General features: G+C 72.6%; 53 protein-coding genes and 1 tRNA gene (1 of these 54 running past the window's edge). 17 read left to right on the top strand and 37 right to left on the bottom strand.

The genetic code is table 11. The features are described 5' to 3' along the window. The 4 genes from EIO00_RS16865 to EIO00_RS16850 all read right to left on the bottom strand — a co-directional run. Positions 1–419, bottom strand: partial view of a LytR/AlgR family response regulator transcription factor gene (locus tag EIO00_RS16865; protein WP_140180076.1) — the 5' portion only. It extends 352 nt beyond the left edge of the window; the window shows 419 of its 771 coding nt (coding positions 1–419); its start codon is at positions 417–419; its stop codon lies beyond the left edge, outside the window. Between the two features lie 70 nt (positions 420–489). Further along, positions 490–1689, bottom strand: coding sequence for a sensor histidine kinase (locus EIO00_RS16860; protein WP_140180074.1), 1200 nt, complete (start codon positions 1687–1689; stop codon positions 490–492). Between the two features lie 143 nt (positions 1690–1832). Continuing rightward, entirely contained in the window at positions 1833–2798 is a 966-nt protein-coding gene (locus EIO00_RS16855) for a zinc-binding dehydrogenase (protein WP_140180072.1), read from the bottom strand. A gap of 121 nt (positions 2799–2919) precedes the next feature. After that, positions 2920–3534: a LysE family translocator gene (locus EIO00_RS16850; protein ID WP_140180070.1), complete on the bottom strand. Its 615-nt coding sequence runs from the start codon at positions 3532–3534 to the stop codon at positions 2920–2922. Between the two features lie 190 nt (positions 3535–3724). Between EIO00_RS16850 and EIO00_RS16845 the strand changes: the two genes are divergently transcribed. Further along, complete coding sequence (locus tag EIO00_RS16845; RefSeq protein ID WP_140180069.1) at positions 3725–4567, top strand: SMP-30/gluconolactonase/LRE family protein; 843 nt, start codon at positions 3725–3727, stop codon at positions 4565–4567. Positions 4568–4586: 19 nt separating this feature from the next. Here the strand turns inward: EIO00_RS16845 and EIO00_RS16840 are convergent, their stop codons facing one another. Together EIO00_RS16840 and EIO00_RS16835 are read right to left on the bottom strand one after the other, a co-directional pair. Continuing rightward, on the bottom strand, positions 4587–5066 hold the full coding sequence (locus tag EIO00_RS16840; RefSeq protein ID WP_140180067.1) for a cupin domain-containing protein: 480 nt from the start codon (positions 5064–5066) through the stop codon (positions 4587–4589). A gap of 209 nt (positions 5067–5275) precedes the next feature. Next, on the bottom strand, positions 5276–5698 hold the full coding sequence (locus tag EIO00_RS16835; protein ID WP_140180065.1) for a hypothetical protein: 423 nt from the start codon (positions 5696–5698) through the stop codon (positions 5276–5278). A 140-nt stretch (positions 5699–5838) separates the two neighbouring features. On the opposite strand from EIO00_RS16835, the gene EIO00_RS16830 reads away from it, so the two are divergent. Both EIO00_RS16830 and EIO00_RS16825 read left to right on the top strand, forming a co-directional pair. Continuing rightward, positions 5839–6807, top strand: coding sequence for a GlxA family transcriptional regulator (locus EIO00_RS16830; RefSeq protein ID WP_140180063.1), 969 nt, complete (start codon positions 5839–5841; stop codon positions 6805–6807). A gap of 105 nt (positions 6808–6912) precedes the next feature. Continuing rightward, positions 6913–7134 (top strand): hypothetical protein, encoded by a 222-nt coding sequence (locus EIO00_RS16825; protein WP_140180061.1) that lies wholly within the window; start codon positions 6913–6915, stop codon positions 7132–7134. Positions 7135–7373: 239 nt separating this feature from the next. Here the strand turns inward: EIO00_RS16825 and EIO00_RS16820 are convergent. Beyond that, a tRNA-Asn gene (locus tag EIO00_RS16820) sits at positions 7374–7449 on the bottom strand. Between the two features lie 154 nt (positions 7450–7603). On the opposite strand from EIO00_RS16820, the gene EIO00_RS16815 reads away from it, so the two are divergent. After that, a complete protein-coding gene (locus tag EIO00_RS16815) occupies positions 7604–8005 on the top strand; it encodes a hypothetical protein (protein ID WP_140180059.1) in 402 nt (133 codons plus the stop codon). Between the two features lie 7 nt (positions 8006–8012). Here EIO00_RS16815 and EIO00_RS16810 read toward each other — a convergent pair whose 3' ends face one another. The 10 genes from EIO00_RS16810 to EIO00_RS16765 form a co-directional block, all read right to left on the bottom strand. Next, positions 8013–8510 carry a hypothetical protein gene (locus EIO00_RS16810; protein WP_140180057.1) on the bottom strand — a complete coding sequence of 166 codons (498 nt, stop codon included), beginning with the start codon at positions 8508–8510 and terminating at the stop codon, positions 8013–8015. Positions 8511–8527: 17 nt separating this feature from the next. Beyond that, the gene (locus EIO00_RS16805; protein WP_140180055.1) at positions 8528–9850 is read right to left on the bottom strand and encodes an MGH1-like glycoside hydrolase domain-containing protein; all 1323 of its coding nucleotides are present in this window, start codon (positions 9848–9850) and stop codon (positions 8528–8530) included. A gap of 66 nt (positions 9851–9916) precedes the next feature. Then, a complete protein-coding gene (locus EIO00_RS16800; RefSeq protein ID WP_140180053.1) occupies positions 9917–10795 on the bottom strand; it encodes an HAD family hydrolase in 879 nt (292 codons plus the stop codon). Further along, entirely contained in the window at positions 10792–11934 is a 1143-nt protein-coding gene (locus tag EIO00_RS16795) for a cysteine protease StiP family protein (protein WP_140180051.1), read from the bottom strand. Before EIO00_RS16795 ends, EIO00_RS16800 begins: the two co-directional genes overlap by 4 nt. Then, complete coding sequence (locus EIO00_RS25655; protein WP_140180050.1) at positions 11931–13355, bottom strand: phosphoribosyltransferase family protein; 1425 nt, start codon at positions 13353–13355, stop codon at positions 11931–11933. Before EIO00_RS25655 ends, EIO00_RS16795 begins: the two co-directional genes overlap by 4 nt. Then, the gene (locus EIO00_RS16785; RefSeq protein ID WP_140180048.1) at positions 13352–14509 is read right to left on the bottom strand and encodes an HpcH/HpaI aldolase/citrate lyase family protein; all 1158 of its coding nucleotides are present in this window, start codon (positions 14507–14509) and stop codon (positions 13352–13354) included. Before EIO00_RS16785 ends, EIO00_RS25655 begins: the two co-directional genes overlap by 4 nt. 181 nt (positions 14510–14690) lie before the next feature. Beyond that, on the bottom strand, positions 14691–15269 hold the full coding sequence (locus EIO00_RS16780) for a TerD family protein (protein ID WP_140180046.1): 579 nt from the start codon (positions 15267–15269) through the stop codon (positions 14691–14693). 97 nt (positions 15270–15366) lie between these two features. Next, positions 15367–16488: a DUF475 domain-containing protein gene (locus tag EIO00_RS16775; protein WP_140180044.1), complete on the bottom strand. Its 1122-nt coding sequence runs from the start codon at positions 16486–16488 to the stop codon at positions 15367–15369. 35 nt (positions 16489–16523) lie between these two features. Beyond that, complete coding sequence (locus EIO00_RS16770) at positions 16524–17102, bottom strand: TerD family protein (RefSeq protein WP_140180042.1); 579 nt, start codon at positions 17100–17102, stop codon at positions 16524–16526. A gap of 69 nt (positions 17103–17171) precedes the next feature. Beyond that, complete coding sequence (locus EIO00_RS16765) at positions 17172–17747, bottom strand: TerD family protein (protein ID WP_140180041.1); 576 nt, start codon at positions 17745–17747, stop codon at positions 17172–17174. 221 nt (positions 17748–17968) lie between these two features. On the opposite strand from EIO00_RS16765, the gene EIO00_RS16760 reads away from it, so the two are divergent. After that, positions 17969–19234 carry a coiled-coil domain-containing protein gene (locus EIO00_RS16760; RefSeq protein ID WP_140180039.1) on the top strand — a complete coding sequence of 422 codons (1266 nt, stop codon included), beginning with the start codon at positions 17969–17971 and terminating at the stop codon, positions 19232–19234. 72 nt (positions 19235–19306) lie between these two features. Here EIO00_RS16760 and EIO00_RS16755 read toward each other — a convergent pair whose 3' ends face one another. The 3 genes from EIO00_RS16755 to dnaG form a co-directional block, all read right to left on the bottom strand. Then, positions 19307–19801 (bottom strand): YbjQ family protein, encoded by a 495-nt coding sequence (locus tag EIO00_RS16755; protein ID WP_140180037.1) that lies wholly within the window; start codon positions 19799–19801, stop codon positions 19307–19309. A 337-nt stretch (positions 19802–20138) separates the two neighbouring features. Further along, entirely contained in the window at positions 20139–21284 is a 1146-nt protein-coding gene (rpoD, locus tag EIO00_RS16750) for an RNA polymerase sigma factor RpoD (RefSeq protein WP_206664164.1), read from the bottom strand. 71 nt (positions 21285–21355) lie between these two features. Next, on the bottom strand, positions 21356–23248 hold the full coding sequence (dnaG, locus tag EIO00_RS16745) for a DNA primase (protein WP_140180034.1): 1893 nt from the start codon (positions 23246–23248) through the stop codon (positions 21356–21358). 74 nt (positions 23249–23322) lie between these two features. Between dnaG and EIO00_RS16740 the strand changes: the two genes are divergently transcribed. Beyond that, the gene (locus EIO00_RS16740; RefSeq protein ID WP_140180032.1) at positions 23323–24660 is read left to right on the top strand and encodes an outer membrane protein assembly factor BamB family protein; all 1338 of its coding nucleotides are present in this window, start codon (positions 23323–23325) and stop codon (positions 24658–24660) included. Positions 24661–24794: 134 nt separating this feature from the next. Here the strand turns inward: EIO00_RS16740 and EIO00_RS16735 are convergent, their stop codons facing one another. Further along, positions 24795–26402 carry a flavin monoamine oxidase family protein gene (locus tag EIO00_RS16735; RefSeq protein WP_241661406.1) on the bottom strand — a complete coding sequence of 536 codons (1608 nt, stop codon included), beginning with the start codon at positions 26400–26402 and terminating at the stop codon, positions 24795–24797. A 361-nt stretch (positions 26403–26763) separates the two neighbouring features. Continuing rightward, positions 26764–27435, bottom strand: coding sequence for a DUF305 domain-containing protein (locus tag EIO00_RS16730; protein WP_140180030.1), 672 nt, complete (start codon positions 27433–27435; stop codon positions 26764–26766). 460 nt (positions 27436–27895) lie between these two features. On the opposite strand from EIO00_RS16730, the gene EIO00_RS16725 reads away from it, so the two are divergent. Then, positions 27896–29293: an LVIVD repeat-containing protein gene (locus tag EIO00_RS16725; protein ID WP_140180028.1), complete on the top strand. Its 1398-nt coding sequence runs from the start codon at positions 27896–27898 to the stop codon at positions 29291–29293. Positions 29294–29342: 49 nt separating this feature from the next. Here EIO00_RS16725 and sigJ read toward each other — a convergent pair whose 3' ends face one another. From sigJ to ppdK, 7 genes are all read right to left on the bottom strand, one after another. Then, a complete protein-coding gene (gene sigJ / locus EIO00_RS16720) occupies positions 29343–30278 on the bottom strand; it encodes an RNA polymerase sigma factor SigJ (RefSeq protein ID WP_140180026.1) in 936 nt (311 codons plus the stop codon). Further along, on the bottom strand, positions 30271–30726 hold the full coding sequence (locus EIO00_RS16715; protein WP_140180025.1) for a GtrA family protein: 456 nt from the start codon (positions 30724–30726) through the stop codon (positions 30271–30273). Before EIO00_RS16715 ends, sigJ begins: the two co-directional genes overlap by 8 nt. 57 nt (positions 30727–30783) lie before the next feature. Continuing rightward, on the bottom strand, positions 30784–31959 hold the full coding sequence (locus tag EIO00_RS25650) for an MFS transporter (protein ID WP_277752891.1): 1176 nt from the start codon (positions 31957–31959) through the stop codon (positions 30784–30786). A gap of 48 nt (positions 31960–32007) precedes the next feature. Continuing rightward, the gene (locus EIO00_RS16705; RefSeq protein ID WP_161602742.1) at positions 32008–33066 is read right to left on the bottom strand and encodes a PQQ-like beta-propeller repeat protein; all 1059 of its coding nucleotides are present in this window, start codon (positions 33064–33066) and stop codon (positions 32008–32010) included. Positions 33067–33199: 133 nt separating this feature from the next. Further along, positions 33200–34453 carry a deoxyguanosinetriphosphate triphosphohydrolase gene (locus EIO00_RS16700; RefSeq protein ID WP_140180019.1) on the bottom strand — a complete coding sequence of 418 codons (1254 nt, stop codon included), beginning with the start codon at positions 34451–34453 and terminating at the stop codon, positions 33200–33202. A 134-nt stretch (positions 34454–34587) separates the two neighbouring features. After that, positions 34588–35385, bottom strand: a complete 798-nt coding sequence (locus tag EIO00_RS16695) for a YdcF family protein (RefSeq protein ID WP_241661405.1) — start codon at positions 35383–35385, stop codon at positions 34588–34590. Between the two features lie 131 nt (positions 35386–35516). Further along, positions 35517–38219 carry a pyruvate, phosphate dikinase gene (gene ppdK, locus EIO00_RS16690; protein WP_140180017.1) on the bottom strand — a complete coding sequence of 901 codons (2703 nt, stop codon included), beginning with the start codon at positions 38217–38219 and terminating at the stop codon, positions 35517–35519. A gap of 236 nt (positions 38220–38455) precedes the next feature. On the opposite strand from ppdK, the gene EIO00_RS16685 reads away from it, so the two are divergent. The 3 genes from EIO00_RS16685 to EIO00_RS16675 all read left to right on the top strand — a co-directional run bounded on the left by EIO00_RS16685 (position 38456) and on the right by EIO00_RS16675 (position 42043). After that, positions 38456–40336 (top strand): glycoside hydrolase family 15 protein, encoded by a 1881-nt coding sequence (locus tag EIO00_RS16685; RefSeq protein WP_140180133.1) that lies wholly within the window; start codon positions 38456–38458, stop codon positions 40334–40336. Between the two features lie 389 nt (positions 40337–40725). Further along, on the top strand, positions 40726–41700 hold the full coding sequence (locus tag EIO00_RS16680; RefSeq protein WP_241661404.1) for an SPFH domain-containing protein: 975 nt from the start codon (positions 40726–40728) through the stop codon (positions 41698–41700). Between the two features lie 25 nt (positions 41701–41725). Continuing rightward, positions 41726–42043 carry a hypothetical protein gene (locus tag EIO00_RS16675; protein ID WP_140180013.1) on the top strand — a complete coding sequence of 106 codons (318 nt, stop codon included), beginning with the start codon at positions 41726–41728 and terminating at the stop codon, positions 42041–42043. A 58-nt stretch (positions 42044–42101) separates the two neighbouring features. On the opposite strand, the gene secD is transcribed toward EIO00_RS16675, so the two are convergent. The 4 genes from secD to EIO00_RS16655 all read right to left on the bottom strand — a co-directional run bounded on the left by secD (position 42102) and on the right by EIO00_RS16655 (position 46885). After that, entirely contained in the window at positions 42102–44381 is a 2280-nt protein-coding gene (gene secD, locus EIO00_RS16670) for a protein translocase subunit SecD (protein WP_140180011.1), read from the bottom strand. Positions 44382–44475: 94 nt separating this feature from the next. Beyond that, positions 44476–44910 carry a hypothetical protein gene (locus tag EIO00_RS16665; protein WP_140180009.1) on the bottom strand — a complete coding sequence of 145 codons (435 nt, stop codon included), beginning with the start codon at positions 44908–44910 and terminating at the stop codon, positions 44476–44478. A 110-nt stretch (positions 44911–45020) separates the two neighbouring features. Then, complete coding sequence (locus EIO00_RS16660) at positions 45021–46406, bottom strand: glycine--tRNA ligase (protein ID WP_140180007.1); 1386 nt, start codon at positions 46404–46406, stop codon at positions 45021–45023. Between the two features lie 194 nt (positions 46407–46600). Beyond that, a complete protein-coding gene (locus tag EIO00_RS16655; RefSeq protein WP_140180005.1) occupies positions 46601–46885 on the bottom strand; it encodes an antibiotic biosynthesis monooxygenase family protein in 285 nt (94 codons plus the stop codon). Between the two features lie 35 nt (positions 46886–46920). On the opposite strand from EIO00_RS16655, the gene EIO00_RS16650 reads away from it, so the two are divergent. The 5 genes from EIO00_RS16650 to EIO00_RS16630 all read left to right on the top strand — a co-directional run bounded on the left by EIO00_RS16650 (position 46921) and on the right by EIO00_RS16630 (position 50353). Beyond that, positions 46921–47226, top strand: a complete 306-nt coding sequence (locus tag EIO00_RS16650; RefSeq protein ID WP_140180003.1) for a DUF6703 family protein — start codon at positions 46921–46923, stop codon at positions 47224–47226. Between the two features lie 109 nt (positions 47227–47335). Further along, positions 47336–48265, top strand: coding sequence for a metal ABC transporter substrate-binding protein (locus EIO00_RS16645; RefSeq protein ID WP_140180001.1), 930 nt, complete (start codon positions 47336–47338; stop codon positions 48263–48265). Further along, positions 48262–49092: a metal ABC transporter ATP-binding protein gene (locus EIO00_RS16640; RefSeq protein ID WP_422100051.1), complete on the top strand. Its 831-nt coding sequence runs from the start codon at positions 48262–48264 to the stop codon at positions 49090–49092. The genes EIO00_RS16645 and EIO00_RS16640 overlap by 4 nt, the downstream gene beginning before the upstream one ends. Next, complete coding sequence (locus tag EIO00_RS16635) at positions 49089–49982, top strand: metal ABC transporter permease (RefSeq protein WP_140179999.1); 894 nt, start codon at positions 49089–49091, stop codon at positions 49980–49982. The genes EIO00_RS16640 and EIO00_RS16635 overlap by 4 nt, the downstream gene beginning before the upstream one ends. Continuing rightward, entirely contained in the window at positions 49979–50353 is a 375-nt protein-coding gene (locus EIO00_RS16630; RefSeq protein ID WP_140179997.1) for a Fur family transcriptional regulator, read from the top strand. The genes EIO00_RS16635 and EIO00_RS16630 overlap by 4 nt, the downstream gene beginning before the upstream one ends. Before the next feature lie 106 nt (positions 50354–50459). On the opposite strand, the gene EIO00_RS16625 is transcribed toward EIO00_RS16630, so the two are convergent. Both EIO00_RS16625 and recO read right to left on the bottom strand, forming a co-directional pair. Further along, on the bottom strand, positions 50460–51275 hold the full coding sequence (locus tag EIO00_RS16625) for an isoprenyl transferase (protein ID WP_140179995.1): 816 nt from the start codon (positions 51273–51275) through the stop codon (positions 50460–50462). Next, positions 51272–52051: a DNA repair protein RecO gene (gene recO, locus EIO00_RS16620; RefSeq protein WP_175596252.1), complete on the bottom strand. Its 780-nt coding sequence runs from the start codon at positions 52049–52051 to the stop codon at positions 51272–51274. Before recO ends, EIO00_RS16625 begins: the two co-directional genes overlap by 4 nt. 148 nt (positions 52052–52199) lie before the next feature. Between recO and EIO00_RS16615 the strand changes: the two genes are divergently transcribed. Next, positions 52200–53228, top strand: a complete 1029-nt coding sequence (locus EIO00_RS16615; protein ID WP_140179991.1) for a M4 family metallopeptidase — start codon at positions 52200–52202, stop codon at positions 53226–53228. Beyond that, positions 53225–53479 carry a protealysin inhibitor emfourin gene (locus EIO00_RS16610; protein WP_241661403.1) on the top strand — a complete coding sequence of 85 codons (255 nt, stop codon included), beginning with the start codon at positions 53225–53227 and terminating at the stop codon, positions 53477–53479. Before EIO00_RS16615 ends, EIO00_RS16610 begins: the two co-directional genes overlap by 4 nt. 267 nt (positions 53480–53746) lie before the next feature. Here EIO00_RS16610 and leuA read toward each other — a convergent pair whose 3' ends face one another. Together leuA and ddaH are read right to left on the bottom strand one after the other, a co-directional pair. After that, the gene (gene leuA / locus EIO00_RS16605; protein ID WP_140179989.1) at positions 53747–55456 is read right to left on the bottom strand and encodes a 2-isopropylmalate synthase; all 1710 of its coding nucleotides are present in this window, start codon (positions 55454–55456) and stop codon (positions 53747–53749) included. Positions 55457–55654: 198 nt separating this feature from the next. Next, positions 55655–56536, bottom strand: a complete 882-nt coding sequence (gene ddaH, locus EIO00_RS16600) for a dimethylargininase (RefSeq protein ID WP_140179987.1) — start codon at positions 56534–56536, stop codon at positions 55655–55657. Positions 56537–56798 lie beyond the last annotated feature (262 nt).

Raw genomic sequence — 56798 nt, 5'->3', positions numbered from 1 at the left:
TCGGCGGGCCGATCGGCCGCCGCCTTTGCGGATCCGCCGGTCTCCTCGGCCACCCGGCGGACGGCCTCGGCCAGCCGCTCCGGCCGGATCGGCTTGAGCAGGTAGTCGGCGGCCTTGATCTCGAAGGCGTCGACCGCGTGCTCCTCGTAGGCGGTGACGTACACGATCCGCGGCGGCCGGGCGAACTGGGCCAGCAGCCGGCCCAGCACCACCCCGTCCAGCCCGGGCATCCGGATGTCCAGGAACACCGCGTCGATCGGCCGCCGTTCGGCCAGCGCCCGGTCCACCTGCCGGAGCGCGGCGGTGCCGTCCCGAGCCAGCGCGACCTCCTCGATGCGGGGGTCGGCGCGCAACCAGAAGGCCAGGTCGTCGAGCGCCGGTGCCTCGTCGTCGACCGCCAGGACGCGCAGACCGGCCACCGGGGCCTCCTCATGTGCGACGGCTCACGTTGGGATCGTCCCCAAGCGTCCGGAATGCGACCGGGAAAAGTCAAACAGCCGCCACCCCGGGGCGATATTTGGGCACCCGCAGCGTCACCTTCGTCCCGGCCCCGGGCGCGGTCTCGATCCGCAGCCCGTACTCGTCGCCGTACACCTGCCGCAGCCGCTCGTCGACGTTGCCGAGGCCGATCCCGGCCGCCTCCGGTCCGGACTCCCCGTCGGGCGCGCCGTGCGCCAGGATGGCGCGCAGCCGGTCGGGGTCCATCCCGACCCCGTCGTCCTCTACGCTGATCACCGCGTCGGCGCCGGCGTCCTCGGCGATGATCGTGATGTGGCCGGGGCCGGCCCGGTCCTGCAGGCCGTGCCGGACCGCGTTCTCCACCAGCGGCTGCAGGCACAGGAACGGCATCGCCACCGGCAGCACCTCCGGCGCGATCCGCAGCGTCACCTGCAGCCGGTCTCCGAACCGGGCTCGCTGCAACAGCAGGTACCGGTCGATGGAGTGCAGCTCCTCGGCCAGCGTGGTGAAGTCCCCGTGCCGGCGGAAGGAGTAGCGGGTGAAGTCGGCGAACTCCAGCAGCAGCTCGCGCGCCCGCTCGGGGTCGGTGCGCACGAACGAGGCAATGGTGGTGAGGGAGTTGTAGATGAAGTGCGGCGAGATCTGCGCCCGCAGCGCCCGCACCTCGGCCTCCATCAGCAGCGTCCGGGACCTGTCCAGCTCGGCGAGCTGGAGCTGGGCGTCCACCCAGTGGCCGACCTCCTCGGCGGCCCGCACCAGTCCCGCCGACACGTCGGCCCCGTAGGCGGCCAGCGTCCCCACCACCCGCTCGTCGGTGGTCAGCGGCACCACCACCGCGTGCCGGATCTCGCAGTCCAGCCGCTCGCACGCGACCACGTCCGGCCCGAGCACCTCGGTCCGCCCGGCGGCCATCGGCCCGGCGGCGTGCTCCAGCGCCGCGCCCTTGTGGTGCTCACCCGCCCCGTCCCAGGTCAGCACCCGCTCGCCGTCGGTGATGGCGATCGCCGCCGACCCCAGCAGCTCGCGCAGGTGCCGTCCCGCCTTCTGCGCGGCCTGCTCGGTCAGCCCGGCCCGCAGCGGCGGCGCCGCCAGCGACGCGGTGTGCAAAGTCTGGAAGGTCGCCCGGTCCACCGGGCTGCCCAGCTCCCGTCGCCGGCGCCGCCACAACGGCACCACGCCCACCAGCCCGGTCACCACGACCGTGGCGACCACCGCCAGCGCCACCTCCATGTGCGCCACGGTAACCCGACATTCCGCAACGTTCCCGGAACGGCCCGATGCGGCGGTCATGCGGTGTCCCGGCCCCCTCCGGCCCCAGGCGGCGTCCGCGCCCCCGGCGGGTCTCGCCCCTCGTCGGCGGGGGCGCCGGGGGATCAGCCGGTGAGCAGCAGGGTCTTGCCGACGACCCGGCGGGCCTCGATCGCCGCATGCGCCTCGGCCGCCCGCTCCAGCGGGAACGTCTGCCCGATGACCGGACGGAGCCGTCCGGCGGCGGCCTCGGTGAGCGCGGCGGCGGCCAGCCGGACCCGCTCGGCCAGGTCGAACCGCAGGTCGGCGATGCCGCGCAGGGTGACGCCGCGCCGCCGGGCCTCCTCGGCGTCCACCGTCGCGAAACCGCCGGCGGGGGTTCCGTGGGCGGAGAATCGTCCGCCGCGGGCCACGAGCTCGAACGCGGCGCGGCCGACGTCGCCGCCGACGCCGTCGAGGACCACGTCCACCTCGCCAAGCCCGTTCGTCCAGCCGTCCCGTGCGCAGTCCACGACCTCGTCCGCCCCCAGCTCGCGGGCCAGGGCGAGCTTGCGCTCGCCGCGCGCCGCGGCGATGACGTGCGCTCCGGCGGCGCGGACGAGCTGGACGAGCAGGACGCCCATACCGCCGGTCGCGCCCACGATGAGCACCCGCTCCCCCGGCCCGATCCCGACCCCTTCGAGCAGGCCCAGGGCGGTGACGCCGTCGTGCAGCAGCGCGGCGGCGACCCGCAGGTCCACGCCGTCCGGAACGGGGATCAGCCCGCGGGCGGGCACCGCGACCCGCTCGGCGGAGCCGCCGTGACCGCCCAGGTCGCCGGTGTAGGTGAGGACGCGCCGCCCCACCCAGCGCGGGTCGACCCCCTCGCCGACCCGCAGCACCCGCCCGGCACCGCCGCCGCCGGGCACGTACGGGGGACGGACGGCGAAGAAGTCCCGGGCCCGCCCTGAGCGGATCATGGTGTCGACGAACAGGGTGTCCACGGCGACCATGCCCACCACCGCCTCCCCCGGTCCGGGCACCGGCTCGGGGGCCCGGCTCACCGTCAGCGTCTCCGGGCCGCCGAACTCCCTGACCTCGATGATCTTCATCTGCGCGCTCCCTTCGTCTCAGGAGCAGCCTTCAACCTCGACAACGCTTGAGGTCAACTCCGGAGCACGGGCGGCCCGGAGCGGCGGACGGTCCGGCCTCGGGCGATCGGGCCTCGGGCGGTCAGCGCGAGGCGGTGGCCAGGTGCGCGCCGAGCGCCACGAACGACCCGGCGAACGTCCGGCGGATCCAGGTCATCACCCGCGGCCTGGAGATCACCCGCTCCCGCAGGGTGGCGGCGAGCAGCCCGTACGCGGAGAAGATCACGAGGGTGACCGCCATGAAGACCGCCCCCAGCAGCAGCATCCGCCCCACCGGGTCCGCCGTCCCCGCCGGCACGAACTGCGGGAAGAAGGCGAAGAAGAACAGCGTCAGCTTGGGGTTGAGCAGGTTGATCAGGATCCCGGACACGATCACCCGGACCGCCGGGACGTGCTCGGCACCGCCGTGTCCCGTCAGCAGGTCGCTCCGGTCGCGGAGCATCGTCCAGGCCATGAACAGCAGATAGCCGATCCCCAGAAGCTTCAGGCCCTGGAAGGCGGTGGCGCTGGCGTGCAGCACCGCCGCCACCCCGGTGATCGTCGCGACCATGTGCGGGACGGTGCCGAGGGTGCAGCCGAACGCGGCGACGAGGCTCGCCCGACGGCCCCGCGACAGGCCCGCCGCCAGCGTGTAGACCACCCCGGTGCCGGGGGTCGCCACCACGATCAGCGTGGTCACCAGGAAAGCGACGCTCATGCATGCCTCCCTCTCACGGATGTGCGCCCCCTTCACCCTGTCGGCCGTCTTGGTCCACGGAACAGATCCAATCCCGTCTCGCCCGCATGGTCCATTGCGTCCGGAGCGGGCGTCTGCGGCCGTGACGTTCTACGCTTGCTCGGCGGTTCGACGACCCGTCAAGCGACTCCCCGAGCCTTGGTGAGCGGACATGCCGTATGAGATCGCCGTGCCCGGACGCGCCGTGCTGGGCGAAGGCCCCACCTGGGATCCGGACACCGGTCGCCTGCTGTGGGTGGACATCCCCTCCTGCGAGGTCCACGCCTACGATCCGGTCACCGGCGCCGACACCGTGCTGCGCACCCCGCAACCCGTGGGCGCGGCCAAACCGCGCGCCGCCGGCGGCCTGGTGGTCAATCTGCGCGACGGCGTGGGCCTGTACGAGGAGGACGGGACGTTCCGCTGGCTGGCGACGTTCCCCCGGGAGGGCGTGCGGGGCAACGACGCCGCGGTGGCCCCGGACGGGGCGCTGTGGGCCGGGACGATGCGCGAGGACCAGTCCGCCCCCGACGGGGTCCTGCGCCGCATCGCCCCGGACGGCGCGGCCGCGACCGTCGTCACGGGGGTGACGGTCAGCAACGGCATCGGCTGGAGCCCGGACGGCCGTCTGATGTACTACGTCGACACCCCGACCCGGCGCATCGACGTGTTCGACTGCGACGGCCCCGCGATCCGCAACCGCCGCGTCTTCGTCCACGTGCCCGCTCCGGGATGGCCGGACGGGCTGACCGTGGACGCCCTCGGCTGCGTGTGGGTCGCCCTGTGGGACGGCGGCCGGATCCTGCGCTACACCCCGGCGGGGAGGCTGGACCGCACCATCGAGCTGCCCGCTCCGCTGACCACCGCCTGCGCGTTCGGCGGCCCGGATCTGCGCGACCTGTACGTCACCACCGCGACGGTGGACCTGCCGCCCGACGCCCCCGCCCCCAACGGGGCCGTCCTGGTCGTCCCGGACGCCGGGGAGGGGCTCCCCGGCGTCCCGTTCGCGGGCTGAGCGGACCCGGCGGCCGCGATCAGATCCAGTGGTTGTCGTGCTTGCGGTAGAACTCGGCGCGCTCCTCCTCGCCGGCGTCCGCGAGCTCGATCAGCCCCTCGAAGTAGCCCTCGCGGGGCGCCCCGGGCGCGAAGTGCAGCAGCATCGACGCCGGTTCCCCCGAGTCGTTGCGGAACCCGTGGATGCCGCCGATCGGCACGTGCACGTAGTCGCCCGGCCGGGTGTCGATCCAGCGTTCGCCGTTGTAGATGCGGACCGACCCGGACAGGATGTAGAACGACTCGGCCAGCGTCCGGTGGAAGTGCGGGCCGGGGCCGCCGGGCTCCGCGCTCATCTCGTACCGGTAGAGCCCGAACAGACCGCCGGTCGTGGCCCCGGTCGACAGGTAGTGCACCTTGGTCCCGTTCGGATAGATCAGTTCGGCCACGCTGCCGTCCGGCCGGTACACCGCACTGACCTCCCCGCCGTCACCGAAATAACGCGGATCGGGATAGGTCATGAGAACCTCCATGATGACCCCGCCCTTCGGCGGGGAAACGGTCGGATCCCCGCGAAGCGGGACAGGGGGCAGGTGGCGTGCCGCCGGACGAGCCACCGTTCCACCACGCCGGGACGATCTGCAGCCGATCTTGCCCTACCGCGCGAGGAGCGAGGCGAATCGCGACGCCGCCCCCGAACGCGCCGCCCCCGCTCCGGGCGCGCCGGACGTCAGCGGGCCCCTCGGTGGGGGTGTCGGGTGTACTCGGCGCGGCGCCGAAGCATCACGGCGAACATGAGGGGGAACATCACCGCGTGCGCGACGACCATCAGAGTCGCGCCGTCGATGACGCCCAGCCACAGCAACGGCAGCAGCGGCGGCGCGGGGGCGAACATGGCGCCGCACATCTCCAGGACGGCCGGCCAGCGGTGGCCGCGCAGGCGCATGAGCACGACCATGCCCACGGACATGGTGAACGCCATCAGCAGGAAGGCGGGCTCAGGGCTCCGCTCGAAGGACGGTTTCAGCCCGACGGCCGCGAAGATCAGGCTCCCCGCGCCCATCCCGGCGAACATCGCGACGACCATCTCGACGTAGTGCCCGGCGAACCGGACCCACGGGCGGGAGCGGAGAGCCGATGCGGTTCGGGTCATGAGCCCACCGTGCCTCCGCAGGCGCCCGAGAGGGCGGGCGGGGCGATGCACCGGTCGGGAAACTTGGGAGACCCGTCCTGAGGACATAGGCTCGCCCCTGGGCGCCCTCCGCCGCCGGACGGGGTCCCCTGGAGGTTTCGATGACCGAACGGCGTGTGCTCGTGGTCGGCTACGACGCGGCGGAGCTGCTCGACATCGCGTGCATCACCTCGACCCTGGAGATCACCAACCTGCACGGCGCCGACCCCGCCTACCGGGTGCGCCTGGCCAGCCCGGGAGGCCGCCCCGTCACCTGCGGCGCCGGGATGACGCTCCTGGCCCACGAGTCCCTCGAACGGGTCACCGGTCCGTTCGACACCCTCATCGTGTCGGGAGGGATCGGGCACGAGAGGGCCGCCGCCGACTCCTCGCTCGTCGCCCACGTCCACAGGCTGGCCCGGGAGAGCCGCCGGATCGCCTCGGTGTGCACCGGGGCGAGCGTCCTGGCCGCCGCCGGCCTCCTGAACGGCCGGCGGGTGACCACCCACTGGGGGTGGGCGTCGAGCCTGGCCTCCCGCCATCCCGAGGTCGTCGTCGACCCGGACCCGATCTTCATCCGGGACGGGGAGCTGTGCACCGCGGCCGGCGTCACCAGCGCCCTGGACCTCACCCTGGCCTTCGTGGAGGAGGACCACGGCGCCGCCCTGGCCCGCAGCGTGGCCCGCTATCTGGTGACCTATCTGCAGCGGCCGGGCAACCAGGCGCAGATGAGCATGTTCACCAGCGCGCCGCCGCCGGCCGACGAACTGGTCAGAAGGCTGGTCGACCACATCACCGCGCATCTGGGCGAGGACCTGTCCACGACCGCGCTCGCCGCCCGCGCGGGCGTCAGCGAACGTCATCTGACCCGCTTGTTCCTCAAGCATCTGGGGCAGACGCCCGGCCGTCTCGTGCGCCGAGCCCGCGTCGAGGCCGCCGCGCACCTGCTGGCCACCACCACCCTGCCGATGGCCGCCGTGGCGTCCCGCTGCGGTTTCGGAACGGCCGAGACGCTCCGCCAGGCGTTCGTCGCCCGCTACGGCATCCCACCGTCGCGGTACCGGGCCGCGCAGTCCGCCGCCGGCGCCTGAGCCGCCGAGCCCGTCGCGGCGGCACGGCCCGCCGCCCGACCCGACCGCGTCGCCGGCGCTATGCTCGGCCCGGCGAACCGCTCGAAAGGCCCTCATGGAACCCTCATGGAACGACGACCGCACGACCATCACGATGTGAACGGGCCCGCCCCCGGCGCCGGAGGCCGGCCCGGCGAAGCGACCGAACGCGCCGACTCCGCACGGGAGCACGAGGAGCCCGACGAGGGCCGCTCCGCGGAGCGCGCGGACCGGGCGGACCGGTTCACCTGGAGCGCCCCCGTCGCGATCCTCTACGACCCGCTGCGCGACGGCCCCGAGCGCCGCTGAGCGGCCGCCGCGGGGCCGGCGTGCCCGCATGGCGCAAAGCCCCGTCGCAGAACCCCGGGAACGGCGCCGATGCCGGCGGCCGATTCCCTCCGGCCGGTTCCGGAGGACGCCGCGACGAGCGTGGCTCGGGCCGTCCCCGGCCCGGGTCCTCGTCAGGCAGTTAGTCGGGCAGAGACGGCTCAGGCCCCGCTCCGGATCGTCCGGACGGGGCCTGACCTGCGTCTTCACAGTGCTCGACCTGGCTCCCGCGATTGGACTCGAACCAATAACCTGCCGGTTAACAGCCGGCTGCTCTGCCAATTGAGCTACGCGGGATCGACGCTCTGCCCGGTGGAAGGTCTCCCTCGCACCGCGGCGGAACCAGATTAGCGCATCCGAAGGGGTGCTCGCGCACGCATATCTCGGCGCGGGACTGGCCGCGGCCTCCGTGGGTATGGGGGTGGCACTCAGACGGTCACGGAGGTATGCCATGAAGATCAGGATTCCGTTCCTCCTCGGCGCCGCGGTCGGCTACGTGCTGGGGACCAGGGCCGGCCGGGAGCGCTATGAGCAGATCGTGCAGCAGTCCCGCAAACTGGCCGAGAACCCCAAGGTGCAGGAGACGGCCGAGACGCTGCGCGCCAAGTCGGGGATGCTGGCGGGCACGGCCAAGAACCGGATCACCGAACGCACCGCAGGCTCCCGGAAGACCAGGCAGGCGGAGCGGGAGCCGATGGCCGAGGTGGGCGGGGAGCCCTCGGGACGGTTCTCCGGCCCCGCCGGCGGAGCCCCGTCGGGAAGCGCCTCCACCACCGGCGGCACCTCCGCCTCGGGGTCGACGGCCGGAACGCCGGCCGGGAGCGCCAGGCCGTCGCCGCGCGGTTCTCACTGAAGCACGGTCACAGGCCCGTCTGGCGGCGGAGGTCCTCGAGGATCTGCTCGGCCTGGGCGCGCAGCCCCGGATCGTCGGGGTCGAGCCCGGCCTCGAACACCAGCGCCCAGCGCACCCGGCCGGTGGCCGGCGAACGACGGCCGGTGATCCGGACCTTCCCGCCGCCGGGCAGGGTCGCCGGATGGTTGACCACGATGGTCGAGGTGACCCGCTCCCGGATGGTCTCGGGCACCGACCCGGGGTCGGTGAGCCCGATCCGGTGCGAACGACCCCCGCTTTGGTGAACGTGCAGCACGCGCCCGTCCCACGAGGCGCGGTCGATCCGCTCCCACGGCAGCCGCAGGAACCCCCCGTCGCCGGTCGGCAGGTGCAGCGCGAATCCGGTGGCGACGACATGGGAGCCGCCGCGGGTGGGGGCGTGGGCCAGCGGGCGCTCGCCGCGGCCCAGGTCGAGGGCGTCCCGCACGGCTCGGGGGAGACGATTGCGCTGGAACAACGGCAGCATGGGCCTCAACGTACCGATCACGCGGCGTGGGAGGCGCGCCGGGCGGCGAGCAGATCCAGCACCAGGGCGGCGGACCAGCTGTAGTCGTGGCTGCCGTACCCGCTCCCGTCGAACGGGTCGAAGTACTCGCGGAACCCCGACTGGCGCACCAGCCGCAGCGTGGTCCCGTGCAGCAGGTCGGAGATGATCGTCAGCCCGTGCACGGACGCCGCCAGCCACAGCAGCCAGTTGGTGTTGACCCAGGTGGGGCCGCGCCAATAACGGGTGGGGTCGAAGCTCGCCGACTGCAGATCGCACGAGGGCACCGGGTAGCCCGCGGCGCCGCTGAAACGCGCCGACAGCAGCAGCTCGACCAGCGCCCGCAGCGCGGGCGAGGGCAGTTCGGGGTCCAGCAGGGGGCCGAACGAGGCCACCGTGATCGTGGGGATCAGCTCGCCGGAGCGCAGGTCCAGCACCCGGAAGCACTCCCCGTCCCACAATCGGTCCAGCAGCGCCCGACGGATGCGGGCGGCGTCCTCCAGATGCGGCGCCGGGTCCCGCCCGATGATCCGGGCGATCTCCGCCAGCGCGTGCGTGGAGGCCAGATACGCGGCGTTGAACAGCGGGTCCTCGGCGAGGAAGGGATGCTCGTCCCGCAGGTGCCCGGCCTCGTAGCGGGCGTCCCGCAGCAGCGTCACCAGCCGTACGTACCGGTCGTGGTCCTCCCCCGCCGTCACGCCCGCGCCCGGCGGGCGCAGCGGCGCGTACCGGGAGGGCGGCAGGTCCAGGGCCGACAGCGGCCGGTCCCAGGAGGGGCTGTCGTCCATCCCCGACTCCCACGGATGGCAGATGGCCGCCAGTCCCGCTCCCCCGATGTCGCGTTCCTCGGCCAGATGGCGGTGCTGCGCCGTCAGCAGCGGATACAGCCGGGCCAGGAAGGCTCGGCTGCGCTCGGCGTCGCCCGCGTCGGCGCACTGGTGCAGCCGCAGCGCCGCCAGCGCCTGCAACGGCGGCCCGGTCAGCCCCGAGGTGTCCAGGTCGCGCGGCGTCCCGGGCACGGAACGGCTGCGCCACAGGTCCGGCCCGGGGAAATAGCCGAAGCGCGGCAGCTCGGGGTGGAACACGATGTGCGGGACCAGCCCGCGCGCCCACTGTCCGCGGAAGACCGCCAGCAGCTCCCGCTCGGCGCGGGACCGGTCGTGCCGGACGAGCCCCATGCTGATGAACGCCGAGTCCCAGCTCCACAGGTGCGGATACAGGCCGGGCGAGGGCACGGTCCCGCGACCGGTCCAGTTGGCGTCCAGCACTCGTGCGGCGGCCCGCCACAGCGCGGCCTCGTCGCCCTTCAGCCAGGAGCTCACTCTCCCAGGGTGACCCGTGGACCTCGTTCTGCCTAGGGCCTGTCCAGGGCCTGCCCAGGGCCCGTCTCAGGGCGTCCGCCCGGGCGACGGCCGTTCGCCGTCGTGCAGGAGAGCGCGCCAGGTCCCGGCGGCGGGCACCGCGTCCGGGTCGAGGGCCAGCGCCAGCAGCCGCTCGGCGATCTCCTCCCCCGCCGCGACGCCCCGGGCCGCGGTGACCGCGGTGCGGGGGGCGGTCCAGCCGACGTCCGCCAGTTCCCCGTGGGCGGGCCGCAGCGCCGCGTCGGCGGCCTCCAGCAGCTCGACGTCCAGCAGGGAGTCACCGGCGGCCAGCATCCGCCCGGCCCCGGTCCGGTGCGCCACCTCCGCCGCGGCCGCGGCCTTGGACAGCCCGTCGGGGATGCAGTAGACCTTGCGTCCCTGCAGCGAGGTCCGCCAGCCGCGTTCGGCGCACCAGCCCGTCAGGTCGGCCAGCCAGCCGTCCGGGAGCGCCGCCCGCTCCACCACCGCGTAGCAGAACAGGTCCGAGGCGGTCCGGACGGTGCGCACGAACTCCCCGCTCACGCGGGTCAGGTGCCCGTGCACCTCCGCGAGCTCCGCCGCGACGCGGAGGCGGGAGCGCACCCGCGCCGCCCATTCGGGATCCGCGACCCCGTCGACGAGGATGTGCCCCCCGTTGGCGCAGATCGCGTACGGCGGGGGCTTCTCCAGCAGGCGCACCCGGCGGTACTGCTCCGGGGTCCGCGTGGTGACGGGGACGAGCACCGCCGCGTCGGCGAGGCGCTCCAGCAGCCGGGCGGCGGTCTCGGTGACGTAGGACAGCGGCTCGGCCCGGTAGTGCTCCACGCACAGCAGCCGGGGCAGGGTCTCGTCCGGCCCCTCCCAGCCCAGCGCGGCCGCCGAGTAGATCAGCGTGCGGTCCAGGTCGCTGCACACGACGGTCTTCACCGGCCGCCTCCCCGCCCGACGTCGGGGCGGACCAGTCCCGCGCAGGCGTACGGGAGGGCGTCCGGCTCCACCTCGACCACCGGGACGCCGCGTTCGGCCGCCAGCAGCCGGATGTGCGCCAGGTCCCCGGAGGCCAGGGCGTCGGAGCGGACCAGCACCCGCCAGGGGACGCGGCGCAGCAGCACCCGGGTCGTCTCCCCCACCCCCGGTTTGATCAGGTTGAGGTCGTCGATGCCGTACCGTTCGCCGATCCGGCGGACCGCCGCCCAGCCCGACCAGTCGGGGGTGCGGTCGGCCTCCCGCAGCGCCGGCCAGTCCCTGGCCACCCGCTCGGCGACCTCCCCGAACCGGGCGCACACGGCGTCCAGGAACACCCCCGACACGTCCGAAGGGGCCAGTTCGGCGTAGAACTTGGCGCCGTGGAAGTCGTTCGGCCCGATCAGCTCGTCGTTCAGCACGGTGCGGCTGACCAGACCGGACACCGTGGAGTTGAGGCAGGCCGAGGGGATCAGGAAGTCCTCGCGGGTCCCGTACAGGCGGGTGCAGCGTCCCGGGTCGGCCAGCACCGCCAGATCGCCGGGGAAGCGCACCCCGGTGTCGCGGAAGTACGCCTCCAACGCCGTGGTCAGCTCCCTGGTGATCACGCCCTTGCCGGTCCACCCGTCCACGAACATCACCGACGCCGGGTCGTGGTGCTCGGTCAGGTAGCGCAGCGCCACCCGGTCGATGCCCCGGCCCCGCACGATGCTCAGCGAATAGTGCGGCAGGTCCAGCCCGTGGGCTGCCCGCGCCCACCGGCGGATCAGCACCCCCACGGGGGTGCCCGCCCGCGCCAGCGACACCAGCACCGTCTCCCGGCCCCGTTCGGCCAGGATCAGCTCGGTGACCAGGCCGACCGCGTACGCCAGGCGGGACGCCGAGGCCTCCAGCGCCCGGTGGAACAGCCGCCGGTACTCGGGGCCGGGCTGGTACTCCACCGGCAGCGACTCGGCGTAGTGCGCCCGGCCCGCCTGGATCGCCGCCTCCCGTTCCTCGATCGGCGCCTCCAGCTTCACCTGGGACAGGTCCTTGAGCAGCCAGGCCACGTCCTCGGCCGGGTAGCTGCCGAAATCCGGTCCGCGCAGCGGCTCGGGGGTCATCCGGTCTCCTTCCCGCAGGACCAGGGCCGTCGGGCGGGCCGGACCGGCAGGGCGGCCAGCACCACCGGGGCGATGCCGCGCAGACGCCTCAGCAGCCCCGACGCCAGCTCCGGCGTGTCCCCCACGGCGTCCACGATCAGCACGATCGCCTCGAAGCCCGCTCCGGCCACGTTGTAGGCGTACCGCTCCCCCGGCCCGTCCGCCGGGGCGTCGTGGGCTGGGAAGGCGATCCGCGTCCGGATGGCGTAGCCGGGGTCGTCCACGGCCAGCACAGGGGAGCGGGTGGTCGTCGAGTACCGCACCTCCGTCTCGGGGAGCAGGTCCGCCAGCGCCTCGGCCAGCCGGAGCGGGGCGTACATCAGCTCCTCGAAGCCGAGCACGAGCACCCGCCGCGCCTCCGCGGGCAGCGCGGCGGCGAGCCGGGCGGCCATCTCGGGCAGCGCCTCCTCCAGCCGTTCCCGGTGCTCGGGCGTGAACCCGTGCCGGCCGCCCTCGGGCAGCCCCTCGGGCCATCCCGGATCCACCCGGACGAGGGGGTGCTCCCCCGCCGCCGGTTCCGCCGCATCCGGCGTCCCGGCCGCGAGCGCCCGTCCCCTGGCCAGGACGTCGGGCGGCAGCTCCACCCGCCCGGACGCCAGCGCCACCGTGTCGATCCGCGCCCCCAGCCGCTCGGCGAACGCCGCCATCCGCGCGCGGTCCCGCCGTCCCCGCACGTCCACCAGCGCCGCCACCACGTAGTGGCGGCGCGGGCGGGCGGCGTGCAGCGCCCCGATCGTGTTGAGGGCGGTGGTGCCGGTGGACAGCTCGTCGTCGACCAGCACCACCGGGCCGTCCCGTTCCATCAGCCTCCGGTCGGCGGGGAGCAGCAGGTGGCTGGTGGCGTGGCTGTGCTCCTCCTCGAACCCTCCGTACGGCGCGATCCCCTCCACCGGGCGGCGGGTCGAGTGCAGATAGACGGCGTCCCCCAGGGCGTCGGCCACCGCATGCCCCAGCGCCGTCGCCGTCTCGGCATATCCGATCACCAGGGCGGACCTCCCGTCCGTCGATCCGCCGGTCAGCGCGTCCCGCAGCCGGGCCGCGGCGTCCGCCCGGCCCCGGGGCGTCTCCGGGCGGGCGGGGCGCGGCCCCGGTCCGTCCGTCGCCGGTCCGGAGGCCAGGGCCCGCCGCAGGGCGTCGACGGCCGCGGCGGGGGGCGGGCCCGCGATCCGGCGGCCCAGCAGCAGGCCGGCCCCGTACACCAGCCGCGGGTCGGTGGGGACGTGCTTGCCGAGGACGGCGGACACCAGCAGGTGGGCGCGGCGGGGGTTGCGGCGGATCGCCAGTCCCACCAGGTCGGTCAGTCCGACGCCGAGGGGGCGGTCGACGTCGGTCAGCCGCACCCCCAGGCGTTCGGCCACCCAGGTCCCGTTCCAGACGCTCACGTGCCGCCCGCCGCCTTGAGCAGTTCCACGAAGGTGACGTCCTCGGCGGCCACCCCGAACACCTGGGCGCGCAGCATCAGCCGCTCGGCCCAGGCGCGGTGGGGCTTGGCCTCGTTCATCTTGTTGGCGTAGCTGCTGGCCATCGCTCCCCCGCCGGTCTCTCCGAGGATGTCGGCGGCGTCGCAGTACTCCTCATGGGTCACCACCGACAGGGCGTGCACCGCCGGGACGTGGGAGGGGTGGATGACGGTCTTGCCGATCAGGCCGTTGGCCTTGTCCAGGTGGACCTCGCGGATCAGCCCATCGAGCTCCGCGCTGATGATGTGCCGGCGCAGCCCGATCGCGTGCCGGCGTTCGAACGGGGCCTGCCGCAGCTGGGGTTTGAACAGCCGCTCCCCGGCCGAGAAGTACTCCCAGACCGGGCCGGTGATCACGAAGCCGCTGCCGTCGGCGCGGCCCAGCACGTTCACCACGTCGGCGATCACGCTGGCCACCGGGTGGATGTCGTAGATGGTCAGGTCGGGCGGGCGGCGCAGGCCGTAGGCGGCGCACATGTCGGTGCCTCCCAGCCGCACCGCCAGCACCAGGTCGGCGTGCTTGGCCAGCAACCGCGCCACGTCGTGCAGCATCTCGGTGCGGGTCTCCCGGTACACCGCCTCGCGGCTCTCGATCACCGGCATGGCCAGCAGCGGGCGCGGGGCCTGCGCGGAGGCCTCGCGCAGCGCGTCCAAGAACGCCTCTCCCGCGGCGGCGGTGAACTTCGGCAGTACGAACCCGCTGATCAGCTCGACCGCGTCGCCCAGCCGCCGGGTCAGATCGCCGATCTGCTCGGGCGTGCGCACCCGGATGAACAGCAGCGGGACGCGGGCCCCGGTGCGATGGGCGCGGCGCACCTGGGCGACCAGGTTGGCCTCGGCGGCGGGCACCTCGTCGTCGGGGATGGCGTCCTCCAGGCACACCACCATGCTCATCACCCCGCGCCGGGCCGCCTTGACGATGTCGTCGAGCAGGGCGGGCCGGGTGGCGGGGCTGTAGAGGGTGGCGCCCAACGCCACCGCCAGCACGCGCGGATCGCTGTCCCGCCCGAACGGCCGAGGGTGCCGGTAGAACAGGCGTTTGCGCCGGGCCGCGGAGACGTGGTCGAAGTGTCGCATGGAAGCGGATCCTTTCCATGGTGGAACGGGCCACATCTCGACGGCGCCGCACGGCCCACCGCTGACGATAGACGGATCTGTGGCCTTTTGCGCCCTACGACACATTCAAGGCCTGACGCGTAGATACTCACCCATGGCAAGGAAAGTGAAGAAATCGACCCCCAGATCCGGCGATCGCCGCCTACAGGTGGGCCGTCACCTCCGGCAGCAGATGCTGAAAGGTGCGGCCGGTGGCGGTCGCCCCGATCGCGGTCATCGACCAGCCCTGCCCGTCCCGGCTGACCTTCGCCATGATCTGCGCGGTGTGCGGCCCCGTCTCGGACAGGTCGTAGCGGGCGAGCTCCTCTCCGGTGGTCTCGTCCACCAGCCGGCAGAACGCGTTCACGATCTGGGAGAAGCCCTGCCCGGTGAAGGAGTTGACGGTGAAGACCAGCTGGGCGATGCCGGCCGGCAGCGCCGCCAGGTCGACGATGATCGACTCGTCGTCGCCCTCGCCCTCACCGGTGAGGTTGTCCCCGGTGTGCCGGACGGCGCCGTCCTTGCTGCGCAGCTGACGGAACCAGACCGCGTCCGTCAGGTTGCCGGAGGCGTCGAACAGCAGGCACGAGGCGTCCAGGTCGATCGGCTGCGGCCTCCTCCGGCCGAACAGGCCCCTCTTGACGGCCGCGTCCCAGCCCAGGCCCATCCTGACCCGAGTGAGCGCGCCGCCGCCGGGCCCGACCAGCGAGACCTTCTGCCCCTTCTGCAACGAGACGGACATGAGCGGATGCGCCCCCTCCACCGACGGCCCCTCGACGACACGCGTGTCCGCCGGGGACCAGGGCCCCGGCGGACACGCGTCGAAGGAGACCGGTCAGTCAGCCGCCCGACACACCCGTGGACTCCAGCTCGGCCTGCTCGCCGGAGCCGCCGGCGATCTGCTCGCCGTTCTCCCGCCGGTTGCGCAGCACCGAGGACAGGAACGCGGCGATGATCAGCGCGGACCCGAGGCCGCCGGTGATCCACTCCGGCACGTGGGTGCCGATGCCGATCAGCATGCAGATCGCCAGCGCGCCGATCGCCCAGTGCGCCCCGTGCTCGAGGTAGACGTACTCGTGCAGGGTGCCCTTGCGGACCAGGAACACCGTCAGCGACCGGATGTACATGGCGCCGATGCCCAGGCCCAGCATGATCACGACCGGGTCGGTGCTGATCGCGAAGGCGCCGATGACGCCGTCGAAGGAGAACGAGGCGTCCAGTACCTCCAGGTAGAGGAACAGGAAGAAGCCGGCCTTGCCGGTGGCCAGCACCAGCCCGTTGGGCCCGGTCCTGGCCGGCGCGGAGGCGCCGTCCTCCTCGTCGTCCTCGTCGACGTCGCCGCTCTGGGAGAACAGCTCGCCCAGCCCGTTGACCAGGATGTAGGTCACCATGCCGAGCACGCCGGCGATCATGACCCGGCCGGGATCCTCGGCGTGGTTGCCGGCCACGTAGGCCAGCGCGATGCCGGCCACCACCACCGACAGCTGGTCCAGCTTGCCGATCCGGGCGAGCGGGCGTTCCAGCCACGGCAGCCACTTGTCGGCGCGTTCCTCGAACACGAAGTCCAGGAACAGCATCATCAGGAACATGCCGCCGAACGCCGCGATCATCGGATACGCCTCATGCATCCGATCGGCGTACGCCTCGTGGTCGTTGAACGCCAGATCGATGGCCTCGACCGGGTTGAGCTGGGCGGTGATCCCCACGATCAGGAGCGGGAACACCAGCCGCATGCCGAACACCGCGATCGCGATGCCGACGGTGAGGAAGATCCTCTGCCAGAACGGGCTCATCCGTTCCAACACCTTGGCGTTCACCACGGCGTTGTCGAACGACAGAGAGATCTCCAAAACGGCGAGGACGGCCACCAGCGCCAACCCCGCCGGGCCGCCGTACAGCAGCGCGGCGAGCAGACCGAGGGCGGTGACGGCGAACGACCACCCGAAGGTACGAAGAATCATGGATGTGTCTCTGCTAGGCGGGGAACGTCAACGCATCAGCCGACGTTGACGCCGAAGTCCATGGCGATCCCGGCCAGCCCGGAGGCGTAGCCCTGGCCGATCGCCCGGAACTTCCACTCGTTGTTGTAGCGGTACAGCTCGCCGAAGACCATCGCGGTCTCCGTCGAGGCGTCCTCGGTCAGGTCGAAGCGGGCCAGCTCGCTGCCGTCGGTGCGGTTGACGATGCGGATGTAGGCGTTGCGGACCTGGCCGAAGCTCTGGCCGCGCTTGTCGGCCTCGTAGATCGACACCGGGAAGACGATCCGCTCGCACTGGGGCGGAACCCGGGTCAGGTCCACGTTGATGACCTCGTCGTCGCCCTCCCCTTCACCGGTGAGGTTGTCGCCGGTGTGCTCGACCGAGCCGTCCGGGCTGCGCAGGTTGTTGAAGAACACGAAGTGCTGGTCCGACAGGACCTTGCCGTTGGCTCCCAGCATCAGCGCCGAGGCGTCCAGGTCGAAGTCGGCGCCGGTGGTGGTGCGCACGTCCCAGCCCAGGCCCACGGCGACGGCGGTCAGGTTGGGCGCGGCCTTGGTCAGCGAGACGTTGCCGCCTTTGGCGAGGGAAACTCCCATGATCGGGTCGCTCCTACTCCGTTCGATTTGTCGGCAGTGCTGTGAGATGCCCCCCGATACCGCGGGTCGTCAGACGTTGACCCCGAAGTCCATGGCGATCCCGGCCAGCCCGGAGGCGTAACCCTGGCCGACGGCCCGGAACTTCCACTCCGCACCGTTGCGGTACAGCTCGCCGAAGACCATGGCGGTCTCGGTGGAGGCGTCCTCGGTCAGGTCGTAGCGGGCCAGCTCGCTGCCGTCGGCCTGGTTGACGACGCGGATGAAGGCGTTGCGGACCTGGCCGAAGTTCTGCCCGCGCTTGTCGGCCTCGTAGATCGACACCGCGAACACCACCCGCTGCGCCTCGGCGGGCATCCCGGCCAGGTTCACCTTGATCTGCTCGTCATCGCCCTCGCCGACGCCGGTCAGGTTGTCCCCCGAGTGCTCCACGGCCCCGTCGGGGGTGCGCAGGTTGTTGAAGAACACGAAGTGCTGGTCCGACAGCACCTTGCCGCCGGCGTCCACCACGATCGCGGAGGCGTCGAGGTCGAAGTCGGCGCCCGTGGTGGTCCGCACGTCCCACCCGAGCCCCACGGTGACCGCGGTCAGTCCCGGCGCCTGTTTGGTGAGCGAGACGTTGCCGCCCTTGCTCAGACTGACACCCACAGTGCCTCCATGATCGCTCTTCTCTCGGCCGACGTCACTCGTAATGACGTCGGGCCGATGCTATCCGTTCCCGCCCCTTTCGTCGGCCCCGAGAACGAGATCCCGACGCCTCCCGACGGTGAACCCGATGTCCGGAGTAGGCCACACTGGGGAACGGACGGGGACGCGGGGCGCGCGGAGCGCTCCCGCGTCGGTCGGCACGGCGGAACGGCGGAGTCGCTTTGTGGGGAGCAGGTGATCGGAGCCGCCGCGGACGCCGCGGCGGATCGGTCGAGGCCGCGCGGAACGCGGCGGTCGCCGCCCGGGAACGGGCCGCCACCGCGTTCTACGACATGGATCAGGCGCAACGGTACGTCGAGGGACGGGTCACCCTGTTCGCCGATCTGGACCCCGCCGCCGGCGCCTCCGCCCGGCGGGAGATGGCGGCGCTGAAGGAGCGCGCCGACGCCACCGCCGCCGCCTACATCGCCGTGCTGGACTCCCACGACCTGGACGACCCGGACCGCTCGGCCGCCGAGTACCGGGCCGCCCGCCGCGCCCTGGAGTCGGCCGCCGAGGGCCTGGACAAGGTCACCGCCGAGCTGAACGGCTTCGCCGCCCGCCTGGCCGACCGCATGGCCGGTCTGGAGGCCGCGCTGGAGCGGCTGCCGCCCAGGCTGAACGCCGCCCGGGAGGCCGTCGCCGCGGCCGAGACCGCCGTCGAGCGGGCCCGTGCGGAGGGCTGGGACGTCACCGACCCCGAGGCCGAGCTGACGCGGGCCCGGAAGACGCTGGAGCGGCTGTCCTCCGCCGGGCTGGGCGGGCTGGGTCTGGCGGGTGCGCTGCAGGCCGCCGACGAGGTCCGCAACGGCGCCGAACGCGCCCGCGAGCAGGCCGAGGAGCTGCCCAAGGAGGCCGAGAAGGTCCGCAACGCGCTGGCCTCCGTGCGCACGAGGGCCGAGGCCGTGGCCGGCCGCGTCGAGCCGGTCCGCGCCGCGATGCGCGCCCTGCTGCGCGGTTATTCGCTGGCCTGCTGGGAGGACCTCAAGAACGCCCCCGAGGCCATCGAGGAGGGCGTCGCCCGGGCCCGGGAGCGGATCGCCGAGGCCGAAGGGCACGCCGCCCGCGGCGAGTGGCGCCAGGCCCGCCACGCCGTGACCGCCGCCCGCACCGAGCTGACCGCCGCCGACCGCCGCGCCCGTCAGGTCACCGATCGCCTCGAGGAGCTGAACGCCACCGCAGCCGACCCCGGCGCCCCCGCCGAGGCCGCACGCTTCGTCGTCCGCGACGCCCAGCGCTTCGTCGTCAACGCCGGCCCGGAGTTCTCCTCCCGCCACGCCGGCGCTCTGGACGCCCTGGCCGAGCGGCTGGAGGCCGCCCCGCGCCGGCTCACCGGCCCCCACCCCGACTACTGGTCCTACCTGCGGGAACTGGAGTCCGTCACAACGGCCGCCAAGGACGTCGTGGCCCAGGTCCGGGCCGAGCTGGCCCGCCGTCACAACGGCTGAGGAGCGCGCGGCGGCGCGCGTCCGCAGCCCGCGCGGATGCGGCGGGCGTCCTCTCCGCGCTCTCCGCGCGGCTCAGCGCGGGCTCTCGTTGTGCAGGCCGATGGTGAGGTTGCGGGCGACCATGGGCGGGCGGCCGGGCTGATCGGCGTACGGGTGGACCGGCTGGGGCTGAGGCTGGGGGGCGGCGGGCTTGGCGTAACCGTCGGAGGAGTGGTGCCGGGCCTGGGGGGCGACGGGCTCGGCGACGACGGCGGTGCCGTAGGCGCAGACCTCGTGGCCGCCGCGTCCGGAGCCGCTGCTGACGAAGGCGTTGTCGAAGGTCATCCCCACCACCGCGGTGGCCCCCATCCGGCGTGCCTCCTCGGCGAGCCGCTGCACGGCCTCCCGGCGGGCCCGGGACAGGCCGAGGGCCGGCTGCTCGCCGGTCACCCGAAAGGTCCCGCTGCTGGGGGAGCTCCCCGCCGGGGGCGCGGTGCCCTGATCGGTCTGGACGGCGACCCCGAACACCTCGCCGAGCACCCTGCGGATCTCATATCCCGGCAGGCCATCAGTCGTGACGATCAGCATGACCCCACCGTAGACGACGAACGGGGGTTATGCCCCGGTAACGACCTCTTCCACCGGTCCAGACGCCCCATCGGCCCCCACCGGCGCCCCTCGGTGCGCGGCTCTCACCGCCGGCTCCCCACCGTCTCCGGGTCCTCACCGTCTCCGGCGCCGTCGTCCCCGTCGTCCCCGGCGCCGCCGGCGCACGGGCGTCCGCGGCCCCGCTCCCGCGCGCCGCCCGCGGCGCGGGCCGCGGCGTCCGCCGTCGCGGGCGACGCGAGGTCCGAGCCGGCCGCAGGAACAGGTCGGGCGACCGCCTCGCGCCCGCGGTCGCCCGACCTGAATCTGCGGCCGGGCGCTACTCGAGGTATTCCCGCAGCATCTGCGCGCGGGAGGGATGGCGGAGCTTGGCGAGGGTCTTGGACTCGATCTGGCGGATCCGCTCCCGGGTCACCCCGAACTCGCGGCCGACCTCCTCCAGGGTGCGGGGATGGCCGTCGGTCAGGCCGAAGCGCAGCTGGATGATGCGCTGCTCCCGTTCCGACAACGTGTGCAGGATGTCCTCGAGCTGGTCCTGCAGCAGGATGAACGCCGCGGCCTCCATCGGGACCACCGCGTCGGCGTCCTCGATGAAGTCGCCGAGATCGGAGTCCTCCTCGCCGATCGGCGACTGCAGCGACACCGGCTCCTGGGCGATCCGCTGGATCTCGGTGACCCGCTCGGCGGTCAGCCCCATCTCCCGGCCGATCTCCTCCGGGGTCGGCTCCCGCCCCAGATCCTGGTGGAGCTGCCGCTGGACCCGCGCCAGCTTGTTGATGGTCTCCACCATGTGCACCGGGATCCGGATGGTGCGCGCCTGATCGGCGATCGCCCGGGTGATCGCCTGGCGGATCCACCAGGTGGCGTAGGTGGAGAACTTGAAACCCTTGGTGTAGTCGAATTTCTCGACGGCGCGGATCAGTCCGAGATTCCCCTCCTGGATGAGGTCGAGGAAGAGCATCCCCCGACCCACGTAGCGTTTGGCGATCGAGACCACCAGGCGCAGGTTGGCCTCGATGAGACGTTGCTTCGCACGGACTCCCTCCTGTGCGAGCAGTTCGAGGTCGAGCCGCTCCACCGGGGAGAGCACGGCCGATCGGGCCAGCTTCTCCTCGGCGAACAGGCCCGCCTCTATCGTTTTGGCGAGTTCGACTTCCTCTTCTGCCGTCAGCAGCGGTACGCGCCCGATCTCCCGCAGGTAGATGCGGACCAGGTCGCTCGTCGGCGCCCGTTTGCCGAGATCGCTCTCGTCCGCTCGCGCGAGTTCCTCGGCCTCGCCGGAGGACTCGAGGACCTCCACTCCCTGCTCGGCGAGCATCCAGACGATCTTGTCGAGCGAATCCGCCGGCAGCTCGGAACGATCGATCGCGGCGGCGATGTCGTCGACGGTCACACCGCCGCGCCGTCTCCCACGCGCAACAAGGTCCGCCACCTGGTCAATCGATGGCGCTTCGCTTGGCAGCACCGAAGGGCCCACAACCACAGTGTGCGTCAAGCGAGGCCTAGATCACAGCACCCAATTTCACAGAAAGTGTGCTATGGGGCCCCGAGAGCACGCTCCCGCATCACGCGTCTGCGCTGCTCAAGCGCCACCAGATCCCCGAACAGCCGGGCGTAGTCCTCCGGATGCTCGACCGGATTCAGCCGTTCCAGTTTGACCTTGAGAGCTGCGATCTCGCTCGTGAGCTGGCGTTCTGCGATCCGGGCGAGCAACTCGGCCGCATATCGGTCGTCCGTTTCGCCGGTGAAGTGGAGCGGTTCCACCGCCAGCCGGGTGACCAGGCCGGCGATCTGCTCGTTCGGAGCGGCCTCGCGCAGCCGCACCGCCCAATCCGTCCCGCCGGCCGAGGCCACCCCGCCGACCTGTGCGATCAGCTCCCGAACCGCCGCGTGCGGCGGTGCGGTGAACGCCGCGGCCGGCAGCTCGTCGAACGCCGGGCCGACGATCGCCGGGCGCTGCACGGCGAACTTCAGCAGCTCCCACTCGCGGCGCACGTCCGGGTCGCTCAGATCGTGCCCGGACCGCCCGCCGGCCGCCGGACGCCCGGCGTCCGGCCGCCCGCCGGTGACCCGCACCGGCCGTCCGTCCGCGGCGCGGCCGCGCATCCCCTGTTCGCGGACCCGGCGCAGCACCAGCTCCTCGTCCATGATCCCCAGCCAGCGGTCCAGGCTGGCGGCGTACATCTTGCGCAGGCCGGCGTCCTTGATCCCCGCCACCACCGGGGCGGCGGCGTCCAGCGCGGCCAGCCGCCCCTCGTTGGTGCTGACGTCGTACCGCTCGATGGTGGCGCGGATGACGAACTCGAACAGCTGGGTCCGCGAGGCGATCAGGTCGCGCACCGCCGCGTCGCCGTGCTTGAGCCGCAGCTCACAGGGGTCCAGGCCGTCCGGCTGCACCGCCACGAAGGTCTGCGCGGCGAACCGCTGGTCCTGCTCGTAGGCGCGCAGCGCGGCGCGCCGCCCGGCGGCGTCCCCGTCGAAGGTGAAGATGATCTCGGCACGGGCGTCCGGCTGGTCCATCAGCAACCGGCGCAGCAGCTTGGCGTGCTCCTCGCCGAACGAGGTCCCGCAGGTCGCCACCGCGGTCGGCACCCCGGCCAGATGACAGGCCATCACGTCGGTGTAGCCCTCGACGATCACCGCCTGGCGACGCCGGGCCATCTCCTTCTTGGCCAGGTCCGCCCCGTACAGCACCGAGCCCTTCTTGAACAGCGGCGTCTCGGGGGTGTTGAGGTACTTGGGGCCGTCGTCGTTGTCGTAGAGCCTGCGGGCGCCGAACCCGATCACGTCCCCGGTCATGTCCCGGATCGGCCACACCAGCCGTCCCCGGAACCGGTCCACCGGCCCCCGGCGGCCCTCCCGCGCCAGCCCGGCCGTGATCAGCTCCTGGTCGGTGAATCCGCGCCCGCGCAGGTGCCGGACCAGCGTCTCCCAGCCGCGGGGGGCGTAGCCGACCCCGAAGTGCTCGGCGTGCGAGGCGTCGAAGCCGCGCTCGGCGAGGAACCGCCGTCCGATCAGCGCCTCGTCGGAGGCCAGCTGCTCGGCGTAGAACTCCGCGGCGATCCGATGCGCCTCCACCAGGCGGGCGCGCTGCCCGTCCCGGCGGCGAGGAGCGTAGCCGCCCTCCTCGTAGTGCAGCTCGACGCCGGCCCTGGCGGCGAGCCGCTGCACCGCCTCGGTGAAGGTCAGGTGCTCCATCTTCTGCACGAAGGTGATGACGTCCCCGCCCTCACCGCAGCCGAAGCACCAGTACAGCCCCCGCGAGGGGGTCACGTTGAACGACGGCGTCTTCTCATCGTGGAAGGGGCACAACCCCTTCAGGTCGCCTCCACCCGCGTTGCGCAGCTGGAGGTACTCCCCCACCACGTCGGCGATCGGCGACCGCTCACGGACGAGCGCGATGTCCTCGTTGCGAATCCGGCCTGCCACGCCGCGAGTCTAATCCCGCTCCGGCCGCCGTCCCCTCCCGTCCGGGCCCGGAGCGCCCCGAGACAATACGGATCATGGGCCTGTCCACCGGATTGCGCATCGGCGCGGCGATCACGGCCGTCTCGTCCCTCGCCGCCTGCACGTCGGGTCTCTTCCCGCCGGACGACCCGCCGACGCCGAAGCGGGCGGGGCCGGCGCCGCAATGGTCGGCGCAGACGCCCGCCGGGCTCAACAGGACGGTGGTCGTCGGCCGGGTCGCGGTGGTCCTGACCGACGAGGCGGTGATGGGTCTGGACGTCGCCACCGGCCGGCGGCTGTGGCGTTCGCCGTCCGGCGACAAGCACGTGCGGCGCGTCACCGACGAGGTGATCGTGGACTGGCGGAAGGACGACCCGGACGGGAAGGGCCCGTTCACGGTCATCGACCCCGCGACCGGCCGGACCCTGTGGCGCGGGGAGTCCGCGCGCAGCCTGCTGGTCACCCAGGACGCGATCTTCGTCAGCGCGTGCGACGCCGCGGAGAAGTGCGCCACGACCCGGCACGAACCGCGCACCGGCGAGGTCCGCTGGACGGTCCCCGCGGAGTCCTCGTTCCCCGACGACAGGATCGGAGTGCGCGCCCCGCTCGCCGCGCCGACCGGCGACTACGTCCCGACCTCGGCCGGGCTCGGCTGGCGCCCGAAGGATCGCAAGAGCCCCTCCCTGTGGGGCGTGCGCGACACCCGGACCGGACGCCCGGCGCCCGGCCGGGCCGAAGAGCTCGGCTGGCACCAGCTCGTGGTCGGGCGAACGCTGATCTCGACCGATCACGATCCCCCCGAAGGGGACGAGCGCTGCACCGTCACCGTCCAGGCGGTCGACGCGGAATCCGGTCGCCGCATGTGGACGCGGAAGGTCTTCAGCCACCGCGGCTCCGACGGAGAGTGCGAGAAGTTCCTCGCCCCTCTGAGCGCGGGCATGGAGTTCATCGGCGCGGACGGCCGCGTCATCGCCTCCACCGAGGACGGACGCCCGCAACTGTTCGACCTGAGGACGGGGAGGACCGTCTGGCGTGCCGACCGGCCCGGGATGCCGCTCGACGGCGACGGCCGCTCCGTCCTGATCCGCGACCAGGGCGATCGCGGTGAGCTGGCGCTGCTGGACTTCGCGACCGGACGCACCCGGTGGACCGCCCCCGATCCGGGGCTGGAGCACTCGTCGGCGAGCTGGAGGACCATGGTCACCCACGGTCTCGTGGCCGTCACCGGCGCCGAGGGCGGCTCCCCTCACGTGCTGGTGTACCGCGTCGCGGACGGCCGGCTCCTGGGCCGGTTCCCCGGCTGGCTGCACGGGCTCGGGGACGACTGGGCGGTGGTCGGCAGCACCCGTGACGCGCCGGCGGGCCGCATCGTCGTGGAGTTCATCCGCTTCTGACCGGCGCCCGGGCCGGCGACCGGCCGAGGCGCCCTCGACGGAGGCCGCCGGAGCCGGGCGCGGCCTCTTCGGTCCGCCGGGAGGGCGGGCCGGCCGCCGACGCGGCCGCGGCCCCGCAGGGGCTCGGCCCGTCTTCAGGACTTCAGCACCCGCTGGTGCAGTTCGGTGACGACCTTGCGGGCCGACTCGAACGCCCCGTGCTGCCAGGCGATCTCGTAGCTGAGCCAGTCGCCGCAGAAGTAGACGTTGCCCTGGGGCCGGTTGAGCAGCCGGTACTCGGCGCCGCGGGCGGGCCAGCTCACCCAGGCGCCCTCGAGATGGGGCTGACGGCGCCAGGCGATCGAGAGGGAGGCGGCGATGTCCCTGCGGAACTTGGGACCGTGGATCTTGGCGCCCGCCTGCAGCGCCCGCTCCAGGCGCTGGGCGTGGGTGAGCGGGTCGTAGGTCTGGGCGTCGCGGCCGGAGTTGTAGTAGGCCAACAGCACCCCGCGCTCGGTGCCGTAGCCGTAGGAGGGGTACCAGATCACCGAGGTGTCCAGGTCGGTATTGGTGATCCCGCCGTAGATGTTCTCCTCCAGCTCCCACCAGCGGCGGGTGTACTCGATGCCGAGCTTGCCGGCGGAGACGACGGTGGGGTACTCCAGCGCGGCCTGGACGCCCGCCCCGAGGTTGTGGGGGATCTTGGCCAGGATGTTGGGCGGCAGGGCGGCGACGGCGTAGTCGGCCTTGGCCAGATGGGTCTTGCCGTTCTTGACGTAGTGGACCTCCACGCCCTCGGCCAGGTTGGTGATCTTGGTGACCTCGGCGCCGGTCTTGATGCGGCCGGGCCCGACCGCCTTGGCCAGCGCCCGCGGGATGGCGTCCATGCCGCCGACCGGCTGGAACATGAGCATGGCCTGGCTGTAGCCGAGCTCGAAGGAGAAGGAGCGGCCGACCCCGCTGGCCAGCACCTCCGACAGCGACGGCGGCGGCCCCAGCACGGTGCCCGCCTGGTCCCCGGCGCCCGGGTCGACCCGGTAGCCGCGCCGGTCGGTGCCGGTGTAGGCGTAGCCGCTGGACTTGGGGCCGATCGCTCCGAAGCTCGACAGGAACGACAGCAGTCGTTCCTTGTCGGTCTCGGTGAGGCGCCGGTCGAGCGCGCCCTGGTCGGTGGCCTTGGCCAGCAGCTCGGAGATGTAGCCGTAGACGTCCGCCTTGGCGGTGCGCCACTTGACCGGGGCGGTCATCCCGGAGGACTCGTTGTAGATCAGCGCCTCGGCGTTGGAGTTGGCGAAGACCTCCAGGGGGACGCCCAGCTCGCGGCAGTAGTCCATGGTGGTCATCCACTGCGCGATGCGGGCCGGCCCCATGTTCATGTACTGGCCGTCGCTGAAGCGGGCGCGCTGGGCGGCGCCGCCGATCTCCTCCAGCCTGTCCCCGCCCCGCATGGTGAGGTTGCGCCCGCCCACCCGGTCGCGGGCCTCCAGCACGGTGCAGTCGTAGCCGGCCTTGCCCAGCTCGTAGGCGACGGTCAGCCCGGCCACGCCCCCGCCCAGCACCAGCACCTTGGCGGCGGCGCGGCCGCGCAGCCGGAAGTCCGAGGGCTGCGGCGGCTGGAAGGGGGTCTTGGTCGCGGCCTCGGCGGAGGGGGCGAGCCCCAGCGCGCCCATGGTGGCGAACATCGCCCCCGCGCCTCCGGTGGCCCCCACGCGGGCCAGGAAGGAGCGCCGGGTGAGTCCCTGCGTCCGTCGTGCTCTCGTCAAGGAAGCACCTCCAAGATCGTCGACGCAGGGAATTCTTGAATCATCACATTTCGGTCATAAGTCGCACCCGTAATGAGCGCATTGCCAAATCATCACCGATACAGAACGGTCCACTCTGCGACAAACACGCACTGACCAGGACATTCGACACCGTTCCGACCCGCACCGAGAAACCGTCCGTTAAAGCATTGTTAAATCCGCAAGCGGGGCGTCGGCGCGACGCCGCGGGAGGTCGGCGTCGGTCGAGTTCCGGGCGCCTCGCGACGAACAGGGACGGCCGCTGATCCGCCCGGCCGCGCAGGCGGCCCGGCGGCGTCGGAGAGCGGGCCCGATGCGCGGCCCGCGTCGCCCCCCAGGCCGCTCACTCCTTGAGGCCGCGCAGCAGGTCGCGCATTCGGACGATCTCGGCGTTCTGGGTGGTGACGATCTCCTTGGCCATCTGCTGAATCTGCACGTCGGCGCCCTCGGCGAGCACCTTGCGGGCCATGACGAGGGCGCCCTCGTGGTGCTTGATCATCAGATTCAGATAGAGCCGGTCGAACTCCCCGCCCCGGGCGTCCTGGAGCCTGGCCATCTCCTCGGGGGAGGCCATGCCGGGCATGTCGGCGTGCGACGGCGACGCCGCCGGACGGCCGTGCCCGCCGTGCCCGCCGTGATCGCCGCGCGTGCCATGACCGTGCCGCTTCAGCCAGGACTGCATGGACGAGATCTCCGCCGTCTGGGCGGCGTCGATCCGTTCGGCCAGCGCCTTGACCTTCGGGTCGGCCCCTTGCCGGGGGGCCAGCGCCGACATCTCCACCGCCTGCCGGTGGTGCGGGATCATCATCTGCACGAACGTGACGTCGGCGGCGTTCGGCGGCTTGGGCGAGGCGGGCCCGACCGTCATCGTCTTGTTGGGCTCACCGGGTCTGCCCGGCACCAGCACCGTGGCCTTGGGCGCCGCCCGTTCCGGCTCGTCGCCGCTGCAACCGGCCGTCAGCCCGGCGGCCAGGACCGCCGCCGCGACGCAACCGGTCCACCGATGTCCGTTCACCCTGCCGCTCCTTCACACGCCACGCACGGGGACGGTACCCATCGTGCGGGCGGACGGGAAGGGCGTCCGCGATCTCGAGATGTTCACGGCACGGTCGGCGGCGGGCGGCCGATCTCGGGGGACGTCTCTCAGGGGACGCGGCACGAGAACACCGGCCCCTCTCGGGGGCGGGGGCCGTCTTCGGCGGGAAACGGGAAAGGTCGGCCCGCCCGGTCCCCTCCGTCGACCTTCCGCCCCCCATCACCGATGGTGATCATGCCGTCGACGTCCGTCACACGCCCCAGGTCGGCGACGGAGCACCGTCAACTCCCGACAGTTTTCCCTCAACCTTGAAATCCTTACAAACCATCAAAGGTCTGGTATTTCGGCAAGGTCCGGGCGATACTCCGTGCGTTACTGGAATCGGTGGAACCGGAGCAAAGGGGCGCATAGCGTGTCATCCAGGACCAGATGGGCATCCATGCGGCGGATCGCCCTCGGTGCATTGGGCGGCCTCGCGCTGGCCTTATCGGGCGTGGCGGCCGTCCCGGCCTCCTCGGCCGATGCGCCGGGGGTCGACGAGATCGCCAAGACCGCCAACATCAGGCATCTGGCGAACGTCCCCAAGCAAGGGGACTTCGCCACCGAGGCGGCCTTCGGCACCGACCTGGCGTTCAAGGGCAAGTACGCGATCGCGGGCAACTACGAGGGCTTCGTCATCTACGACATCAGCCGGCCCGACAAGCCGAAGATCGTCAGCCAGGTGCGTTGCGTCGGTGCGCAGAACGACGTGTCGGTCGCTGGGAACCTGCTGTTCCTGTCCACCGATTCCTCGCGCAGCGACGACTCCTGCCAGAGCACCCCCAAGCCGGTCACCGACCCGACCGCCTGGGAGGGCATCAAGATCTTCGACATCAGCGACGTGCGCAACCCGCGCTACATCAAGTCGGTGGAGACCGACTGCGGTTCGCACACCCACACGCTGGTGCCGGGCAAGGGCAAGGACCGGGACTCGGTCTATGTGTACGTGTCCTCCTACCTGCTGGGTCCGAGCTCGGTGGGTCCCGACTGCCAGTACGAGTTCGACCAGATCTCCATCATCAAGGTGCCGCTGAAGAAGCCGACCCAGGCCGAGGTGGTGGCCGAGCCGGTGCTGTTCCCCGACGGCGGCAACCCCGGTGACGAGGACACCACTCCGACCACCGGCTGCCACGACATCACCGTGTACCCGAAGAAGAACCTGGCCGCGGGCGCCTGCATGGGCGACGGCGTGCTCATGGACATCTCCGACCCCGTCGCGCCGAAGGTCATCGACATCGTCCGCGACGACGAGAACTTCGCCTTCTGGCACTCGGCCACGTTCAACAACGCCGGGAACAAGGTCGTGTTCACCGACGAGCTGGGCGGCGGCGCCGGGGCCACCTGCAACCCGGCCGTCGGCCCGGAGAAGGGCGCCGACGCGATCTACGACATCGTCGGCAAGGGCGACAAGCGCAAGCTGGTCTTCCGCAGCTACTTCAAGATCCCGCGGACCAACGCCGACACCGAGAACTGCGTGGCCCACAACGGCTCGCTCATCCCGGTCAAGGGCAAGGACATCATGGTCCAGGCCTGGTACCAGGGCGGCATCTCGGTGTGGGACTTCACCGACTCCCGCAGGCCCAAGGAGATCGCCTGGTTCGAGCGCGGCCCGCTCTCCGACGACCGCCTGATCCTGGGCGGCTCGTGGTCGGCCTACTACTACAACGGCCACATCTACTCCAGCGACATCCAAAAGGGCCTGGACGTGCTGCAGATCAAGGACAAGCGCACCGACAAGGCCGAACGGGTGAAGCTGGACGTCCTCAACGTGCAGACCCAGCCGGACTACTTCGACTGACCCCGCCGGCCGGGGAGACCCCGGCCCCGGGCGATCGGGCGGGCGGTCCTCACCGCGGCCGTCCGCCCGATCGCCCGCCTCGCGGCGCCGAGGCCCCGGCGGCCCGGTCCGCGCCGGCCGCCCGGCGCACGGCCCGCAGCTTGGCCGGGTTGAGGACCCGGTGGTAGGCGACGATCCGGCCGCCGGAGATCTCGACGGTGTCGACGGCGACGAGCGCTCCGTCCCGGTACAGCAGCAGTCCCGGACCCCCGTTGATCTCGGCCGGCACGGGGTGCGCCCGCAGGGTGCGCCGCCCCACCCGCGTCATCACCTCGGCGATCCGCGAGCCGCCGCGGATCGGCCGGCGGGCGGCGAACACCTCCCCGCCGCCGTCGGTGAGGTAGACCGCGTCCGGGTCCAGCAGCTCCGCCAGCGCCGCGGTGTCCCCCTTCAGATAGGCGTCGCGGAACGCCGCCATCACCCGGTCGCGCTCGGCCCTGGTGGCGCGCGGGCCGCCGTGGTCGCGGCGGGCGGCGATGCGGCGGCGGGCCCGGGACACCAGTTGCCGGCACGCCGCCGGGGAGCGGCCCAGGACCTCGGCGATCCGCTCGTACGGCGCCTCGAAGGCGTGACGCAGCACGAACGCCACCCGCTCCGGCGGCGACAGCTCCTCCAGCACCAGCAGCATCGCGGTGCTCACCGTCTCGTCCAGCAGCACCGGCTCGGCGGCGTCCGGGCCGGTCAGCAGCGGTTCGGGCAGCCAGGGACCGACATAGCCCTCCCGCCGGGCCCGGGCGGAGGTCGCCAGGTCATGGGCTCGTCGCGCTGCCACCGTGGTCAGCCAGGCGCGCAGGTCCCGCACGCCCTCCAGGTCGGCGGACGCGGCCCGCAACCACACGTCCTGGACGACGTCCTCGGCGTCGGCGACGCTGCCCAGGATCCGGTAGGCCACGCCGAACACCACGGGGCGGTGTCGGTCCCACTCCTCGGCGAGCCGGTCAGACACGGGCGGTGCGCCGGAAGACCCACTTCCGGTACGACCAGTAGCGCCAGGCGGAGGCCAGGCCCAGGCCCGTCACCAGGGCGACGTTGTAGGACAGCGCGTCGTTCAGCCTCAGCGTGTAGTGGGTGAACGCCACGCACGACGCCTGGATCAGCATCCCGGCGCCGTTGAGGCCGAAGAACAGCGCCACCTCGCGTCCGGAGCCCTCGGTGTGCCGGTGCCGGAACGTCCAGTGCCGGTTGGCCAGGTAGGAGAACAGGGTGGAGGCCATGGTGGGGATGAGCACGGTGGCGACCGGGCCGACGGGCAGCAGGGCGCGCATCAGATTGGCGCCGCCGATCGAGATCACGGTGCCGAGGGTGCCGACGGTGCCGAACCGCGCCAGCTCACGCAGACGATGCGGACGCAAGGCCGTCGCCGGGGCCGGCCGGGACCGCTGCAGGGTGCTCATCCCGTCAGACCATACCGGAGCAGGCGATACGGCATGCTCTTCACCGCCGAACTGTGATCAACTCCGGGCGGTCCGCACGGCCCCGGCCAGCGCGGTGATCACCAGCGCCAACGCCACCGGGATGGCCAGGGCCCAGCTCAGGCCGACGCCCTGGGCGACGAACCCGATGACGGGGGGACCGGCCAGAAAGCCGGCGTATCCGATCGAGGTGACCCAGGAGATGCCGGTGGCGGCGGGCACCCCGGGCAGGTTGCCGGCCGCGCCGAAGGTGATCGGGGCCACCACGGCGATGCCCAGCCCGTACAGCGTGAACCCGAGCACCGAAGGCGCCGGATGGCCGCTGAGCAGCCCGGCGCCGAGCGCCGCCGCGGCGAGCAGTCCGCCGGCGCGCAGCACCCGCACCGGGCCGGCCGCGGCGATGACCCGGTCCCCGGCCAGCCGCGCCACGGCCATCGCCACCGCACAGCCCGCATAGCCCAGTCCGGCCACGCCCGCTCCGGCGCCGAGCGTCTCCCGCAGGTGGACGGCGCTCCAGTCGGCCATCGCGCCCTCGCCGAGGAAGGAGCACAACCCGATCACGCCCAGCATGAGCAGCGGCCGGCGGGCCGCCCGCAGCGCGCCGTCGCCGTCCCCGGCCGCGCCGTCGTCGAGGGCGGTCCGCTGCTCGGCGTCGTCCGGCAGCCCGCGGGTGCCCAGCAGGGCGGCCAGGGCCAGCCCCGCCCCGGCCGCGCCGAGGTGGAGGGGCACCGGCACCTCCAGGTGCGCCGCCCAGGAGCCGGTGAGCGCGCCGCCGAGCGCGCCGACGCTCCAGGCCCCGTGCATCCCCGACATCAGCGGGCGGCCCTCCCGCCGCTCCACCGCCACCGCCTGCGCGTTCATCGCCACGTCCAGCACGCCGAGCGCCAGGCCCAACGCCGTCAGGGCGGCGGTCAGCGCGCCGAGGCCGTCCGCCAGCCCCAGCGGCACCAGCGCCAGTCCCGCCGCCACCCCGGACACCCGGGCGACCGGACCGCTCCCCCAGCGCGCCGCGATCCGGCCGGTGAGGCGGACCGCGATCACCACCCCGACCGGGCTGCCCAGCAGCGCCACTCCCAGCGCGCCCTCGCTCAGCCCCAGCTCCGCCTTGATCTGCGGGATCCGGGCCACCCAGGCCGCGCTGACCAGTCCGTGCACCAGGAACGTCGTCCGGACCGCGGCGCTGGCGCCCCATCGCCGCTCGGACGTCTCGCTCACCACCCGGCCGAACCTACCGGCCGCGCCGCGCCGCGGCCATCCCGCCGCTCACCGGGCCACGGAGGGGTAGGTCGCTCCGGTGCGGGGATCGATCTGGTAGACGCGGCGGTGACCGCCGACCACCAGCCGCCCGTGCACCGCCGCCAGCGGCGGCGGGCCGGCCGCGGCGGGCCGCTGGACGTCCTTGACGACCCACTCGCGGCGTCCGGTGACCGCGTCGAACGCCTCGATGAGCTGGCTCGAGGTGCCCACGCAGATCAACCCGCCGATCATGACGGGCGGCGAGCAGCGGACCGGTTCGGTGCACTGGAACCGGGTGGCCTGCCCGGAGTCGCGCTCCAGATATGTCAGCGAGCCGGCCGCGGCGACGCAGATCCCGCCCGGCACCAGGGCGGCCGGCGGGTCGCCCTCGTCGGGCCGCCCCTCTCCGGGGTCGTAGCCGGCCGGCTGCTGCCACAGCTCCCGGCCGGTGCGGACGTCGACGGCGGCCACGAAGCCCAACGGCGGCGGCTCGTACGGCAGTCCGGCCACCAGCAGCGTCCCGTCGGCCAGCCCGAGCGGCTCGATCCCGCCGCCGCGCTCGGGCCAGTCGGGATGCCACTGGTCGGGCTCGACCCGCCAGCGCTCCCGGCCGTTGCGGGCGCGCAGCGCCAGCAGCGCCCCGTCGGCGCAGCCGACATAGATCAGGTCGCCGTCGCACGCCGGCGGCGCCAGCTTCGGGTCGGCCTCCATCCGCCACTTCTCCGCCCCGTTGCGGGCGTTGAGCACATGGAGGGTGCGGCCCCAGCGAGGGCTGTCGCCGATCACGCAGACCCGGCCGCCGCCGACCGCCGGGCGCACGGGGATCGCGCCGCGGAACCGCCAGTGCTCCTCGCCGGTGCGCGCGTCGATCGCCCGCACGTGCCCGCCGCCGGTGGCGTAGACGACGCCTCCGGCGACCCGGAACGGTCCGGGGGTCCCGGTGTCGGCGCTCCACAGCTCGGCGCCGGTCTCCGCGTCGAACGCATGGAGCTGAGACCCGCACCCGGCAAAGACCGTCCCGTCCGCCACCGTCAGCCGGACGACGGTGCCGTCCACCTCGGCGCGCCACGCCACCGGATCCGTCACCTCAGTCCTCGCAACCACAGAGCGTGCCTCAAGGTGCGCCAAAGGGTAGAGCCCTCCTGTGTCCTTTGGGTAGATCGACGCGGACCGGATCGCCTGCCGGGCCGCCGCCGCCGGACCGTCCCCCCTCGGGCCCTCACGCGGCCGCGCGCAGCCTGCGGTGCAGGGCGATCGCGGAGGTGTCGGTCAGCGAGGCGATCTGGTCGACGATCACCCGCCAGCGGGCGGCGTCGTCGTCCGCCTCCCGCCAGGCCTCCTGGAACTGGACCTCCAGGGTGGCGGGGGCGCCGGCGGCCACCAGCTCGGCCAGTTCCATGATCAGTTCTCGTTGCCGGGCCCGCACGGCCCGGTGGCTGATCCACACATAGTGCGCGGTGACCCCCTTGAGCAGCGCGCACTCCAGCCGCTGCCGCCGCGGGACGATCAGGTCGGCGGCGTAGCGGGTGAGCCTGCCCGGCCCGTAGCGGGCGCGGGTGGCCTGCTCGGCGGCCAGGCAGAACCGGCCGATCAGCGTGCTGGTGAGGTTCTTCAGCGCCGCCAGCGTGCGCGGGCCGCCGTCGTAGCGGTCCGGCCAGTACGGCTCGGCCATCAGCTCGGCGAACACCTCTTCCAGCTCGGCGAGGTCGACGTCGGGGCAGTACAGCCGCCGGGCGGTCCGGGCGACGGCGCGCCGCTCGGTCGGGTCGGCCAGCCGGGCGAAGTCCACATGCCCGGCCACCAGCGCGTCCTCCAGGTCGTGCACCGAGTAGGCGACATCGTCGGACCAGTCCATGACCTGGGCCTCCAGGCACAGCCGGCGCCCGGGGGCGCCCTGGCGCACCCAGGCGGCCGCGTCGGCGTCCTCCTCGTAGACGCCGTAGGGGCCGCCGGAGCCGCCGAGCGGCGCGTCCGGCGGCCGGTCGGCCTTGCGCCAGGGGTACTTCATCACCGCGTCCAGGGAGGCGCGGGTCAGGTTCAGCCCGACGCTGCGGCCGTCGGGGGCGAACGACTTGGGCTCCAGCCGGGTGAGGATCCGCAGGCTCTGGGCGTTGCCCTCGAATCCGCCGCACGGCCGGGCGACGACGTCCAGCGCCGCCTCGCCGTTGTGCCCGAACGGAGGGTGGCCGATGTCGTGCGCCAGGCAGGCGGTCTCCACCACGTCCGGGTCGCAGCCCAGCGACTTGCCCAGCTCCCGGCCGACCTGGGCGCACTCCAGCGAGTGGGTCAGCCGGGTGCGCAGGAAGTCGTCGGTGCCGGGGGTCGCCACCTGGGTCTTGGCGGCCAGCCGGCGCAGCGCGGCACTGTGCAGCACCCGCGCCCTGTCCCGTTCGAACGGGGTGCGATCGCGGCGCTTGGGCGGCTCCGGCGCCCACCGCGCCCGGTCGAAGTCGGTGTAGTCGTGGTCGTTCATAGGGTCCTGCCCATCCCGGGGAACGACTCATACCCACCGAACAGGGTGAGCCGACCCTCCGTCTGCCTTTATCGCGAAGCAACGGGATTGGTCAGGTTAAGCCCTACCTGTGACATGACGTCAGATATGACGTGTCAGTTCGGCGTCTTCGAGGGACGCAGTTCCGCCGGGGACCGCACGCTGCGGCCGAACAGGACGTAGGACAGGTAGCCGCCCGCCTCGCGGACGATGTAGTTGATCTGGGTGTCGCGGGTCTGCACGCTGGGCCCGCTGCGGGTCGGCGAGGCCGCGGCCCGCAGTCCCTGGTCGGCGGCCATCTTCTTGGACCGCAGGCTGTGCCAGGGGTCGGTGACGATCACCACCGAGTCCCAGCCGAGCTGCCGGAACCTCCGGCCCACCGCCTGCATGCTCTCCAGCGTGTCGGTGCCGGCGGGGACGGCCACCACGCGGTCCGCCGGGACCCCCCGCTCGTCGATCAGCCACCGACGGCCGGCCTCGGCCTCGGTGTAGACGTCGCCGGGCCGCTTGCCGCCCACGGTGACGATCGCGGGGGCGACGCCCTCCCGGTAGAGCTTGACGGCGTGCTCCAGCCGCCAGCGCAGCGTGGGAGAGGGGACCCCGTTGTACTGCGCGGCGCCCAGCACCAGGATGGCGTCCGACCGGGGGCGCTCGTCCTGGCGGGCCTGGTACCACACCCGGGCGCCCGCGCCGAGCGGGGTGAGCACCGCGATCGCCAGCAGTCCGACCACGATCGCGGTGGGCCAGAACAGCCAGGGCCGCCGAGGCCGTCGGGCGGGGGCCTCCTGCTCGGTCTCCTCGGTCGGCGTGTCCTGCGGCTCGTCGGCGACGGGCTCGGTTCCGGGCAGTTCGCGTTCCAACGTCATCGGGCTGACCACACTAGTTGGACGATCGTTGGAACGTGCCCGGTTCACCCGTTCTCCGCCTCCCGGCCGCGGGGCGGGCCGGCGCGGCCCGAGCGCGCACCGGTCCGCCCCTCCGCCCGTCGTCCGGAGGCGCCGCCCCTCGGGCCCGGGGGCCGCGCCTCCCCGTCCGCCGGCCGCCGTCAGCGGCTGTCGGGGGCCTCCCCGGCGATCGCCGCGCGGCCGGCCTCCAGCCGGGCCACGGGAATCCGGAACGGCGAGCAGGAGACGTAGTCCAGCCCGACCTCGTGGCAGAAGTGCACCGAGTCGGGGTCGCCGCCGTGCTCGCCGCAGATGCCCAGCTTGATGTCCGGGCGGGTGCGCCGGCCCTCCTCGGCGGCGATGCGGATCAGCCGGCCCACGCCGTCGCGGTCCAGCGTCTCGAACGGCGACACCCCGAAGATGCCCAGTTCCAGGTACTGGGAGAAGAACGCGGCCTCCACGTCGTCGCGGGAGAAGCCCCAGGTGGTCTGGGTGAGGTCGTTGGTGCCGAAGGAGAAGAACTCCGCGGCCTCGGCGATCTGCCCGGCGGTCAGCGCGGCCCGCGGCAGCTCGATCATGGTGCCGATCATCGCGGGCACGTCCACCCCGGTGGCCTCGGCGACCTCGGCCAGGATCCGCTCGGCCTCCTCGCGGACGGCCTCCAGTTCCTGCACCGCTCCGACCAGTGGGATCATGATCTCCGGCCGCGGATCCCCGCCGGCCTTGCGCCGTTCGGCGGCGGCCTCGGCGATCGCCCGCACCTGCATGGCGAAAAGTCCTGGAATCACCAAACCGAGCCGCACTCCACGGAGCCCGAGCATAGGGTTCTGCTCGTGCAGCCGGCGCACCGCCTCCAGCAGGCGGACGTCCTGGGGATCGGCGTCCTCGCCGGCGGTGGCGACCTTGACTGACAGCTCGGTCAGATCGGGAAGGAACTCGTGCAGCGGGGGGTCGATCAGCCTGATGGTCACCGGCAGGCCGTCCATGGCCTCGAAGATCCCGATGAAGTCCTGCCGCTGCAGCGGCTCCAGGGCGTCCAGCGCCGCCTGCCGTTCGGCGTCGGTCTCGGCCAGCACCAGGTTCTCCACCAGCCGGCGGCGGTCGCCCAGGAACATGTGCTCGGTGCGGCACAGCCCGATGCCCTGGGCGCCGAACCGGCGCGCCCGGGCGGCGTCCTCGGGGGTGTCGGCGTTGGCGCGCACCCGCAGCCGGCGCTTGGCGTCGGCGCAGGCCATGATCCGGTCCACGGCCTTGACCAGCTCGTCGCCGTCGGCGGCGGCCAGCTCGCCCTCGAAGTAGTCCACGACCGGGGAGTTCACCACCGGCACCTCGCCGAGGTAGACCGCCCCGGTGGAGCCGTCGATGGAGATCACGTCGCCCTCGTCGACGACCACGCCGCCGGGGGCGGTGAACCGTCCGGCCTTGACGTCGACGTCGAGCTCCTCGGCGCCGCACACGCAGGTCTTGCCCATGCCGCGGGCGACCACGGCGGCGTGCGAGGTCTTCCCGCCGCGGGAGGTGAGGATGCCGCGGGCGGCGACCATGCCGGCCAGGTCGTCGGGGTTGGTCTCGCGGCGCACCAGGATGACGTCCTCGCCCTTGCCGGCCAGCTCGACGGCCCGCTCGGAGGTGAACACGGCCTTGCCGACGGCGGCGCCGGGCGAGGCGTTCATGCCCTTGGTCAGCAGCGTGGATTCGGCGGCGCGGGAGTCGTCGAAGCGGGGGAACATCAGCTGGGCCAGCTGCGCGCCGGTGACCCGGGTGACCGCCTCCTCCTGGGTGATCAGTCCCTGGTCGACGAGCTGGGTGGCGATGCAGAACGCGGCGGCGGCGGTGCGCTTGCCCACCCGGGTCTGCAGCATCCACAGCTTGCCGCGCTCGATGGTGAACTCGATGTCGCACAGGTCCCGGTAGTGGTTCTCGAGCGTCTCCATGATCGACAGAAGCTCGTCGTAGGACTTCTTGTCGATCCGCTCCAGCTCCGAGAGCGGGACCGTGTTGCGGATGCCGGCGACCACGTCCTCGCCCTGCGCGTTCTGCAGGTAGTCGCCGTAGACGCCCTGCCGGCCGGTGGCCGGGTCGCGGGTGAAGGCCACTCCGGTGCCGGAGTCCATGCCGAGGTTGCCGAAGACCATGGAGCACACGTTCACGGCCGTGCCGAGGTCCGCGGGGATGCGCTCCTGCCGGCGATAGAGGACCGCCCGCGGGGCGTTCCAGGAGTCGAAGACGGCCTTGACGGCCAGGTCCATCTGCTCGCGTGGATCGGTGGGGAATTCCCGGCCGGCGTGCTCGCGCACGATCTGCTTGTAGGTGCCGACCAGCGCCTTGAAGTCCTCGGCGTCCAGCACCAGGTCGCTGTCGGTACCCTTAGAGCGCTTCAGGTCCTCCAGGGCCTCCTCGAACAGCTCGCCCTCGATGCCCAGCACCGTCTTGCCGAACATCTGGATGAGCCGTCGGTAGGAGTCCCAGGCGAACCGCTCGCCGGCGGCGTCTCCGCCGGCCGCCGCGGCCAGGCCGCGGACCGACTCGTCGTTCAGTCCGATGTTGAGGACGGTCTCCATCATGCCGGGCATGCTGAACTTGGCCCCCGACCGCACGCTGACCAGCAGCGGGTCGTCGGGCTGCCCGAGCCGCTTGCCCATCCGCTTCTCGAGCGCGGCCAGGTGCTCGTCGATCTCGGCGGCCAGGCCCTCGGGGACGGTGCCGTGCTTCAGGTAGTGGCGGCAGGCCTCCGTCGTGATGGTGAACCCGGGGGGCACCGGAAGCCCGAGATTGGTCATCTCGGCGAGGTTCGCCCCTTTGCCCCCCAACAGGTCCTTGAGGTCCTTGTTGCCTTCGGTGAAGTCGTATACGTACTTCGGCACGAGGAGCTCCTTCACGCTCCGATTCCACGCTTGTGCGGGGACTGTACCCGCCTTGTCGAACAACGTTCGGCACCCCTGCATCGCGCCCGCATTTCCGCAGGTCAGACCCGGTTTAGTGGTCTATTCCAATCGGACATTCCAGACATCCGTCGTCCCCGGGGAGCGGGGCGCGAGGCACTCCCGAGCACCGTGCGAGGGAGTCATGGACGCACACAGGAGGTGAGGCTGTGAGACCGATGGTCGCCGGGGGCAGGGCGGGCGAGCCGTTCGCCCCCATCGCCGACTACGGTTTCCTGTCGGACTGCGAGACCACCGCGCTGGTGGCGCCGAGCGGGAACGTGGAGTGGATGTGCCTGCCGCGGATGGACTCGCCCAGCGTTTTCGGGTCGATCCTGGACCGCGACGCGGGGTACTTCCGGGTCGGCCCGGCGGGGGTGGAGGTCCCCGCGGCCCAGCGCTACATCCCGGGGACCATGGTGATGGAGACCACCTGGTGGACCCACGGCGGCTGGCTGGTGGTGACCGACGCGCTGCTCATGGGCCCCTGGCACCACGAGACCGAGCGTTCCAACACGCACCGCCGGGCGCCCACCGACTACGACGCCGACCACGTGCTGCTGCGCATGGTCCGCTGCGTGAACGGCCAGGTGCAGGTCCGGCTGGACTGCATGCCGGTGTTCGACTACGGCCGCAAGCCGGCCCGCTGGCGGTACACCGGCGAGGGCTACCACGAGGCGGTCTGCGAGGGCAACGGCCTGCAGCTGCGGCTGACCACCGACATGAACATCGGGTTCGAGGGCTCGCTGGCCACCGGCCGCACCCTGCTCAAGCAGGGCGAGGCCCGCTTCGTGGCGCTGTCGTGGAGCGAGCACGAGCCGCCGCAGACCTATGAAGAGGCGCACCAGCGGCTGGTGTGGACCGTGCACCACTGGCAGCACTGGCTGGAACGCGGCAAGTTCCCCGACCATCCCTGGCGCAGCCACCTGCAGCGCAGCGCCCTCACCCTCAAGGGCCTGACGTTCGCGCCCACCGGGGCGGTGGCGGCCGCCGCCACCACCTCGCTGCCGGAGACCCCCAAGGGCGAGCGCAACTGGGACTACCGGTACACGTGGATCCGCGACTCCACCATGGCCCTGTGGGCGTTCTACACGCTCGGCTTCGACTGGGAGGCCAACGACTTCTTCTACTTCATCACCGACGTGGCCGAGGCCGCCGACGGGCGGCTGCAGATCATGTACGGGGTGGACGGCCGGGAGGAGCTGCCGGAGACCACGCTCGACCACCTGAGCGGCTACGACGGGGCGCGGCCGGTGCGGATCGGCAACGACGCCTACACCCAGGCGCAGCACGACGTGTGGGGGGCCATCATCGGCTCCATCTACCTGTTCGTGCGGCACCGCGACCGCCTCGACGACCGGCTGTGGAAGATCATCGTCAAGCAGGTCGAGGAGGCGCTGGCCAACTGGCGCAAGCCCGACTGCGGCATGTGGGAGGTGCGCGGCGAGCCGCAGCACTTCACCTCCTCCAAGGTGTTCTGCTGGGTGGCCGCCGACCGGGGCGCCCGCCTGGCCCGCATCCGCGGCAACTTCGAGCTGGCCGAGCGCTGGCAGAAGGCGGCCGATGAGATCCACGCCGACGTGCTGGCCAACGCGCTGGACGAGCGGGGGGTCTTCACCGCCCACTACAACACCAAGGCCCTGGACGCCTCGGTGCTGCTGATCCCGCTGCTGGGCTTCCTGCCGCCCGACGACAAGCGGGTCCGGGAGACGGTGCTGGCCGTCGCCGAGGAGCTAACCGAGGACGACCTGGTGCTGCGCTACCGGCCCGAGGAGACCGACGACGGGTTCTCCTCCAAGGAGGGCACGTTCACCATCTGCTCGTTCTGGCTGGTGAGCTCGCTGGTGATGATCGGCGAGCTGGATCGTGCCAAGCGACTGTGCGAGAAGCTGCTGTCGTACGCCAGCCCGCTGCAGCTGTACGCCGAGGAGATCGACCCGCACACCGGTCGGCACCTGGGCAACTTCCCGCAGGCCTTCACGCATCTGTCCCTGATCAACGCGGTGATGCACGTGATCCAGGCCGAGTGCCCCGAGACCCCGCCCGGCGCCTTCGCCTGACCGCCGGTGGGGGCGCACCGCCCGCGCGGCGGCCTTCCGCGCCCCCACCGGCGGTCCCGCCGCGTGCATCGTCACGCCTCTCCGGCGACGCTCCGGTCGACATCTCCGTCGACGTCTCCGCCGGCCTCCCCGGCCGGTCCCCCGGCCGGCGCCCTCGGCGCGATGAGCCGAGCGCCCGCGGCCCATGCTCCCGGTCCACGCCCCGGTCGCGCCCCGGTCCATGCCGACGGCGCGGGCGCGGACCGCTTCTCGGCGGCCGTCGCCGTGGCACTGTGGATCCGAACGCGTTCGCTCCGCGTCTGAAGTGTGAATCCCCTGTCAGATGACCCCCTGATCGGCGATCGATTCGCCGGTGAATTGGAGCACCCCCGATGAAGCCATCGCCTCAGATGAGCCGAGGCCGTGCGATCGCAACGGCCATCGTGCTGCTGGTCGTCGCGCTGCCCTTCCTGAACGGACTGCTGCGCGGCTTCGAACGGACCGACGGCGGAGAAGTGGCGGTCGTGCGCAACGGCGGCTTCTTCGACAACACCCGGATCCGGCAGGTCATCGACCCCGGCTCGGGCCGGGTGTGGACCGGCTGGTGGTCGAAGGTGCACAAGTACCCCGCCCAGCAGCGCTTCTACACCATCACCTCCAACCGCGGCGAGGGCGACCGCGGCGGCGGCGTGGACGTGGTCACCGTCCCCAGCAGCGACGGCGTCAACATGGGCATCGAGGGCACGCTGTACTTCACCCTCAACCTCGACCACGAGGCGCTCAAGAAGTTCGACGACAAGTTCGGCACCCGCAAGTTCCGCGCCCCCAACGGCAAGACCTACTTCGCCTGGGAGGGCGACGAGGGCTGGACGGCGTTCCTGAACCAGATCGTCCGGCCGGTGATCGACAACAACCTGCGCACCCAGATCAACAGCTTCCGCTGCGCGGAACTGATCTCCTCCTGCGCCCTGGTGCAGAACACCGGCTCCAACCCCCGGCAGCAGCGGGCGAACGTGCAGGCCCAGAGCAACAACGCCAACATCGCCAAGGTGCAGGACGCCATCAACCGGCAGCTGGCCACCGACCTGCGCAACACGCTGGGCGGCGACTTCCTCACCAACATCCACTTCAACCTGGTGAAGGTGTCCCTGCCCAGCAAGGTGCAGGAGGCGGTGGACCGGGCGCAGGCCGCCTTCGCCCAGGTCAGCGAGGCGCAGGCGAAGGTCGAGCAGGCCCGTCTGGAGGCGGCGGCCAACAAGGCCCGCCAGGACGGGTACAACAAGTGCCCGACCTGTGCTGAGATCGAGAAGTTGAAGGCGCTTCCGCAGGGCATCACGGTCTATGCGCCGGGCAACCCCGGCGGCGCGCTGCTTCCCCGACGGTGACGCCCCTCCGGCGGCTGGAGGACCGATGAGGCTGCTGATACTGCTCGTCACGGTGCTGGTGATCGCGCTGGCCGTCGCCCTGGTGGTCAACGCGTTCCGCGGCGGCGGCGAGGAACGGGTGCTGGAGTCCGACGCCCGCTGGGAGGTGCACACCTCGTCCGCCGACGGGGTGACCACGGTGGTCGTCCGCAAGGTCGTCCACACCGGGCGGGGGCCGGTGGAGTTCGGCCGTCAGTCGATCGCCGCCATCCCCGACGACGACCCCGAGTGGGAGACCAAGTACCACGAGGCGATGTCCCAGGCCCGGTCCCGGGTGGCCGCCCTGCAGATCGAGGCGGAATGACGGCGAAGCGAAGGGGCCGTGCCCGATCCGGGCACGGCCCCTCGTCGTGTTCAGCGGGTCACACCACCGCGCCGGAGTCGCCCGGCAGGCGCTGGGCCGGCCGCTTGACGAGCTTGGGCTTGGGCGCCTGGGTCTTGCTGCGGGCCTGCAGCATGATGGTGACCGGGGTCGCGACGAACACGCTGGAGTAGGTGCCGACCACGATCCCCAGCAGCAGGGCGATGGCGAAGTCGGTCAGCGAGTCGCCGCCCAGCAGCGCCAGCGCCGCCAGGATGAAGATCGCCCCCATGCCGGTGTTGACGGTGCGCGGGATGGTCTGCAGGGAGCCCCGGTTGGCGAGCTCGGCGAACGGCTTGTCCGGTTCGCTCCGCCACAGCTCGCGGATCCGGTCGTAGACCACCACCGAGTCGTTCACCGAGTAACCGATGATGGTCAGCAGCGCCGCCAGGAACACGCCGTCGATCGGCTTGCCCAGCCAGGCGAACACCCCGACCACGATGATCACGTCGTGGAACATCGCCAGCACCGCGCCGGCGCCGAAGGTGAACCGGAACCGGAACGCCAGGTAGGCCAGCTGCGCGGCGAGCGCCACCCCGAGCGCGATCAGCGCCTTCTTGCGCAGCTCGCTGCCCAGGCTGGGTCCGATCAGCTCGTCGCGCTCCTTGGTGACGGTGCCGCCGCCGGCGTCGGCCAGCGCTTTTTGCAGCTTGTCGACGTCGGCGTTGGTGAGCTTCTCGGTGCGGACGGAGATGTCGTCGCCCTCTCGGCCGGCGGTCTGCACCACCGCGCGCGGGAAGCCGGCGTCGGAGACGGCCTTCCGGGCGTCGTTGATGTCCATCCGCTGGCTGGTGTCGTAGACGACCTGGCGGCCGCCGGTGAACTCGATGCCGTAGTTGAGGCCCTGGGTGAGGATGCCGGCCAGCGCCAGCGCCACGGCCGCGCCGGACAGCGTCAGCCACAGGGCCCGGCGGCCCATCAGGTCGGGCTGCCTGCGGTCCAGCCAGGTGCGGACCCGGCCGATGCCGCCGATCCCGGTCAGCGCCGGGCGCTTGGCGATCGGCCGCCGGGAGACCGCCCACTCGGCGAGCACCCGGGTGATCAGCAGCGCGGAGATCAGCGAGGCCAGCACACCGATGGTCAGCGTGACGCCGAAGCCGCGCACCGGACCGGCGGCCAGGAAGAACAGCAGGCCCGCCGCCAGGATGGTGGTGGCGTTGGAGTCGGCGATCGCCGACCAGGCCTTCTGGAACCCGATGACCAGGGCGGGCCGCGTGCCCCGCCGCGGGGCGCGCTGGTACTCCTCACGGGCCCGTTCGAACACCAGCACGTTGGCGTCCACCGCCATGCCGATGGCCAGCACGAAACCGGCCAGGCCGGGCAGCGTCAGCGTGGCGCCCATCGCCACCAGCGCGGCGTAGGAGATCACGCCGTAGGCCGCCAGGGCGATGGTGGCCAGGAAGCCGAGCAGCCGGTAGATCCAGACGATGAACAGGCCGGTGAGGGCGATGCCGATGACCGCGGCCTTCCAGCTGGCCTCGATGGCCTCCTCGCCCAGGGTCGGGCCGACCACCCGCTGCTCGACGACCTCCACCGGCACCGGCAGCGCGCCGCCCTGGATCAGCGCCGCCAGCTCCTTGGCCGACTCGGCGGTGAACCGCCCGGTGATCTGGGTGGAGCCGCCGCCGATGCCCACGTTGCAGGGCACCGAATCCTCCACCTGCGGCGAGGAGATCACCTTGCCGTCCAGCACGAACGCGATCCGCCGGTCGTCACCGAGCTTGCAGGCGGCCTCGGCGGTGATCTTCTCCCAGATCTTGCCGCCGTTGCCGCGGAAGTCGACGGTCAGATACCAGCCCAGGCCGTTCTGCTGGTCGAAGGCGGCGCTGGCCGAGCCGATCTGGGCGCCGGACATCGCGGCCGGCCGGAGCATGATCGGCCTGCCGTCCTCGTCCGGCAGGATCTGCTCGCCCTTGCCGGGCTTGCCGTCGTTGGTGCGCACCGGATGCGCGGTGAGCTGGGCGGTGCGGCCGATGGCCTCGGCGGCCTGCTTGGGGTCCTGCACGTCGGGCAGCTCGACGATGATGCGCCGCTCGCCCGACCGGGCGATGGACGACTCGGCCACGCCGAGGGCGTCGACCCGCTTGCGCAGCACCTCCAGGGCGCGGTCGGTGGACTCGCGGTCGGCCTTGACGTTCTGGCCGTCTTTGGTCTCCAGCACGATCTGCGTGCCGCCGCGCAGGTCCAGCCCGAGCTTGGCGGGCTGGGTGAGCATGACGTAGATGGATCCGGCGATGATGGCGAGCGAGAGTATCGCCCGCCATGCCAAGGGACGGGACAAAAGACCTCCACGGGAACGGTGATCCGCCGCCCCGGCGGATCACGGGACTCCGGTGGCGGGCGTCAGGCCCGGTGCCACCGGCGGGACGGGAACCTCACAGGCCCGTGGAGACCGGCGGGGCGCGTCCGCGCGGCGGGGCCGTCCGTACGCTACTCGCGACGAGCGGACCGTGCTCGACGACGGCGAGGCCGGACGAGGCCGGCGCCGGCGGGCCGGCCTCGTGCGCGGGCAGGGCCAGATCGGCGAGCGCCGCCGCGTGCGGCGGCGGGGCCGCCCAGACCTGGGCCTCCTCGACGACCTGCCCCGCGGCGGAGGCGGTGGGCGCGGCGGCGGCGCGCCCGCGCCCCGTCTGGTGGGCGGGCGGCTGCTGCGCGGCGCCGGTGCGGATCCCGATGCCCAGCCCCGCCGAGGAGAGCCCGGCGCCGGGGAGCATCACGAAGCCCAGCAGACCCAGCGCCAGCACCAGCAGACGGGCGAGGCGGCCGGCCTCGCCGTCGACCGGGGCATGGCTGCGACGGTGGTCGCTCATGTGCGTCCCTCCGTCGGTGGCCTACGGGTCTCCGCCACGCTACCGGAAGACGCGCCCGCACGGGGACGTTCCGCCGCGGGTGTCGGCGCCGACGCCCGCGGCGGAGCGGGTCAGCAGCCCACCAGCCGGGCCGCCAGATAGGACTCCACCTGGGAGATCGCGATGCGCTCCTGCTTCATGGAGTCGCGCTCGCGGACGGTGACGGCGTCGTCGTTCAGGGTGTCGAAGTCGACGGTGATGCAGTACGGGGTGCCGATCTCGTCCTGGCGGCGGTAGCGCCGGCCGATCGCGCCGGCGTCGTCGAACTCCACGTTCCAGTGCCTGCGCAGCCGGGCGGCCAGATCGCGGGCCTTGGGGGACAGGTCGGCGTTGCGCGACAGCGGCAGCACCGCGGCCTTGACCGGCGCGAGGCGGTGGTCGAGCCGCATCACGGTGCGCTTCTCCATCTGCCCCTTGGCGTTGGGCGCCTCGTCCTCGGCGTAGGCGTCCAGCAGGAAGGTCAGCACGCACCGGTCCACGCCGGCCGCGGGCTCGATGACGTACGGCACGTACCGCTCGCCCTTCTCCTGGTCGAAGAACGACAGGTCCTGGCCGCTGGCCTTGGCGTGGGTGGACAGGTCGAAGTCGGTGCGGTTGGCGATGCCCTCCAGCTCGCCCCACTCGCTGCCGACGAAGTTGAACCGGTACTCGATGTCGACGGTGCGCTTGGAGTAGTGCGACAGCTTCTCGGCCGGGTGTTCGTACAGCCGCAGGTTCTCCTTGCGGATGCCCAGGTCGACGTACCACTGCATCCGCTCGTCGATCCAGTACTGGTGCCACTCCTCGTCGGTGCCGGGCTCGACGAAGAACTCCATCTCCATCTGCTCGAACTCGCGGGTCCGGAAGATGAAGTTGCCCGGAGTGATCTCATTGCGGAACGACTTGCCGATCTGGCCGATCCCGAAGGGGATCTTGCGGCGCGCCGACTGCTGGACGTTCAGGTAGTTGATGAAGATGCCCTGCGCGGTCTCCGGCCGCAGGTAGGCCAGGCCGGACTCGTCCTCGACCGGCCCGAGGTAGGTCTTCAGCAGGCCGTTGAACATCCGCGGCTCGGTGAAGGCGCCCTTGGTGCCGCAGTTGGGGCAGTTGACGTCGGCCAGCCCGCCGGGCGGGCGGCCGTGCTTGGCCTCGTAGGCCTCCTCCAGGTGGTCGGCGCGGAAGCGCTTGTGGCAGGAGGTGCACTCGGTGAGCGGGTCCACGAACGCCTGGACGTGGCCGCTGGCCTCCCAGACCTCACGGGCCAGGATCACGCACGAGTCCAACCCGACGACGTCCTCGCGGCCCTGCACCATGGACTTCCACCACTGGCGCTTGACGTTGTTCTTCAGCTCGACGCCGAGCGGGCCGTAGTCCCAGGAGGCGCGCAGTCCGCCGTAGATCTCGCTCGACGGGTAGACCAGGCCTCGCCGCTTGGCGAGGCTGACGATGGTGTCCATCACGTCGGGTCGGCGGGCCATTGAACTCTCCATCCGGCTGGCGGTCGGCGGGACTGTCTGGTACGCCCGGCAACGGGCCGAAGCGATCTGTCATCCCCGGTGCGGGGACGCCGGACCCTCCGTGCCGCACGGTCCCGGGCTCCGGTTCCCCTCAAGGCCTCCCAGCTTAGGGCAACGTCGTCGATGACGTGACGCGACCCGCGCCGGCGGCCCGGTCAGCGGGCGGCGACGATCTCGTAGGCGCCGGGCTCGTCGATCGCCAGCGCCGACAGCGGGATCAGCCGCATCCGCACCTCGGGCAGGCCGATGGCGCGCCGGTAGTGACCGGCGCCGTCCCACTCGGTGACCAGTGCCCACAGGGCGGGGTCGTCGACCGTGCGGCCGATCCGGCCGCCGCGGAATCCGGGGGCGGCGGCCAGGCCCTCCAGGATCGCGCCGAGCTCGGCGGCGAACCGTTCGGTCTCCTCCTCGGGGACCCGGTACCGGGTAACGGCGATCACTCGGCCATCCTAATGAGCGGCGTTACCGTGGGCGGGTGAGCACACGACCCGATCCCCACGCCCCCGGGCTGCGGGGGGCGATCGAGCGCCGCAGCGCGGCGCCGGTGGTGTTCTTGCATCGGCTGCCGGTGTGGGTGCCGCTGCTGGCGGTCTTCGCGTTGCTGGCGACGGGCATGGCGGGCACCGGATGGCCCGCCGCGGCCGCGCTGGGCGCGCTGGCGCTGCTGCTGGCCTGGTTCGCCTATCTGAACTGGCCCGCCCTGCAGACCGGCGGGCGGGTGCTGCGGATCGCCGCGATCGCGGTGCTGACGGCGTCGGCGGTGGCCCGGATCATGGGCTGATTTTGACAATCATTTTCATTTTCTCCAGTATGGGAGGGTGTTCACCTCTCGCACCCCGCGTCGCCTTTCCTCCCGATCGGCGTCCTCCCGGTCGGCGCCCTCCCGATCGGTGCGGTCGAGGGCCGCGCGGTCGGCGGCCGTGCTGTCCGCCGCCCTGCTCGCCGTCGCCGCCTGCGGCGGCGGATCCCGGACCGACTCCGGCACTCGGGTGATCGCCGGGTTCTACCCGATGGCCTGGCTGAGCGAGCAGGTGGGAGGGGCCGCGGTGTCGGTCGACACGCTGGCCGGCCCGGGCGCCGAGCCGCACGACCTGGAGCTGACCCCGCGGCAGATCGCCGCGCTCTCCGAAGCCGATCTGGTGGTGTACGTCAAAGGGCTGCAGCCCGCCGTGGACCAGGCGGTGTCCAAGCACGCCGAAGACCACGGGCTGGACGCGGCCTCCCTCGTGCGCACCCTGCCGCCGCCCGACACCGGCGGGCGCCACGACGAGGAGCGCGAGGGATCCGAGCACGAGCGGACCTCCTTCGACCCGCACCTGTGGCTGGACCCGAGCCGGATGGCGACCGTCGCCACCGCGCTCGGCGAACGGCTGGCCGAGGTCGATCCGGACCACGCCGCGGACTACCGGGCCGGCGCCGAGACCACGGCCGCGCGGCTGACCGCGCTGGACCGGGAGTTCCAGGCCGGTCTGAAGGGCTGCAGGCGGCGGACGATGATCACCGCGCACGCCGCGTTCGGCTACCTCGCCGACCGGTACGGCCTGGAGCAGGTGCCCGTCGCCGGCGTCGACCCCGCCGCCGAGCCCTCGCCGCGGCGGCTGGCCGAGCTGACCCGCACGATCCGGGAGACCGGAGCCGGCACGGTGTTCACCGAGACGCTGGTGAGCCCGAAGGTCGCCCAGGCGCTGGCCCGCGAGGCCGGGGTGCGCACCGCCGTCTTGGACCCGGTGGAGGGTTTGGCCGAGGGCTCCCGCGACGACTACGTTTCGCTCATGCGCAAGAACCTGCAGACCCTGCGCACTGCGTTGGACTGCGCATGAGCGCCGAGGACACCCCACCACGCGACGGCGAACGGGAGGCGCGCATGGCGGCCGAGGCTCCGCCGCTGGCGATGACCGGGGGCCGGGTCCGGCTGGACGGACGGGAGGTGCTGCACGGCATCGACCTGCGGGTCGAGCCCGGAGAGGTGCTGGCCCTGCTCGGCGCCAACGGGTCCGGCAAGTCCACCCTGGTGCGGGCGCTGCTGGGGCTGGTTCCGCTGTCGGGCGGCCGCACCGAGATCTACGGCGTCCCGCCCGCCAGGTTCCGCGACTGGCACCGGATCGGCTACGTCCCCCAGCGCCTCACCGTCGGCGGCGGCGTGCCCGCCACGGTCCGCGAGGTGGTGGCCTCCGGGCGGATCGCCCGCCGCTCCCGGCTGCGTCCGTTCGCCACGGCCGCCGACCGCGCCGCGGTGCGGCGGGCGCTGGAGCAGATGAGGCTGACCGACCGGGCCGGACAGCCCGCCCAGCGGCTGTCGGGCGGGCAGCAGCAGCGGGTGCTGATCGCCCGGGCGCTGGCCGGGGAGCCCGACCTGCTCGTCATGGACGAGCCGACCGCCGGGGTGGACGCCGCCAGCCAGGCCGCCCTCGCCGAGGTCCTGCGCGACCTGGTGCGCCAGGGCCGCACCGTCGTGCTGGTGGCCCACGAGCTCGGCCCGCTGGAACCGCTGATCACCCGGGCGGCGGTGCTGGAGCAGGGGCGCATCGTCCGCACCGGCGCTCCGCCGGCGCCCGAGGGCGAGTGCGCCCGGCCGGGCCACCGGCACCAGCATCCGCACGCCGCCGAACCCGCCCCCGGCTCGCTGACCCCCTGGAATCCGACGTGACCGACCTGTTGCAGTTCGACTTCATGCGCATCGCCCTGGCGCTGGCGGTGCTCATCGGTCTGACCGCCCCGGCGGTCGGCACGTTCATCGTGCAGCGCCGACTGGCGCTGCTCGGCGACGGCATCGGCCACATCGCCCTGACCGGCATCGGGCTCGGCCTGCTCACCAGCACCTCCCCCGTGCTGGGCGCGCTGGTGGTGTCGGTGCTGGGCGCCGCGGCCATCGAGGTGCTGCGCGCCCGCAGCCGCACCGGCGGCGACGTGGCGCTGGCCCTGCTGTTCTACGGGGGGCTGGCCGGGGGCGTGCTGCTGACCAACGCCGAGGGCGGCGGCAGGGACCTGCAGTCCTACCTGTTCGGCTCCATCTCCAGCGTCGCCCCCGAGGACCTGTACGTGGTGGCGGCGCTGTCGGTCGCGGTGCTGGCGGTGGTGGCGCTGTTCGGCCGGGAGCTGTTCCTGCTGTGCCAGGACGAGGAGGTGGCCCGGGCCAGCGGGCTGCCCACCCGGACGCTGTCCCTGCTGATCGCGGTCACCGCCGCGGTGACCGTGGTGATCGCCATGCGGGCCATCGGGCTGCTGCTGGTCAGCGCCCTGATGGTGGTCCCGGTGGCGGCCGCGCAGCAGGTCACCAAGGGTTTCCGGGACACCATGCTGGCGGCGATGGGGATCGGCGTGCTCTCGGCGGTGGCGGGGCTGGTGGCCTCGTTCGAATACGACCTGCCGCCCGGGCCGTCCATCGTGCTGCTGGCGCTGGCGGTGTTCGTGACGCTGGTGCTGGTGCGCTCGTTCGGCGGCTCCCTCTCCCGGCGCAGGCGGCTCGGTCGTACACTGCCTTCCGGCGCGGACGACGAGACAGCCGACGAGACAGCCGAGGCGGAGGTGCACACATGACGGCCCGCCGGGACGCGGTGCGGGAGGCGCTGGCACGCAGCGAGGGGTTCCGCAGCGCGCAGGACATCTACGCCTCCCTGCGGGCCGACGGCGCGAAGATCGGCCTGACCACGGTCTACCGGGCGCTCCAGGCGATGAGCGAGGCCGGGCAGGTGGACGTGCTGCGCACCGACGACGGTGAGGCCGTCTACCGGGCCTGCCGCACCGACGAGCACCACCACCATCTGGTGTGCCGCGAGTGCGGCCGGACGGTCGAGGTGGCGGGCCCGGCCGTGGAGCGCTGGGCGGAGGCCGTCGGCGCCGAGCACGGCTTCACCGACGTGACCCACACCGTGGAGGTCTTCGGCACCTGTCCCGACTGCGCGGGCTGAGCCCGCTCGGCCGCGGGCGGCCCCTCCGGCGGCCGGGCGCACGGCCGCCGGAACGACCGTGCACCGCGCTCTCTCGAGCCTCGTCCCTCCGGACCTCGGCGGGCCCTCAGGACCGCCCCGGCGAGGGCGTGGAGCCGTTCGCGGGCACCGGGTTGGGCTCGGCGCCGCCGTACCGGCGGTCCCGGGTGGCGTAGATCTCACAGGCCTGCCACAGATGCCGCCGGTCGAAGTCGGGCCACAGCACGTCCTGGAAGACGAACTCGGCGTACGCCGACTGCCACAGCAGGAAGTTGGAGGTGCGCTGCTCCCCCGACGGGCGCAGGAACAGGTCCACGTCCGGCACCTCGGGGCGGTACAGATAGCGGGCGAACACCTTCTCGGTGATCTTGTCGGGGTTGAGCCTGCCCGCCGCCACGTCCCGGGCGATCGCCGCGGCGGCGTCGGTGATCTCCGCCCGTCCGCCGTAGTTCACGCAGAACTGCAGGGTGAGGACGTCGTTGTCGCGGGTCAGCCGCTCGGCGTCCTCCAGCTCCTTGATCACGCTGCGCCACAGCCGGGGCCTGCGGCCCGCCCAGCGCACCCGCACCCCCATGGCGTGCAGCTGATCGCGACGACGGCGGATCACATCCCGGTTGAAGCCCATCAGGAAGCGCACCTCCTCCGGAGAGCGCTTCCAGTTCTCGGTGGAGAAGGCGTAGGCCGACAGATAGGGGATGCCCAGCTCGATCGCGCCCATGATCACGTCGAAGAGGGAGTGCTCCCCCATCTTGTGCCCCTCGGTGCGCGGCAGGCCGCGCTGCTTGGCCCAGCGCCCGTTGCCGTCCATCACGATGGCCACGTGCCGGGGGATGCGATCCTTGGGGATGGCCGGGGGGCGGGCGCCGCTGGGGTGGGGGTACGGCGGCTGGACGGCCCTTTTCACGCTGGCTCCTCGGTGATGTCCTTCTCGGTGGTGACCGGCCCGTGCGGCGCGCGCTCCACGTGCCGCAGCGACCTGATCCCGTGTTCCAGATGCCACTGCAGATAGGCGGCCACCAGCCCGCTGCACTCGGCCCGATGGCGCGCCTCGCTGGCGTCGGCGTGCTCCCAGTCCCCGCGCAGCAGCGCCACCATCAGCTCCAGCGTGGCGGGGGCGGGAGTGGCCGAGCCGGGCGGCCGGCAGGCCGCGCACATGGCCCCGCCCGCCGCGATGGAGAACGCCCGCAGCCGGCCGCGCGCGCCGCAGCGGGCGCACTCGTCCAGCGCCGGAGCCCAGCCGGCCACCGACAGCGACCGCAGCAGGAACGCGTCCAGGACCAGCCGTGGGTCGTGCGAGCGGTCCACCAGGGTGCGCAGCCCGCCGAGGAGCAGCAGGAACTGCCGCAGCGCGGGCTCTTTCTCCTCGGTGGTGAGCTTCTCGGCGGTCTCCAGCATCGCCGTCCCGGCGGTGTAGCGCGGATAGTCGCTCACCAGCGGCTCTCCGTACGGTCGCAACGTCTCGGCCTGAGTGATCAGGTCCAGCGAGCGCCGCTCGTAGAACTGCAGATCCACATGGGTGAACGGCTCCAGCCGGGCTCCGAACCGGGAGGTGGTCCGGCGCACTCCTTTGGCCGCCGCCCGAATCCGGCCGTTGCGGCGGGTCAGCACCGTGACGATGCGATCCGCCTCACCCAGCTTCTGGGTGCGCAGCACGATTCCTTCGTCACGGTAGAGGGGCACCCGCCCATTGTCCCGCATGCGGCGGAGCGAGGCGAAAACGGACGGGCCGCGACCGACCCCCTCCCCTCACGGAATGCTGACCGCAAGGTCACTACAAGTAACGGGAAAGGGTGTGTCCTGAACCGCATTCGACTGTCAGCGTGGTGCCATGAGATGCACGATCCTCCCGCCGCACATCCTCGAACACCTCGCCGAGACGGCCGACGACCGGGCGCTGCGGGAGATGGCCCGCCGCACCCTGACGATGAGCTCCGCGCACCGCGCGGAACGACGCGCCGTCGCCTTCGCCCCCGTCGCGCCCACCGAGGACTTCGTCCCCGAGCGCGCCGTCCACGACGCCCGCCACCGCGAACGGCTCCCCGGCGACCTGGTGCGCGCCGAAGGGCAGGCCCCCACCGGAGATGCGGCCGTCGACCGGGCCTATGACTGGCTGGGGGTGACGTTCGGCTTCTTCGCGGAGATCTACCGGCGCGACTCCATCGACGGGGCCGGGATGACGATGGTCTCCACGGTGCACTACGGCCGCGGATACGCCAACGCCTTCTGGAACGGCCGGCAGATGGTCTACGGGGACGGCGACGGCAGGCTGTTCCTGTCGTTCACCGGGCCGCTGGAGGTCACCGGGCACGAGCTGGTGCACGGCGTCACCCAGCACACCGCCGACCTGGAGTACCACGGGCAGTCCGGGGCGCTGAACGAGTCGATCTCCGATGTGTTCGGCTCCCTGGTCAAGCAGTGGCACCTGCGGCAGACCGCCGACGAGGCCGACTGGATCATCGGCGCGGGCCTGCTCGGCCCGGACGTCAACGGGGTCGGCCTGCGGTCGATGAAGGAGCCGGGCACCGCCTACGACGACCCGCGGCTGGGAAAGGACCCCCAGCCCGGGCATATGGACGACTATGTGGAGACCCACCACGACAACGGCGGCGTCCACATCAACTCCGGCATCCCCAACCGGGCCTTCTATCTGGCGGCCGTCGCGCTGGGCGGGCACGCCTGGGAGAAGGCCGGCCGGATCTGGTACGACACGCTGACCGGGGACGCGATGAAACCGACGATCGAGTTCGACGCGTTCGCCGCCGCCACCGTCGAGACCGCCGAGCGGCTGTACGGTGCGGGCGGGACCGAGTCCCGTGCGGTGCGGGACGCCTGGCGCGAGGTGGGCGTGGAGTCGTGAGAGTGCGCGTGATCCGCAGCGGGGGGTTCGCCGGCGTCGAACGCCGCGGCGAGCGCGACGCCGCCTCCGACCCGGTGCTGCGGGACCTGCTCGACCGGGTGGACCTGGACGGCGCGCCGCCGGCGGAGGAGGCCCCCGACCGGTTCAGCTATGAGATCGACATAGACGGGCGGGTCGCCACGGTCGGCGAGGCGCAGCTGACCGGGCCGCTGCGCGACCTGGTGCGCCACGTGCTGGACGAGCCCGACTGATCGGCGCCTCCCACGGCCGCCGACCGGCGCGCCGCGGCCCCCGGCACGGGCGCGGCGGCCCCGCCGGTCTCCTCGACGCGCCGAGAGCACCGTGCCCCTCGCCCGCCGTCACGGGGTCGTGAGAGGTGCGTGACGGGCCCCGACCGGAAGATCGTCCCGACCGGGGCCCGTCGACGGCCTGATCACAGGTGTGTGCGCACCGGGTGACAGGGGCGGGCGTCTCCCGCCGACGTGCGCGGGAGACGAGCCCGGGACGGCGTGCCGGCGTCAGCCGCGCCGCGCCGCACGGTTGACCGCCGACAGCACGCCTTTGAGAGCGGCGGTGACGGTGTTGGGGTCGATGCCGACGCCCCACAGCACCTCGCCGTCCACCTCGCACTCGACATAGGCGGCGGCCTTGGCGTCGGTGCCCTCGCTGAGCGAGTGCTCGACGTAGTCCAGGACCTGGACGTTCACGCCCACGGTGGCCAGCGCGTCCACGAACGCCGAGATCGGTCCGTTGCCGATGCCCTCGATCTCGCGGATCTCGCCGTCCACCCGGACGTCACAGGTGAGGTGGTCCTTCTCGTCCACCCGCGAGGAGGCGCGGTGCGCCAGCAGCCCGATGCGCGGCCCGGGGGACAGGTACTCGCGCTCGAAGATCTGCCACATCTCCTCCGGAGTGACCTCGCCGCCCTCGGCGTCGGTGCGCTCCTGCACCACCCGGGAGAACTCGATCTGCAGGCGGCGCGGCAGGTCCAGCCGGTGCTCGGTCTTCATGATGTAGGCCACGCCGCCCTTGCCGGACTGGCTGTTGACCCGGATCACCGCCTCGTAGGTGCGGCCGACGTCCTTGGGGTCGATGGGCAGGTAGGGCATCTCCCAGCGGAACCGCTCCACCGGCACGCCGGCCTCGGCCGCGTCCTCCTCCAGGCTCTGGAAGCCCTTCTTGATGGCGTCCTGGTGCGAGCCGGAGAAGGAGGTGTAGACCAGGTCCCCGGCATAGGGGTGCCGCTCGTGCACCGGGATCTGATTGCAGTACTCCACGGTGCGGCGGATCTCGTCGATGTCGGAGAAGTCGATCTCCGGGTCCACGCCCTGGGAGAACAGGTTCATGCCCAGCGTGACCAGGCAGACGTTGCCGGTGCGCTCGCCGTTGCCGAACAGGCAGCCCTCCACCCGGTCGGCCCCGGCCATCACCGCCAGCTCGGCCGCCGCCACACCGGTGCCGCGGTCGTTGTGCGGGTGCACCGACAGGCACACGAACTCGCGCCGCGACAGGTTGCGGCTCATCCACTCGATCTGGTCGGCGTAGACGTTGGGCGTGGCGCGCTCGATGGTGGACGGCAGGTTCAGGATGATCTCGCGGTCCGGACCGGGCTGCCAGACGTCCATGACCGCCTCGCAGACCTCCAGGGCGAAGTCCAGCTCGGTGTCGACGAAGATCTCCGGCGAGTACTCGTACCCGAAGTCGCAGTCGCCCAGGTACTGCTCGGCGAACTTCATCACCGTCCGGGTGCCCTCGACCGCCAGCGCCTTGCACTCCTCGCGGCCGATGCCGAACACCACCCGGCGGAACAGCGGCGCGGTGGCGTTGTACAGGTGGACGGTGGCGCGCTCGGCCCCGACCAGCGACTGCACGGTGCGCTCGATGAGCTCCTCGCGCGCCTGGGTCAGCACCGAGATCCGCACGTCGTCGGGGATCCGGTCCTCTTCGATCAGGCGGCGGACGAAGTCGAAGTCGGTCTGGCTGGCCGCCGGGAACCCGACCTCGATCTCCTTGTAGCCCATCCGCACCAGCAGCTCGAACATCTTCAGCTTGCGGTGCCCGTCCATGGGGTCGATCAGGGCCTGGTTGCCGTCGCGCAGGTCGGTGGACAGCCAGCGCGGCGCCTTGGTGATCGTCTTGTCGGGCCAGGTGCGGTCCGGCAGGTCGACCGGGGTGAACGGACGGTACCGCTGAAAGGGCATGCCGCTGGGCTGCTGCTTGGACTTCATGAAGGTGCTTCCCTCTGCTCGAACGTCCTCGCGGTCGACAACACGTCAAGATCCCGCAGCGAGGGAGCCGACCTTTCCTTCCGTCACCGACCCCCGCTGCGGCCGCTAAGGAGGAGCAGCCCACGGGACGCGAACACGCCTCACAAGGTACCCGATGACAAGTGTGTTACAGGCTTCGATCCCGCGATGTGAGACAACTCATGGGGCTGGTGGTTTCCCGGCGCCGCGGCCGCCGGGCCCGGGCACCGCCCGACCGGCGTCGCCGGCCCGGACCTCCTCCCGGGAGCGGTGCGGAGGACGTCCGGGGACGAGCACCGACAGGCAGGTCACGCAGCCCTCCAGCGCCTCGAACTCGGTGATGTCCACCACGGTGACCCGCAGCCCCTCGGCGCGCAGCATCGTCGCGGTGCGGGGCGCGGAGGCGGCCAGCAGCACATGCTCCTCCCCCAGCACCACCACATGGGAGCCGGCGGGCTCGGGCGCCGCCCGCAGGCCCGGCAGCGCCGAGGCGTCCACCAGATCCGGCATGCCGATCAACGTGCCGTCCGGCAGCGCCGTCATCGCGGACTTCAGGTGCAGCGCGCCGGCGACCCGCACCGGCACCACCCTCCGCCCCAGCGGCCCCAGCAGCGCCGCCAGCCGGCGGACCCCCTCCTCGTTGGTGCGGCCGGACAGCCCGACATAGACGGTGTCGCCGACCTGGAGGACGTCGCCGCCGTCCAGGGTGGCGGGGGCCTCGATCCGCTCGATCCGCAGTCCCAGCTCCCGTACGGCCCGTTCCGTCCCGGCGACCTCGGCGCGCCGCTGCGGGGCGCCGCAGCGGCCCAGCACCGCCAGCCCGTCCGCCACGACCACGGTGTCCTCCACGAACACCGCATCGGGCAGATCGTCGGCGGGCGGGACCCGGTGGATCCGCCAGCCCGCCGCGGCCAGCGCCGCCGTATAGGCCTCGTGCTGTCGCCGGGCCAGCGCCACGTCGACCGGCCGCCGGTCGACGTGGGTGACCAGTCCCTCCGCCAGGCGCGGCCCCGGCGGGCGGACCAGCGCGACGCCGGGGGCTTCGGTGACGTCGTGGGGCACGGTCGCTCCAATTCGAGACCTCGGTGTCCGACCACCGTACCCCCGACCTCGCCCCGGCGCGTCCGCCGCCCGCGAGGGGCGCCTTCTACGCTGGGCACATGACAGGTGACCACGGTCAGGACGGCGTGCGCCGGCCGCCGGGGCCCCGGCGCCGGCCCCGGCCCGACTTCCTGCCGCCCGCGTCGGCCGACGAGCGGGCCGAGCCGGCCGGGTCCGCCGGACCGGACCGTTCGCCGGCCGCGTCGTCGGCCGCGTCGTCTGG

The sequence above is a fragment of the Thermomonospora catenispora genome (genome assembly GCF_006363815.1).
GTDB lineage: Bacteria > Actinomycetota > Actinomycetes > Streptosporangiales > Streptosporangiaceae > Thermomonospora > Thermomonospora catenispora.
Note: the sequence above shows the minus strand (reverse complement) of the source record. Positions and strands in the feature narration are given on the sequence as shown.

Bases quoted from the DNA above. Each gene is read 5' to 3' on its own strand.
- EIO00_RS16860 (WP_140180074.1), bottom strand. From the start codon at position 1,689: ATGGAGGTGGCGCTGGCGGTGGTCGCCACGGTCGTGGTGACCGGGCTG.
- EIO00_RS16855 (WP_140180072.1), bottom strand. From the start codon at position 2,798: ATGAAGATCATCGAGGTCAGGGAGTTCGGCGGCCCGGAGACGCTGACG.
- EIO00_RS16850 (WP_140180070.1), bottom strand. From the start codon at position 3,534: ATGAGCGTCGCTTTCCTGGTGACCACGCTGATCGTGGTGGCGACCCCC.
- EIO00_RS16845 (WP_140180069.1), top strand. From the start codon at position 3,725: ATGCCGTATGAGATCGCCGTGCCCGGACGCGCCGTGCTGGGCGAAGGC.
- EIO00_RS16840 (WP_140180067.1), bottom strand. From the start codon at position 5,066: ATGACCTATCCCGATCCGCGTTATTTCGGTGACGGCGGGGAGGTCAGT.
- EIO00_RS16835 (WP_140180065.1), bottom strand. From the start codon at position 5,698: ATGACCCGAACCGCATCGGCTCTCCGCTCCCGCCCGTGGGTCCGGTTC.
- EIO00_RS16830 (WP_140180063.1), top strand. From the start codon at position 5,839: ATGACCGAACGGCGTGTGCTCGTGGTCGGCTACGACGCGGCGGAGCTG.
- EIO00_RS16825 (WP_140180061.1), top strand. From the start codon at position 6,913: ATGGAACGACGACCGCACGACCATCACGATGTGAACGGGCCCGCCCCC.
- EIO00_RS16815 (WP_140180059.1), top strand. From the start codon at position 7,604: ATGAAGATCAGGATTCCGTTCCTCCTCGGCGCCGCGGTCGGCTACGTG.
- EIO00_RS16810 (WP_140180057.1), bottom strand. From the start codon at position 8,510: ATGCTGCCGTTGTTCCAGCGCAATCGTCTCCCCCGAGCCGTGCGGGAC.
- EIO00_RS16795 (WP_140180051.1), bottom strand. From the start codon at position 11,934: ATGACCCCCGAGCCGCTGCGCGGACCGGATTTCGGCAGCTACCCGGCC.
- EIO00_RS16785 (WP_140180048.1), bottom strand. From the start codon at position 14,509: ATGCGACACTTCGACCACGTCTCCGCGGCCCGGCGCAAACGCCTGTTC.
- EIO00_RS16780 (WP_140180046.1), bottom strand. From the start codon at position 15,269: ATGTCCGTCTCGTTGCAGAAGGGGCAGAAGGTCTCGCTGGTCGGGCCC.
- EIO00_RS16775 (WP_140180044.1), bottom strand. From the start codon at position 16,488: ATGATTCTTCGTACCTTCGGGTGGTCGTTCGCCGTCACCGCCCTCGGT.
- EIO00_RS16770 (WP_140180042.1), bottom strand. From the start codon at position 17,102: ATGGGAGTTTCCCTCGCCAAAGGCGGCAACGTCTCGCTGACCAAGGCC.
- EIO00_RS16755 (WP_140180037.1), bottom strand. From the start codon at position 19,801: ATGCTGATCGTCACGACTGATGGCCTGCCGGGATATGAGATCCGCAGG.
- EIO00_RS16740 (WP_140180032.1), top strand. From the start codon at position 23,323: ATGGGCCTGTCCACCGGATTGCGCATCGGCGCGGCGATCACGGCCGTC.
- EIO00_RS16725 (WP_140180028.1), top strand. From the start codon at position 27,896: ATGCGGCGGATCGCCCTCGGTGCATTGGGCGGCCTCGCGCTGGCCTTA.
- EIO00_RS16715 (WP_140180025.1), bottom strand. From the start codon at position 30,726: ATGAGCACCCTGCAGCGGTCCCGGCCGGCCCCGGCGACGGCCTTGCGT.
- EIO00_RS16700 (WP_140180019.1), bottom strand. From the start codon at position 34,453: ATGAACGACCACGACTACACCGACTTCGACCGGGCGCGGTGGGCGCCG.
- EIO00_RS16685 (WP_140180133.1), top strand. From the start codon at position 38,456: ATGGTCGCCGGGGGCAGGGCGGGCGAGCCGTTCGCCCCCATCGCCGAC.
- EIO00_RS16680 (WP_241661404.1), top strand. From the start codon at position 40,726: ATGAGCCGAGGCCGTGCGATCGCAACGGCCATCGTGCTGCTGGTCGTC.
- EIO00_RS16675 (WP_140180013.1), top strand. From the start codon at position 41,726: ATGAGGCTGCTGATACTGCTCGTCACGGTGCTGGTGATCGCGCTGGCC.
- EIO00_RS16665 (WP_140180009.1), bottom strand. From the start codon at position 44,910: ATGAGCGACCACCGTCGCAGCCATGCCCCGGTCGACGGCGAGGCCGGC.
- EIO00_RS16660 (WP_140180007.1), bottom strand. From the start codon at position 46,406: ATGGCCCGCCGACCCGACGTGATGGACACCATCGTCAGCCTCGCCAAG.
- EIO00_RS16640 (WP_422100051.1), top strand. From the start codon at position 48,262: ATGAGCGCCGAGGACACCCCACCACGCGACGGCGAACGGGAGGCGCGC.
- EIO00_RS16630 (WP_140179997.1), top strand. From the start codon at position 49,979: ATGACGGCCCGCCGGGACGCGGTGCGGGAGGCGCTGGCACGCAGCGAG.
- EIO00_RS16615 (WP_140179991.1), top strand. From the start codon at position 52,200: ATGAGATGCACGATCCTCCCGCCGCACATCCTCGAACACCTCGCCGAG.
- leuA (WP_140179989.1), bottom strand. From the start codon at position 55,456: ATGAAGTCCAAGCAGCAGCCCAGCGGCATGCCCTTTCAGCGGTACCGT.